The organism is Methanotorris formicicus Mc-S-70 (assembly GCF_000243455.1).
GTDB classification, from domain to species: Archaea; AGJL01; Methanococci; order Methanococcales; family Methanococcaceae; genus Methanotorris; species Methanotorris formicicus.
The window spans coordinates 1-40,497 of sequence record NZ_AGJL01000012.1; the positions used below are offsets into that span (position 1 = coordinate 1).

Consider the following 40,497-nt stretch of genomic DNA (forward strand, 5'->3'; position numbering starts at 1 on the left):
TCTATTTGATGGGAACTACCGTTATTATATATTAATGCATATTAAAAATTTTTTGGGATGTGGTAAAGTAATTTTAAATGGGGTGAAAATATGGAAAAGAAAAAAGAACTTTTAAAGAAAATTAGAGAATTTATGATTTTAAATTTAGAAATAAAAAAACTATCAAAGGATTTGGGAATTAATGAGATACATGATACTTATGAAGAAGTTACAAAACTCGTTAGAGAACCAAATAAAAGATTATATAAGATGCTTTATGATGCGGCAAAGGAAATACAATATGATGAATATGATGGAAAGAAAAGGAAAGAAATTCCATGGTTTCCAAAGGTAGATTATGAAAAATGCAAAAATTGTAAGAAATGTGTTGAATTTTGCCCTAAAGGTGTCTATGATATAGAAAATGGTAGAGTTACTGTTAAATACCCCTACAACTGCATAATCAACTGCAACGCCTGTTCTTATATGTGCTGTGAGAACAATGCCATAATCTTTCCAGAAAATAAAATAGAAAAAAGTGGTAATTTATGAAAATTGGTTATTTGAGTTTAAGTGATAAAATAACGGTTATGTGCTATGGTTGCAATTTTAAATGCAAAAACTGCTTTGTGAAGATGAAGAGCTTTAAAGAAATCCCTCCAGATGAACTATGTAATACAATTGATGATTTATGTCACAAAAACAATATAAATACTATTTTAATCGCCGGTGGTGAGCCAACGCTTCAAAGGGATTTGCCCGAATTTACAAAATATCTAAAAAATAAAGGTAAAAAAGTAATTTTAACCACAAATGGATATTATTTAAAGGATATTGTTGATGATTTATTTGTTGATGAAATACACGTTGATTTAAAGGCATTTGATGATGAAAAGCACAAATATCTAACTGGAAAATCAAATAAAAATGTTTTAAAATGCATAGAATACTTAGCAGATAAAAATTTCAACTTTGAAGTAGATACTGTCCTAATCCCCAATATTGTTGATGTTGATGAGATTGAAAAGATTGCAGAATTTTTAAGTAGATGGGATGTTAAGTATAGGATTATTGGATACACTCCATTTAACAATAATCTAAATGCACGAAAACCAACAAAGGAAGAACTTTTAAAGGCAAAAGAAATTGCAAAAAAATATTTAAGTGATGTATCAACATCCTTAGATTTTAGGAGGCATAAGGCATCTAAAAAAATAATACTATAAAAGTTAAAAAAGTGAAACCATGCTAATAAAAATAGGGGGTAGTTTAACATATCATGCAGAAAAATTATTAAATGAATTAAAAAAAATAGAGAAGCCAATAATTATTATTCCTGGAGGAGGAGAGTTTGCCAATGTTGTTAGGAAACTCTACGAAAAGACAAATTTAAATGACAGAGGGGCGCATAAACTTGCAACTCTCTGTGTTGATTTGATGGGGATGTATTTTTCAGAGATTTCTTGCATAGAAACAACAGATAATCTTTTTGATGCAAAGAGGATATTGGAAAAAAATGGTAAAGTTATCTTTTTACCTTCAAAATTAGTCCTTTCGACTGATGAATTACCCCACTCTTGGGATGTAACATCTGATACAATAGCATTGTATGTGGCAAAGTTCTTAAACTTGAAGGAAATAATAGTTGCGACTGATGTTGATGGGGTATATGATAAATATCCTGGAGGGAAATTATTAAATACTATAAGTGCAAAAGACATTAGAGGTTTCACGTCTGTTGATAAACACTTACCCCAACTACTTATAAAATATAAAATGAACTGTTATGTAGTGAATGGGAAACATCCTGAGAGAATAATTAATTTATTAAACGGAAAAATGAGTATATGCACAAAAATAACATGGTTTTAACAATATCATAAAATAAAAATGGTGGTAGGATGAAATACAGGTGTATATCATGCAATGCTGAAATTGCTCCAAGAGAGTATGCGACAAGGTTCCCATGCCCAAACTGTGGTAAAGTAGAGATAGTTAGATGTGAGAAATGCAGAAAATTAAGTAACCCATACAAGTGCCCAGAGTGTGGGTACGAAGGGCCATAAAGTTATAATATAATAAATAACAGGGTGAAATAATGGCGAAAGTTCTTGCTAAGATAAAAGTTATGCCAACAAGTCCAGAAGTAAACAAAGAGGAATTAAAAGAGAAAGTTAAAGAAACAGTAGAAAAAACAGATGCAATTTTTAGAGGAATCTCAGACGAACCATTGGCATTTGGTTTGTATGCAGTTTATGTTGTTGTAGAGATGGAAGAAAAAGAAGGAGGAACAGAAGAAATCGAAAAAGCATTGAGTGACTTGGGGGATGTAGAGAGTGTAGAAGTTGTCGAAGTATCACTTGCTTAAATTTAATATCAATTTAGTTTTATATGACATTCTTTTCTTTAAATTTATTTTAAATATGTTTAATTGACAATGGTAATATTCACTTAAAAATTAAATTTTTTATATCTATAACAAACACTATTTGGTGCATAATAAAATATATAAATAAGTTCAATTAAATAAAGAGAGTTATTAGGGTTTTGGTAAAAGAATTTTTATATATGGGTGTAAAACACGTTTACGGCATTATCATTTAGATTGAATTCTGAGGTGAATGGAATGGCAAAACTAAACTACAAAATAGATGTAGATCCTAACAAAACTGCAAGAGCAATGGGTAAGGCATTGAAAATCTCAAGAAAACATGCAATAGAAATCTGCAGGGAGTTAAATGGTATGAAGTTGGATGATGCTATCGAATATTTGAAAGATGTTATTGCATTAAAGAGGCATATTCCATTTAAGAGACACTGCAAGGATGTCCCACACAGAAAGGGTAAATTTGGATGGCATGCTGGTAGATACCCAGTAAAGGCATCAAGAGAAATCTTGAAAGTATTGGAAAATGCTAAGAAAAATGCAGAATACAAAGGTTTAAATGCTGAAAAATTGAGAATCAAGCACATCTCATCAAACAAAGGTCCAACAATCAAGAGATACATGCCAAGGGCATTTGGTAGAGCATCACCTAAGTTCCAAGAAACTGTCCATATACAAGTTATATTAGAAGAATACCACTAGGAGGGTTAGCATGATTGAGAGGATATTCGTAGATGACAATATCAAAGAGATGTTAATTGATGAGTACTTTAAAAAGGCATTAGCAAAGGCAGGATACAGCCACATGGAGATTAGAAAAACACCTATTGGAACAAAAATAACAATATATGCAGAGAAACCTGGTTTTGTCATTGGTAGAAGAGGAAAAAGAGTAAAAGAATTAACAGAAACTCTTGAAAACACATACAAAGTAGATAAACCACAAATTGAAGTTAAATCCATTGACGATCCAAACTTAGACCCAGAGGTAGTTGCACAGAAAATTGCATCCTCATTAGAAAGAGGAATGCACTTCAGAAGAGTCGCTCACGCAGCAGTTAGAAGAGTTATGAATGCAGGGGCAAAAGGTGTTGTTGTAATCATTTCTGGAAAATTAACTGGAGAGAGAGCAAGAACAGAAAAATTCATGGCTGGATACATGAAACACTGTGGAGATCCATCAGAAACACTTGTCAGAAAAGCATTTAAACTTGCTAAATTGAAGTTGGGAGTTATTGGTGTAACTGTAAAGATTATGCCACCAGATATTGTATTACCAGATGAAGTCATCATTAAAGATGAGGAAATTAAAGAAGTTTCTGAAGAGGTTATGGAATAAACCCCTCAAATATCTTTATAAATTTGTTTTTAGGACTTAACTTATTAATTGGGGTGAAAAACATGGCGATTTTAAGGGCAAATGAAATTAGAGAAATGAGTATAGAAGAGATGAGAGAAAAACTTGTGGAGTTAAAGAAGGAATTGTTAAAAGAAAATGTACACAAAGCAGTTGGTGGAGCACCTTCAAACCCTGGGAGAGTTAAAGAATTAAAAAGAACTATAGCAAGAATATTGACCATAATGAATGAAAAAAAGAAACAAATGCTCTAAATAAAATGACAGATATATTAAAATCCCAAACATAAATTATAAATACTAAGACCTCATGTTATTAAAATATTAGAAAGGCAGATAAAAAGTGAAATAATAAGAGGTGCAGTGATGCCCGAGATTTGTCCAGTATGTGGATTACCAAAAGATTTGTGTGTATGTGAAGAAATAGCAAAAGAAGAACAAAAAATAAAAGTATATGTTACAAAAAGAAGATTTGGAAAATTGATGACTATTATAGAGGGGTTTGACACCGACTTAATAGATATTAAAGAATTATCTAAAAAATTGAAAGATATCTGTGCCTGTGGAGGAACTGTAAAAGATAATGCTATCGAATTACAAGGAGACCATAGGAAGAAGGTTGAAGAGATACTTGTTAAAATGGGTTTTTCAAAGGATATGATTGATGTTAGATAAAAATTTCCGGACGTGGTGGATGCCTTTGGGCACACCCATCACGTCCCTATATGGTGGGGCAAGTATGATAACTCCATATAATATTTTGAGGCATGAACTTATCGGATTAGAAGTGGAGATAGTAAAATCCAGAAACCCATCAATGATTGGCATAAAGGGCAGAATTATAGATGAAAGCAGGAACACCTTAGTAATTGAAAAAGAGAATGGACAAGAGGTAATAATACCAAAAGATATTGCAGTGTTCAGATTTAAACTGCCAACATGCAGAGTGGACGTTGATGGAAGATTACTAATCGGCAGACCAGAGGACAGATTAAAGAGGAAAATAAAAGAACTCTACTCATACTAAAAAAACTTTAAATATTAAAAATTACTATTTTAAAGTCCCCACCAGTGTAAAGTATAAATATCAGTTATTAATATTTCAGAAATTATTCTTGATTAGGTAATTCTCCCTTTATGGGACACCGTATTTTATAATCAAATATTGATGTGGTTTTAACACAGTCAATTTTTATGAAAATAATTCATGCATATTATGCTCAAAACATGTAAAGTTGTAGGAGGTCTGAACATGAGAAACATTGGAATTCCAGTAAATGTTCCTGAAAAAGAATGCAATGACAAAAACTGTCCTTTCCATGGAACATTGCCTGTAAGAGGGCAAATGTTTGAAGGTATAGTAGTTAGTGATAAGGCACACAAAACAGTCGTTATTAAAAGAGAAATTGTAAAATACCTAAAGAAATATGAAAGATACGAAAAAAGAACATCAAAATTAGTTGCTCATAATCCAGAATGCATAAACGCAAAAGTTGGAGATGTTGTTAGAGTTATGGAATGTAGACCAATAAGTAAGACAAAATCATTCGTTGTTGTTGAAAAACTTGGACAGATAAACGAAGTAAAAGGAGAAGAATAATTTGTCTAAAGAGGTGGCATTATGAAAAGTCATGGTTCAAAAGTTACAAGGGCATTACCAAATGGTGCAAGATTGGTTTGTGCTGACAACACAGGGGCAAGAGAATTAGAAATTATAGCAGTTAAAAACTACAAAGGTGTTGCAAGAAGATTACCTTCCGCTGGAGTAGGGGATATGGTTTTTGTTTCAGTTAAGAAAGGAACTCCTGAAATGAGAAAACAAGTCTTCCCTGCTGTAATTATTAGACAAAAGAAAGAAATCAGAAGACCTGATGGAACAAGGGTTAAATTTGAGGACAACGCTGCCGTTATTGTAACTCCTGATGGAAACCCAAAAGGTTCAGAAATCAAAGGGCCGGTTGCAAAAGAAGCAGCAGAAAGATGGCCAGGTGTTTCAAGATTAGCAAGAATCATCCTATAATTAAAAAACAATAAAGGTGAAAATATGGTGGCTTTAACCAAGTCAAAACAACCAAGAAAACAAAGAAAAGCCCTATTTAACGCACCATTACATTTAAGAAACAAAATCATGTCTGCAATGTTGTCAAAAGAATTAAAGGAAAAATTTGGTAAAAACACACTTCCAATCAGAAAAGGAGATGTTGTTAAAATTATGAGAGGGGACTTTAAAGGACATCAGGGAGAAGTTGTTAAAGTGGATTACGATAGATACAGAATTTATGTTGAAGGTGCTGCAAACTACAAACAAGATGGAAAAGAAAGTCCATACCCAATACATCCATCAAATGTAATGATTGTTAAGTTGTATGATGGGGATGAAAAGAGATTCAAACAAATAAAAAAGGAATAAGCCAAAATAAATAAATTAATGAGGTGTGAATATGGCAAATAAAGGACCAAGAAAACATTTGAAAAGACTGACTGCTCCATCAAACTGGCAGATTCCAAGAAAAGTTCACAAGTTCGTTGTAAGGCCATTACCAGGACCACACGCAATGGATGGTTCCTTACCATTGTTGTTGATTGTTAGAGATATTTTAAAATATGCTGATAACGCAAGAGAGGCTAAAAAGATTATTAAAATGGGTAAAATCTTAGTTGATGGAAGAAAGAGGAAAGAACATAAATTCCCTGTTGGTTTTATGGACGTTATATCAATTCCAGATACAAACGAACACTTCAGAGCATTATTTGATGAAAAAGGTAGAATTGTTTTAAGACCAACTGAAAATCCAGATGTTAAGTTGTGTAGAATTAAAAACAAAACTGTTGTTAAAGGAGGGCACATTCAACTCAATTTACACGATGGAAGAAACCACCTCATAAGAGTTTCAAACCCTACAAAGGCTGAAGAGGATGTTTACAAAACAGGGGATGTTGTTTTAATGGGAGTTCCTGAACAGGAAATTAAAGCACACATTCCATTTGAAGTTGGTAAATTGGCATACATTACAGGTGGAAAACACATTGGAGAATTTGTAAAGATAGTTGATATTGAGAAGAGAGTTTTCTACCCCGATATCATAACATTAGAAAACTCTGATGGAGAGAAATTTAAAACAATCAAAGATTATGTATTCGTTATTGGAGACGAAGAACCAATAATCAAATTATAAAAAAACGTTATTGGGAGGATAAACATGTCATACCAAGAACTTTGGAACAACAACCCAATGTTAAAACCAAGGATTGAAAAAGTTGTGGTCAACTTTGGTGTTGGGGAAGCAGGAGATAGGTTAACAAAAGGAGCAAAGGTTATGGAAGAGATAACTGGGCAAAGACCAATAAGAACCTTGGCAAAGCAAACAAACCCAGCATTTGGAATTAGAAAGAAATTGCCAATTGGATTAAAAGTTACATTAAGAGGAAAGAAAGCAGAGGAATTCTTAAAAAATGCATTCATTGCATTCAAAGCAGAAGGTAAAAAATTGTACGAAAGTTCATTTGACGAGTACGGAAACTTCTCATTCGGTATTCATGAGCACATAGACTTCCCTGGACAGAAGTATGATCCAATGATTGGAATTTATGGAATGGATGTTTGTGTCACCTTAGAGAGACCAGGTTACAGAATTAAGAGGAGAAAAATAAAAAGAGCACACATTCCTAAAAGGCACAGAGTTACAAGAGAGGAAGCAATTGAATTCATTGAGAAACACTTTGGAGTAGAGGTTGTAAGGGAAGAATAAATAAAAACAAAAGGTGATGTAAATGGCAAAAGCACCATGGAAAAGAAAATATGGAATAGGAATAAGACCATGTCAAAGATGTGGACATGTAGGACCAGGATTAATTAGAAAATACGGACTCAATTTATGCAGACAGTGCTTTAGGGAAGTGGCTGCAAAATTAGGATTTAAAAAATATGATTAATCGCCCTAAACAAACTTTAAAAAATTATTAGTTAAATTTAAGGAGGTATCAACATGAGTTTAATGGACCCACTGGCAAATGCGTTAAACCATTTAGCAAATTGTGAGAGAGTGGGGAAAAAAGTAGTTTACATAAAACCCGCATCAAAGTTGATTGGTAGAGTATTGAAGGTTATGCAAGACCATGGATACATTGGAGAGTTTGAATTTATAGAGGATGGAAGAGCAGGAATATTCAAAGTTGAGTTGATTGGTAAGATAAACAAATGTGGTGCAATTAAACCAAGATATGCTGTTAAGAAACACGAGTTTGAGAACTTTGAAAAGAAATACCTTCCAGCAAGGGACTTTGGTTTGTTGATTGTAAGCACATCTCAAGGAATAATGACACACTATGAAGCAAAGGAAAAAGGAATTGGTGGAAGATTAATTTCCTACGTGTTCTAAGTTTTCATTAATAATTTATTGATAGGAGGTAAAAACATGCCAGTTGCAGCATTTATAAGGGAAGAGGTGGAAATTCCCGAAAATGTTACTGTAGACATTGTGGGAAATGAAGTTATTGTCAAATCAGGAGGAAAAGAACTTAAAAGAGTTTTCTCATACCCTGGTGTTGAGGTAAAGAAGGAGGACAACAAAGTTGTTATTGAATGTGAATATCCAAGAAAGAAACAAGCCGCTATCATTGGAACATTTAGAGCACACATAAAAAACATGATTAAGGGAGTAACAGAGGGTTTTACATACAAATTAAAGATAAGATATGCCCACTTCCCAATGAAAGTCTCAGTTAAAGGAAATGAAGTTATTATTGATAACTTCTTAGGAGAAAAATATCCAAGAAGAGCAAAAATCCTAGATGGCGTTACAGTTAAAGTTAGCGGTGAAGATGTAATTGTTACAGGAATTGATAAGGAGAAAGTTGGTCAGACTGCTGCAAACATTGAACAGGCAACAAAAATTAAAGGAAGAGATCCAAGGATCTTCCAAGATGGTATTTACATTGTGGAGAAGGCAGGAAAAGTGCTATAAGGTGATGCCATGAGTGAATTTAAAAGATTGATGAGAGTTAGATTCAAGCAAAAGATGAAAAAACCTAAATTCTTAAGACAAGAATGGTTCAGACACAAAAGATTAGGGGAGAAGTGGAGAAAACCAAAAGGGAGACACAGTGGGATGAGATTGCAACTAAAACACAGACCTGCAATTGTTAAAGTTGGATACAGAAGTCCTAAACTTGTTAGAGGTTTACACCCAAGTGGATTGGAAGATGTCCTCATTCACAATGTAAAGGAATTAGAAAAATTAGACCCAAAAACACAAGGGGCAAGGATTGCAGCAACAGTTGGAAAAAGAAAAAGAATTGAAATTATAAAGAGGGCAGAAGAGTTGGGTGTAAAAATACTCAACATTTCAGAAGAAAAACAAAAGGAACTCTTGGGCGTAAAAGGTGATTAAATATGGATGTTTCCGTTCAAAGAAGGATGGCTGCGGATATCTTAAAATGTGGACTTGACAGAGTATGGGTAGACCCGGAGAAGTTGGATTTAGTTAAAGCAGCAATTACGAAGGATGATATAAGGGCATTAATAAAAGATGGAGTAATTAAGAAAAAGCAAAAGAAAGGTATTAGTAGTGCAAGAACCAAAAAATTAAAAGAACAAAAAAGAAAAGGTAGAAGAAGAGGTCCTGGTTCAAGAAGAGGGGCTAAAGGAGCAAGAACTCCTAAAAAAGAAAGATGGATGAACACAATAAGACCTTTGAGAAAGTTGTTGAAAGAGTTTAGAGACAACGGGACAATAGACAGAGGAACATATAGAAAATTGTATAGAATGGCAAAAGGTGGAGCATTCAGAAGTAGAAGCCACATGCTCTTATACATGAGAGACCACGGTATTTTGGCTAAATAATTCAATTTTTAAGAATACTGTTTATTTAGTTAAAAAAATTTTCACATAATGGAGGTAAAAACATGGCACGTGATGCTAAATATAGGGTGCCTTTTAGGAGAAGAAGAGAAGGAAAAACAGACTTTAGGCAAAGATTGAAATTGTTGTTGTCAGAAAAACCAAGATTAGTTGCAAGAAAAACATTAAATCACATCATTGCACAGATTGTATTGTATGATGAAAAAGGAGACAAAACAGTTGTTTCAGCACATTCAAGAGAATTAATTAAATTAGGATACAAAGGACACTGTGGAAACCTTCCATCTGCATATTTAACAGGTTTGTTGTTAGGTAGAAAGGCAATTAGCAAAGGATACAAAGAGGCAGTTTTAGATATTGGTTTGCACAGGGCAACAAAAGGAGCAGCAATATTTGCAGTTCTTAAAGGGGCTTTAGATGCAGGTATGGAGATTCCATATGGAGAGGAAGTTATTCCAGATGAGGATAGAATAAGAGGGGCGCACATAAAGGCATATGCAGAACTTTTAAAGAATGAAGATGAAGAAAAATACAAGAGACAATTCTCAAAATACTTAGAAAAGGGATTAAAACCAGAGGAACTCCCAGAGCACTTTGATGAGATAAAGGAAAAAATCATGAGTTCGGAATTATAAGGGTGATAGGATGAACAGAAGATTTGACATCGAATCTTGGGAACCTAAAACAAAAGTCGGTAAGATGGTAAAAGAAGGGGCTATAACCGATATTGATTATATCTTAGATAACAACTTACCATTGTTGGAACCAGAAATTGTCGATATCCTCTTACCAGATTTAGAAGAACAAGTTTTGGATGTTAAATTAGTCCAAAGAATGCACAAATCAGGTAGAAGGGCAAGATTTAGAGCAACTGTTGTTGTTGGAAACAAGAATGGTTACGTTGGGGTTGGGATGGGTAAAGCAAAAGAAGTAGGGCCTGCAATAAGAAAGGCAATTGCTCAGGCAAAATTATCAATAATCAAAATAAGAAGAGGTTGCGGATCTTGGGAGTGTGGATGTGGATTGGCTCACTCAGTTCCATTTAAATCAAGAGGAAAATGTGGGAGTGTTGAGGTTGAGTTGATGCCTGCTCCAAGAGGTGTTGGTTTAGTTGCAGGTAATGTTGCAAAGGCAGTTTTAGGTTTAGCGGGGGTAAAAGACATTTGGACAAAAACATTTGGGGACACAAGAACAACATACAACTTCGCAATGGCTACATTTGAGGCCCTCAAAAACTTGAACTTTGTAAGAACATTAGATGAACACAAACAAAAATTAGGCGTCATTGAAGGTAAGACATTCTAACTTAAATTTTTGTTTTTTTCAATTTAATTTAATTAAAAAGGTGATGAAAACATGGCTTACGCAGTTGTAAGAGTGAGAGGTAGAGTAGGTGTTAGAAAAGACATCGCTGACACACTAAAAATGCTGAGATTGCACAGAGTAAATCACTGTGTAATAGTCCCAGAAACAGAAACATTTAAAGGGATGATAAACAAAGTTAAAGATTATGTAACATATGGAGAGATTGACAAGGACACATTAGTTAAGTTAATATTGAAGAGAGGAAGATTACCAGGAAATAAAGGGGTCGATGAAGAAACAATAAAAGAATTAATGAGCATGAGTGTGGATGAACTTGCTGAGAAAATAGCAAATGGTGAGATTAAATTAAAAGACACACCATTAAAGCCAGTATTTAGATTGCATCCCCCAAGGAAAGGTTTTGAAAGAGGAGGAATCAAAAAACCATTTACAGTTGGGGGAGTATTGGGATACAGAGGAGAAAAAATAAACGACTTAATCTTAAGAATGATTTAAATGGGTGATGGTATGATAAGAAAAAAGAAAAAAGTTAAAAAGATAAGAGGTTCAAGAACCTGCGGTTACGGTTCACACAAAAAGCATAGAGGTTCTGGTAGTAGGGGAGGTAAAGGTAGAGCAGGAGGACTCGACCACAAGTGGTCATATGTTATAAAATATGAACCAGGTAGATATGGTAAGTATGGTTTCAAAAGGCATCCAAGTTTAATTAAAGACCTTGAAACCATTAATGTTGGTGAGTTGGAAGAACTTGTATTGAAGAATAAAGATAAATTTGAAGTTGAAGACGGGAAAATCGTCGTTGATATAACAGAATTAGGCTTTGAAAAAGTCCTTGGTAAAGGAAAAATATCAACACCTATGATTATAAAGGCAGTTGAGTTCTCTGAAAGTGCAAAAGAAAAAATAGAATCTGCTGGTGGAGAGGTTGTTGAATTATAAATATGCAAAATACAACTTAACTATTCTAATTTTAATTTTTCTCATTTTTGAGTGTGATGAGTTGCAAAATAACACGACTAAATTTAGAGAAGGTAGAATCTTAAAAAATATTAAACTATTCTTATGTATGGATCCTTTTGTTGTTTTAATTATGTTGTTTTTATGTTGTTCTATTTTTGATCTGTATTTTTGGCATAATCTTTATTATTATGTTCTATAATGTTAATATTCAATAATATTTTTAGGATTCATAATTAATAGAATCAGTGGATAGTGCCGTTATGATATGATTATTTGTTGGGAATTTATCATATAGGGTTAATTAAGTTAAAAATATGCAAAAATAAGGTGATATTGTGGAGGAATTCCTACGTGGGATAAGGCCCATATTGGAAAAGATTCCAGAAGTAAAAAGTCCAGAAAGGGAAATTCCATTCAAAGAAAAATTAAAATGGACTGGAATTGTACTTGTTCTTTATTTCATAATGGGAACTATTGACGTCTATACTGGAGGGGCAGAAATTCCAGCAATATTTGAATTTTGGCAAACCGTTACAGCATCAAAGATGGGAACCCTGATAACTCTTGGTATTGGGCCAATTGTTACAGCAGGAATTATAATGCAGTTGTTAGTTGGTTCCGAACTTATAAAGTTAGATTTGTCAAATCCTGAAAATAGGGCATTGTTCCAAGGGGTTCAGAAGTTATTTGCAATAGTATTGTGTTTTGTTGAGGCAATTATGTTCGTTGGGGCAGGGGCATTTGGGGCATTAACTCCAACGATGATGTTAGTACTCATTCTGCAGTTGGCATTGGGAGCAATATTATTGATTTATTTGGATGAAATCGTTTCAAAGTATGGTATTGGTTCAGGTATTGGGTTGTTTATTGCCGCAGGGGTTTCCCAAACAATATTCGTTGGAACCTTTGGTCCCGAAGGTTATTTGTGGAAGTTCTTCAACTCATTGGTTACAGGGGTGCCAAATATTGAGTATATCTTACCAATACTTGGTACAATATTAGTTTTCTTGGTTGTTGTCTACGCAGAGAGTATGAGGATTGAAATCCCACTTGCCCATGGGAGGATTAAAGGGGCAGTGGGTAAATACCCAATAAAATTCATCTACGTCTCAAACCTTCCTGTAATTTTAGCAGCAGCGTTATTCGCCAACATCCAATTGTGGGGAATGTTTTTGGAAAAGATGGGCATTCCAATCTTGGGACATTATGTAAATGGGAGAGCAGTTGATGGAATCGCTTACTATCTATCAACACCCTATGGAATAACAAGCGTTATAGCAGATCCACTACATGCAATAATCTACACATTGGCAATGATAACATTCTGTATCTTCTTTGGTATATTCTGGGTCGAGACGTCAGGACTTGATGCAAAATCAATGGCAAGGAGAATTGGAAGTTTAGATATGGCAATTAAAGGGTTTAGAAAGAGTACAAAGGCAATAGAGCAAAGATTAAGGAGATACATAAAACCAATAACTGTCATGAGTTCTGCATTCGTTGGGCTTTTAGCGGCATTGGCAGATTTCACTGGGGCATTAGGCGGAGGTACAGGAGTTTTAATTACCGTATCCATTGTATATAGGATGTATGAACAACTGTTACAAGAGAGAATTACCGAACTTCATCCAACAATTGCAAAACTCTTAAATAAAAGATAAAACATTATAAAAGGAAGTTGTAAATCTATATCTCAGAACAACCATAATACAATTTTTTAATTTTATATTAATTCCATCACTATTTTCAGCAAATTATATAAAATAAAATTTTGCATAAATAAAAACTCTGCTAAAGATTCAGTAAGGTGAGAGTATGAGAAACAAGGTTGTTGTTATAACGGGAGTTCCAGGAGTTGGAGGAACAACATTAACACAAAAAACAATAGAGAAATTAAAAGAGGAAGGTGTAAAATACAGGATGGTAAATTTCGGAACAATCATGTTTGAAGTTGCAAAGGAAGAGGGATTAGTTGAGGACAGAGATCAGATGAGAAAGTTGGATCCAGATACACAAAAGAGAATACAAAAATTAGCAGGAAGAAAAATTGCAGATATGGCAAAAGAGAGTAACATTATAGTAGATACTCACAGTACAGTTAAAACACCAAAGGGTTATTTAGCAGGATTGCCAATTTGGGTTTTGGAAGAATTAAACCCTGATGTCATAGTTGTTGTTGAGACCTCAAGTGATGAGATATTGATGAGAAGGTTGGGAGATGCAACAAGAAATAGGGATATTGAATTAACATCAGATATTGACGAGCACCAATTCATGAATAGATGTGCAGCAATGGCTTATGGGGTTTTAACAGGAGCAACTATTAAGATTATTAAAAACAAGAATGGCTTATTAGATAAGGCTGTTGATGAATTGATTTCAGTTTTGAAGTAATTTTATATTTAATTTTTAAAAAATTCTTAAGGGGATATAGATGTTTGATTTTATTTTTGATATTTTTTATAAAACCTTGGATGCAGTATTTATGCCACTGATAGAACATTTGCATCCTGCTATTGCAATATTAGTCATTGCTTTTTTAGTGTCTTTCATCATAAACCTTGCAACAAAACTACTCGTTGACCAAAATAGGATGGCGGAATTAAAAAAGGAGATCCAAGAATTCCAAGTAAAATATAAAAAAGCCATGAAAAATCCAGAGATGATGCAGAAGTTGCAAGAGGAACAGCAAAAAATGATGGAAATGCAAATGGAAATGATGAAGATGAGTTTTAAGCCAATGATATATACATGGATTCCGATTATAGCAATTTTTGCATATTTGAGGCATGTTTATGGTTATGGAGGGGTTTTTCACACACTATATCCAGATTGGAATGGAGTTGTTGTTCATCTTCCATACATACTGTCAAAAGTTCTATTTGTTTCATTTTGGCATTATCTTGGAAGTATATTTTATAAAGGTGGCTTTGGAATTGTTTCCAATGCTACATTGGGTTGGCTTGGGTGGTATATACTTTGTTCAATGGCAACGTCTATGGTTTTAAGGAAGGTTATGGGAATAAAATAAATGTTCAATAAAATGTCACAAATCTGCACAACTCAATAAATTATATATATTTTTTATTTTTTAATTATATGTATAGTCAAATGACTACATATAGTCAAGTAAAACAACAGGTGATATTATGAGGCAGTTAGTGGCTTTAATGAGTTTGCTGGTAATAGGAGGAGCTTATGCGTTTAACGAAACCGCAGTTTTGGATAATATAAATCAAACATTGGAATGTCCCATAAATGGAATATGCCCTCACTATATAAATGGAACATGTCCTCAAGAACAGTGCAAAAACATATGTTATTACAGTGGGGAACATTATAGAAACCATGAAAACTGCTGTGGAAATTCATTCAAATATATGCATAGACATGGATGGCAAAATTGTTATTCCGATTTAATAATTAATATTTAAATACTACCAAAAACAAAAATAAATTATAAAATATGGTGATGAACATGTGGAAAAAGTTAATATTCCTACTCTCTTTGATAGCACTCCCCATAGTTTCAGCAACAGAAGTGGTTTTAGTTAGCGACAACGCTGCTGATAAAGCATGTGCGGTTGAGGTTGCAAATACATTGAATGCAACAATAATAACAACAGAATGGGGAATTTACAACGAAAACTTGATTGATGAAATATTGGCATTAAACCCGGAAAAGGTTATTGTAATTGGGGGACCAGTGGCAGTTGCTGAAAACTACACAACAAGATTGGAAAATGCAGGAATTGAGGTTGAGAGGGTTTGGGGAAAGACAAGATACGAGACAAATGCAAATGTAACTTTAAGATTCCAACACCAATTCAGAACTGCTTATGGAGATAATGCAACTGTCTGCGTTTGCCATGGGTTAGATGATATTGCATTAAATGAAACAATGGAAAAAATTAGGGATGGGCATTGTTTAATGTTATTAACAAATGGGGTAAACTTATCTGTTGAACCAACAAGATTGCAATTAAAAATCCACAAAATAGAGGTTGTTGAAAATCCAATCTGCCAGTTCTGCAACCATTCAGGGATTGCTAATATGTTGATGCAGAGAGGATTTAAGGTTGAAGTTGATAAGATTCCAGAAGATAGGGTAAAATTAATGTTGCAAAACAGAATTAAAACAATGGAAATGAAAATTAAAATATTAAAAAATAGGGGTGTAGATACCTCAGAATTAGAGAGCAAATTGAATGAAGTAGAGGAGTTAATGAACCAAAACAGATACCAAGATGCATACAGAATAATGGTTCAACTTCAAGGGGAACAGATGGCAATGGTTAGGTTGCATTTGCACCCAATGGGGCATGGAATGGCAAAAGGAATGGGAAATAAAATGGAAGGAAACGTCCCACATATAAACTATAAAAATACCAACGCATCAGGAAATGAGAATGTCCCACACATCTACCACCAAAACATGAATAATAGTGGCATGACAAATGCACAACACTAAAATTTCTTTTTTTATTTCTTATTTTTTTAAATTTTAAATGGGGGATATTATGAGAGGTTTTTTAAAATTAGCGGTTGTATCCTTAATAGTTTCTACGGTTCTTTTATCAGGATGTGTAACTCAAAATATGGAAAATGCTCAGATGCAGAATAACCAAATTGATTACCATCAAAACCAAATGGGTATGGAAAAGGGAAGAATAGTGGGAAATAATGGGGATGTAAATGTTAGTTTAATATGTGAAAACATCGACGCATTCCCAAAACAACCAATAAGTGAAGAAGAAAAGAAAGGATTAATTGAGATGAGGGAAGAGGAAAAATTAGCGAGAGATGTTTATTTAACGTTATATAATAAATGGAAATTGCAGATATTCAAGAACATTGCTGAGAGCGAGCAAACCCATACAGATTCAGTTAAATATCTCTTAGATAGATACAACATTCCAGACCCAGTTGAAAGTGATGAAGTCGGAAAATTCTCAAATCCAAAATTTGAGGAGTTGTATAATAAGTTAGTTGAGAAAGGTAGTAAATCAGTGGTTGATGCATTGACAGTTGGAGCAACTATTGAGGATTTAGATATTGCTGACCTAAAAAATTGGATAAGCAAAACTGATAATGAGGATATAAAATTTGTTTATGAAAACTTAATGAGAGGTTCAAGAAACCACATGGGGGCTTTTGTTGGAATGTTGGAGAGATATGGAGCAAATTACACACCTCAATACATAAGCAAGGAGGAATATGAGCAAATAATAAGTAGTTCAATGGAGAGGGGATACAATAGGTGAGGAATATGAGAAAGTTATTTGCTATTTTTTTACTTTTTTCCTTTTTAACATTCTCTTTTGCATGGGATGACTGTCCCTATGGAAGAGTAAATTGCACATATCCGGGAGAGTGTGGGAGATATGTAGATACAAACAATAACAACATCTGCGACCACAGTGAACCAGCACCTACAACCAGTCCTAATTTAAATACAAATAATGCAAATATGGAACTAACAGAAGAATTGATTGATGAATATGTCAATATATCTGGTAAAGATTTAAAATCATACACTATAAAAGAAATTTGCGATAAATATAACATAAATCCAAACTGTTTAAAGGAAAAATTAAAAATTAATGTTCCTGATGATACAACATTTGATGAAATAAAAAAGATTTATGGTATTTCTCCAAGTGTTGTTAAAGAGGCAATCGTTGAGTGTATGATTGAAGAGGGAAAGATTAAGTTGAATATAACTCAAAATACATCAAATTTAAACTACAACTTAGATAATAAAAATGATTCCATTGTAGATAAAATAATATCCTTCTTATTTTCAACAATTAATTTAAGAGACCTATTATTTGGGTGGTTGTAAATGGATAAAATTCAGATATTGAGGAAAATTTCCCAAACATTCTTTTTTATTTATTTTGTTTCCTTAAGTAGTTTTTGTTTATGCTTCTTTGGAGTAATAGAAAAGTTTATTTTAAAAGGGACAGTTGGGCAGTTAATTGTTAAGTTAATTGTAATTGTTCTTTTAACTTTAATATTAGGCAGGATTTTTTGTGGCTGGATGTGTCCATTGGGTTTTTTGTTTGAGTTATCTTATAAATTAAGGGCAAAGTTATTCAAAACAAAGAAACTTCCAACAGTTAATGAGAAAATTCACAACAAATTAATTTATTTAAAATATATAATATTAATTGCTTCTCTGATTTTAACATATCATTTCTTAACTTATGCATTCTGCCAAGTATGTCCAATTGGATTTTTAACAAATCTTTATGGAACAGTTATATCTTTTATAATATTAATTATATTTATAATTGCCTCTTTCTTTATTCCAATGGCATTTTGCAGGTATTTCTGCCCATTAGGTGCATTTTTATCAATATTTTCAATAAAGCCATTATTTCAACTAAAAACAAATAACAACTGTGTTAGATGTAAGTTGTGCGAGTTTAAATGTCCAATGCAGATAAAAATAACAGAAAAAATAGACCAAAAAGAGTGTATAAGGTGTTTTGAGTGTAAAAGTGCTTGTAGAAAAGGAGATTTATCATTTTCCCACATTTTCAAAAAGGAAAATTAATAAAATTACAATTATTTTTTATGAATAATTGCATATATTTTGTATGCAAAATTGTTTAATTTTTATATTCTATTTTTTAAATAATTAGTTAAAAATCTTTTTATATTCAAAGTTTAAAATATATATTATGAGATTTTGAGGATTTACCCAATATTTGTTGTTTTTAAAAAATTAATTGGCAAAATCTTCGGTTTTGTCATATAATAAAACGACATTCATTTTAAATGGTGGAATTATGGACAAAATGCAGATATTAAGAAAAATCTCTCAAACATTCTTTTTTATACGTGCAATGATTATTACTGGTTTTTATTTAAGCATTATAGAGTTTGTTGGGAGGTTTATTTTAGGAGTGGGTAAATATACTAATTTAAGAATTGTTGCTATGGTGTTGGCAATTATTGCTGGGAGAGTATTTTGCGGGTGGATGTGTCCTTTTGGATTTTTATTTGATTTGGTTTATAAAGCAAGAGTAAAAATATTCAAATTAAAAAAATTACCAACTGTTCCAGAGTACATACATAATAAATTGAAGTATTTTAAGTATGTTGTATTGATTTTGGTAGTTTTAGCGTATTTATTTGGAGTTAGGACGTTTGATTTATATGTATTATCATACTCATTGTTGGCTTTGTTTTTGATTTTAGGTTTTATTTATCCAATGTTCTTCTGCAGATATGTCTGTCCAGTGGGGGCATTGTTGAGTTTATTCGCAAGATTCTCAATCTTTAAATTAAAACTTGATGAAGATAAATGCGTAGGTTGTAAATTGTGTGAAAGAAAATGCCCAATGCAAATAAAAATAACAGAAAAAATAGACCAAATGGAATGTATAAGATGCTTTGAGTGTATGAGTGCATGTAGAAAAGATGCCATTAAATTTGGAAGGTGATTATTTATAAACAATCTCACTGTCTCCAGGTGGGAGAACTCTTAAGATGTCTTCATCATCAACATCATATTCCTTAAAGATATTCTTTAACTCCTTAACCAATTCACTCTTCTTTTTATTGGATGGTTTTAACAAAACCCATTTTTTGAAGTTCTTTTTTAGTGTATTTAGAGGAGATGTAGTTAACCTTAAGGCATCATCGTATTCAATAACGCCTATTCCCAACTCCAATGGGACATTCCTTATGAAGTTCCTCTTTCCCCTAATCACAAATGCCCCCTTCTTTAAATACTCTCCACTCTCTGCTGTTTTTGATATCTGCTCTGGCTTTACCCAGTATGTATCTAATGCCCCCCAGCCAAGTTTCCATGCTCTTGAGTGAGCAACAGAGAACTTTGCAACCTCGTTTAATGTCTCTTCATCAACAATTCTTTTGTTGGTTTTGATGACCGTGAAAGGAGCCCCTTCTATCTGTGCATGGAACACGATATCATCATCTTCAGTATATTTTTTTATGAGGAGTTCATTTGTCACTGCATCCTTACCGGCAATAACTAAAAATCCATTTATTACAGTCCATTTGAATTTTTCATACCATTTTCTTTCTTTTCTCTCTTTCTTTTTAATTTTTTCTTTTTCTTTTAGTTCTTTTAATTCAATTTCTTCCTTCTCTTTTAATTCCTCTATCTTTTTTTCGGTTAGTTTTATTGCCTCCTTAATCCCCTCAAGTTTACCTTTTAGTTTTTTGGATTTGGTGTAATAAGTTTCTGCATTCTCAAAGGCATTTTTTCTAATATCTAAGGATACATTTTTCTCTATTTTTCTATCTCCGTAATCAGCAGACAATTTTATAACGATCTCTCCATTTTTTTCATTTATATTCTGTATCAATCCCAATACGGGATGGTCTTTATGCTCTTTTATTATTTTCTTTATCTTATACCAGTCCATCTTTTCTCTGGCATTTCTTAGGGTATTTAATATTTCATCCACCAACATGTAATTTGCATATATCAAATCTCCCTTCTCCTGATTTTCTTGCATATCCTTTTCATATTTTTCCAACGTCTCCCACTGCGTTTTTAAAATCCTCTCCTGCTTTTTTATTAATTTTTGCAGTTTTGACTCTTCTTTTTTAACCTCGACTTTTACCATAAACTGTGCAAAATAATCATCCAATGCCTCTAAAAACTCCCCATATTCCTTCTTTTCAAAATCCCCATACTTCTTTAAATTTATTGGAACCACATCGACATATTCTCCATCTTTTATAATTATTTGCGGTTTTTTGTTGTTGAATACATCATTAAATAAATCCTTTGTGGCATCAAAGAGTTTTCTTATTTCATCATCACTTAAATCCTTCTTACTTTTATCTACATTCGCCCTCTCACAAATCTCCTCTGCATAGAGTCCAGCAAGTCCAAAAATCCTCGATATGATTCTTACACATTCAGTATCTTTATTATTTATGAAATAATCCCTAAAAATATCATAAGCAACTGAATAATCCAAATTGTATGGATTCAAATCCCTCTGTGGTGGGAATTTGTAAAATTCCTTTGGAATAATGTTTCTTGTGCTCCATCTTCCCATTTTTAAGGGCATGATTATTCTATCCTCTTTATCCAATAAAACTACATTCCCATCTCCAAACAACTCAACAACCAACTTATAAACTGTTTCATTCCATTCAAATGTAATAATAACAATCCTATCAAAATCAACTTGCTCTATCTTTGTTATTTTTATATTTTTTAGGTATTTCCTGAGAAGCATTGCAAAAGATGGTGGATTTTTTGGCTTTTTTCTCTCATAGTTTGTCATTGTTATATACTTATATTTACCAATACCAATTGCAATTTCTCTCGTTCCAATTTCCGGAATATGGATTTTTAAAATCAATTCCTTTCCATCTTCTCTTTCTATTAAAAATGTCTTATCCAACTTTCCATTTATTATTACCTTTTGAAGTTCATTAACAGCAACGTTAATATCTATATTTGTCATTTCTGTTTTCATGATTTCACCAAAATTTATTTATCTTGTGTCATTGATAATTATTAAATGAATGCAATAAGTTTAAATTAAAAATATAATAATCCTAAATTAATTTGGGGGCATTATGGGATTTTTAGACAAAATTTTGGCAGTTTTGGTATCCATATTAATGATAGGACTTACAATTTATACTGGCATACAAATAGAACTCTACACATATATAAAACTGGAAAATCTGAGTTTGTTGGAGGATTTAAATTTTACTGATTCTATGTTTGTAGATGAACTAAATAAAACTTTTAAAATATATCCAAAAATGAATAAATTCCCAAGGAATTATTATGAAGTTGCAGATAGGATGTATCCTGATGTTAAAGTTAAGAATATAAAATCCCTATACACAATACTGAAAAATATAAAACTTCCAGCATATAAAAAGGAATACTACGACTGCTCAGAGGCCTCATGTCAATTAGAGTGGATTTTAGAAGGTTATGGATTTAAAAGTTATATAGCAGAATCACCCAATCCACCACCTGGGAATAATCTCTCAAATGCAGGGCATATGTGGGTTATTGTTGGATTGGATAATGGAGATTTGGTTGCCATTGAGAGTACATATTTAACTAAGAACCATTACCATCCACCGGGTATAATAATGGGCAATAATAGAAAGTATTTAGAATACTCCTACTTATACCAAATGTATCTTGATTATTTAAATAAGTATTTAAACGGCAATTATATATTACCTAAAAATTTTGATGATTTTATTGGGCATTACCTAAACCCACCAATTGATGATAATTATTTAAATGCATTGAGTGACTATTACTACAACCCATCAAAATTGTATGATAATCCAGAAGAGTATGTTTTGGGAGAAAAGCATGGAAATGTTATTTACTATATTCCAATATCTCAGTTTGATTGGTGGAATCATCCAGAAAATAAGAACATCAAAGAGTTATTTGAAAATAATTAAAAATAAAAATTAAAATAAAAATAAAAGCGTGATAGAATGATTGAAGAGAATATAATTAATGCACTAAAAGAAAAAGTTAAGGAATTAACTGGAAAGGACTTTGAGATAAAGTTGGATGAGCCTCCTTCAGTAGAGTTGGGAGATTACTCAACAAATATATCATTCCAATTGGCGAGAGAATTAAGAAAACCTCCAATGGTAATTGCTGAGGAAATAGCAAAAAGTTTGAGTATAGAGGGTGTTGAGAAGATTGAGGCAGTAAACGGATACATAAATTTCTTTATAAACTATAAAGATTTCTCAAATGAAGCAACCAAAGAAATTATAGAAAAAAATGAAAACTATGGAAAAGGGGAAAAGAAAAACATAAAGGTAATTTTAGAGCACACATCAGCAAACCCTAATGGGCCTTTGCATATTGGGCATGGGAGAAATGCGATAATAGGGGATAGTTTAAAGAGGGTTTTGGAGTTTGCTGGGTATGATGTTGAGACGCACTACTATGTAAATGATATGGGAAGACAGATGGCTATTGTTGTGTTTGGGATAGATAAGTTTGGATTAAACAACAAAAAGCCAGACCATGCAATTGCAGAGGTCTATATTGAGGCAAATAAATACCTTGAGGAGCATCCAGAGGAAGAGGAAAAAATATTAAATTTGATGAAAGAATATGAAGATGCATGTGAGAAGAACATTGAAAATGAGATAACTGAAAAATTCAAAAATGCAGTAAATCATGCCTTAAAAGGGATAAAAGGAACATTAAAAAACATAAACATAACACACGACATATTTGTCTGGGAGAGTTCATATATAAGGAATGGAATGGTAAAGGAAATTATAGAAAACCTCATGAAAACTGGAAAGGTTGTTAAAGAGGATGTTTATAAACTTGATTTGTCTGATTTTGGAATAGAGAAGAAGTTGGTTTTAGCGAGAGCAAATGGAACAAGTTTGTATTCAACAAGAGACATAGCGTATCACGTAGATAAAATGGAAAATTGTGACATTGCAATTGATATTTTAGGAGCAGACCATAAACTTACAGCAGAGATGGTTAAAGGGGCATTAAAATTACTTGGCTATGATGTCCCTGAGGTTGTGTTTTATGAATTCATTTCCCTCCCAGAAGGTTCTATGAGTACAAGAAGAGGAAGGTTTATAAGTGTTGATGAACTCTTTGAGGAGGCAAAGAGAAGAGCATTGGAGGAAGTTAAAAAGAGGGGAATAACGGATAATGAAGAAGAGATAGAAAAAATAGCAACCATAATTGCAGTTGGTGCAGTGAGATACAACATTGTCAGAATCTCTCCAGAAAAATCAATGGTATTCAAATGGGAAGATGCCCTTGACTTTGAGAAGGTTGGATGTCCAGTTATTCAATACGCCCATGCAAGATGTTGTAGAATTTTGGAGAAGGTTGAGATTGAAAGTAATGAAGATTTATTTAACTATGAGTTAGATAACAGTGAGAAAATATTGATAAAGACGCTCTCAAAATTCCCAAAAATTGTTGAAAAAGCGGCGGAGAGTAGAAGACCACACATAATTGCAAATTATGCCTTAGAGGTTGCACAGGCATTCAACAAGTTCTATGGAAATTGCCCAATATTAAAAGAGGAAGATGATGTTAAAAAATCCTCAAGAATAAAAATGGTAGAAGCAACTAAAATTGTTATAGAGAATGCCTTAAAATTATTGGGTATTGATTGTCCTGGTAAAATGTAATTATTTAAAAGAGGATACCGAGCGAAGCGAGGCATCCTATCCCATTTGTGTCCAAGTAAGATGTAATTTACTTTATCTTTTTGATAATTCCAAAAATTTCTGGTGAAACAATGAAAGTCCTAATTATTGACAATATTGACTCATTTGTTTGGAATTTAGTTCAATACGTAGGGACTTTAGGATATAAAGTTAAGTTAGTAGATAATAAAATCACATTAGAGGAAATAAAGAAAATAAATCCAGATAGGATAATAATCAGTCCAGGACCAAAAACACCAAAAGAGGCAGGGAACTGCATAAAAATCATTCAAGAGATAGATGATATCCCAATTTTAGGAGTTTGTTTGGGGCATCAGTGTATTGTTGAGGCATTTGGTGGAGAGGTTGGGAGAGCAAAGCACATCATGCATGGAAAAACAAGCAGAATTGAGCATGATGGGGAAGGGATATATAAAGGTATCCCAAATCCATTTTATGGGACAAGGTATCATTCTTTAGTTGCTTATGAAGTTCCAGATGAGTTAAAAATAACCGCAAAGAGTTTAGATGATGGGTATGTTATGGGAGTTAGGCATAAGAAATTGCCAATTGAGGGCGTTCAATACCACCCAGAGAGTGTCTTAACTCACTCAAAAGAAATCCCATTTCCAAAATTGGGACTAAAATTAATTAAAAACTTCATAGAGGGCTAAAAATGGATGTCTATGAAATTTTATTCCGAAAATGTTTGGAATATGAAGTTTTATTGGATGATGAAAAAGTTCCATTGTGGAAATTAAAAAAAGAGGATATTGATAAAGTTAATTTTGGTTTACCATGGGAGAATTTACAGGATTTGGCAATATATCTATATGAATTAAAGAAAGAACAGCAGAGGTCAAAGGAATTAATTAAATGTGATATATCTGAGATTCTTGTGGGTATTGCCTTTCTAAAATCAGAAAAATCTAACTCATTGATTGCAGATGAAACTTTGGGAATAAATACGTGTTTAAATTATTTGAGTGAGTTAATCACTGCGAGGATAAACTGCATAACAAGATACTACTATCTAATGAAAAAACCTCACAATACAGATATTTTTGATGAGATAATTTTAAAATTCCCCCAGAAGAAAGATGTTAGAGCAAAGAATATCAATGATTTAAAGGAAATCGTATATAGATTAAAGGATTATTTTGAATAAATTTAAAAATTCATGAGAAAGAATGGTATTGTTGAGCATATCATTGCCACGCCTATCAAAATTGCAAGGAGTTTTCTTTTATCCATTACCTTCCCTCCACAGTCGAATATGGTCAAAACTTTTTAGAAAAAGATTTTATTGTTCAGCATCCTCTCTTATGTAGCAATTCTAAATATGACTTTCTTTCTAATCTGTCTGAACTTATATTTAAACTTTTCAGTATATTCATGAGTAGATTTAAGGTAGTGTCTTTTTCTTTTTCATCTTTAATAGTTTTTTCTAACTCCAAATAAAGCCCTACACCATCAACATTGTCAATAGATACCTCAATATCTCCTTTTTTGTATATCTCCCTAATCTTCCTTATTGGTGGAACTTTTTTGAATCCCAATTTTTCAAGGATTTTTTCCATTTTATACCCATTTTCTATTTTAACCTCAATCTCCTCTCTCGTTTTTGATATTTTGTCAATTTTTGGACCTTTATAGGTTATAAACCATAAGTTGTTTTCTTTTCTTATCCTCAACGCCTCATCCGTCTTTGCAAAATCCCTATCAATCCCATTAAAATAAATATCTACTTGTTCTTTAACCTCTTTCTTTTCAAATCCAAGGTCTTTTAATATTTTTTTTATGTTTTCCAGTTCATCTTCATTTATCTTTGCCTTTATCTCAACCTCTATCATAAAACCACCTTAAAGAATTATCAATTTTTTAACGGTATCTTTTAGTTTCTCCCTCAACTCATCAATATCTACATTCTCAATAACAAGCCAAATTATTACATCTTCATTATCCTTTTCGAGTGTTGTTGATAATATATTACCATTTATTTCTGATATCTTTGATGTTATCTCTGCCAACAAGCCAATCCTATCCTTTGCTATAATCTGCACTTTTATTATTGATAAGTTTATCTCCCCCTTTTCAATCAGATATCTGCCATCTTTTGTTAATTTTATTCCCCCTTTTTTCCCTTTTTTTGTCTCAACTAACCCCAAATCCCTCAAAGTTCTTATATGTCTATCTATATTTTTTGGATGCATATTTAATTTTTCTGCAATCTCCTTTGTTGTTGAGTAGGTTTTTAAAAGTTCCATAATCTCTTTTGTTAATCCGCTAACCTTCATCTTTTCACTTTTGAAAATATTTGTTTATTTTGTTATGGTTGTCTGATTTAAAAACTCATCTAAAAATTCAATTCCTCCTCCATAGTTTATACTCTTTGGATGTATTGAGAGATAGAATAAGTATTTAGACATTTTATAATCAAATTCCGCTATAGGAAACACAATTCCTGTAAAACTTTTTGGTAAATACCATGTATATTCCCTATTTTCTATTGGAATCTTTCCTGTTTTTGTTATAATATAATTCTTCGTTATAATTGTTAAGTTGTAGGATAGCATAACATTTTCAGCATCCTTTGAAACTTCGTATCTTGGTGGTATGATATAAGATATATTATTAAATCCACAAGCATTCAATATTTCCAATGATTTTTTAATTTTTTCTTTTGCAACCTCTTTATTGCAGTTAAATTCACCATCTATATGGTTGTAGCCATGCAGTTCGATATGGTATCCTTTATCTTCCAATTTATGAAGAAACTCAACAAATTTCGGATAATTTTTTAAATTGTATCTATTGTTGTGGTTTACTATGACAAATAAATATGTTCTATTTTGATAGTGGTATTTATCTATTATCTTCACAATTTCCTTCAACTCATTATAGTACAGGGGACTCACGTCATGCACTAAGATTATGGGTTTGTGGGTATATACATTATTTTTAAAATTCGGGGGTTTGGTATTTAAGTTTATCTTTTCATCTATATATATAACTTTGTAAATGCCAAATATAAGTAAAATCGGAAGTAGCATATAGAGCAATCTCAATATCCCACCTTTTAAATCAAAAAACTTATTACATTTCGCTCATCTTCAAGTATCATTACCTAACATGATTATAAGTAATTCAGAGAACCAATTCGATTTATAGTTGCATATAAATGTATAGAAGTTTACATATAGGTGGAGATTTTTTTCGACTAATGCCTCGATGTTTTCTTAGATAAGGTTTGATTATCGAATGGAAGCATTCGCAGTTATATTCCGTTAGAGTATTCCCTCGATGCGTGATTAACTGTTAAATGATTAGAAATCTTTTTATGTAAAACATCTCTCCTAAAGGTATTCGCCTTTTAGCGAATATAGTTCCAGTTAGGTCGTTAAAGTGTCTTTTACACGAATTACATCTGTATCTTTACAACATCTTTCGAACCACAATATGGGCAAGTATATCTATCACTCCATCTAATCTCCCTTATAATTGCAATACACTCCTCATCCTTTGGTATGAATAACTTATATACTTCGACGCTCATAAGATTATATATTGCGATTATTATTTATAATTATTATTTATATATGTAATTGTAAGTGAAGATGAGTGTACATTAATATGGATATATATTTCTTATTATCATTTTGGTGATAGTATGCTAACTCATGTTGATGAAAAAGGAGTTAAAATGGTCGATATTTCAAAAAAAGAAGATGTTGAGAGAGTGTGTGTTGCAGAGGGATATATAAAATTGAAATCATCCACAATAGAGTTGATAAAGAAGAATGAAATTGTTAAGGGGGATGTTCTAACAACCGCACAAATAGCAGCGATGATGGGGGTTAAAAACACCCCCAACTTAATTCCAGCATGCCATCCTTTGCCCATAACTTCTGTTAAAGTTGATTTTGAGATTTTTGACGACAAAATTAAGACAACAGTTGAAGTAAAGACAACCTACAAAACAGGCATTGAGATGGAAGCATTGACTGGGGTTTCTATTGCTTTATTAACAATATGGGATATGGTTAAAAGTGTGGAGAAGGATGAAAATGGAGGGTATCCAAACACCGAAATCTATGGAATAAGGGTTGTGAAAAAGGTTAAAAAATGAATAATGTTTAATGTTTTATTTGGTAAAGTGGTGTTGTATAGTTGTTTGTGAAATTCTCTGCTTTTATTCAATCACAACAAATTTTTGAAAGAACAATAATTAAGGGCAAAATTCCAAATAATACCCAATCATACTCTTTAATTTTATGAAAGATACGGTCATTTATAACGCAAACGACTATGTCTTCAGTCAGTGGTGGTTTTATGGAGTTTGAATTGTGGATTAGGATGATAAAAGAAAGTATAGAAAAAAAGAACATAGATCCCTGGAATATAAATATAGCGGAGATTGCTGATTTGTATATGGGCAAAATAAAGGAACTTAAAAGATTTGATATAAGGTTATCTGCCGATGTTATTCTTGTTGGGGGGATTTTGCTGAGAATGAAGTCGGAGGTACTTTATGGTGAATGTGAGATTGCCAATGAAGAATATGGGGATGAATTTTATGAGGATTATGATGATTACTATAATTATGATGAAGATAATGAAGATGTAAAGATAACCCCGCCAGTGAGAAGACCACCAGCAAAGGTTAATAAAGAAAAAATAACCTTAGATGATTTGATAAAGACATTGAAGGATGAACTGGAAAAGGTAAAAAAGAAGAAAATAAAAAAAAGCAAAAGCAATAAAAAATCTGTAATTTTAGAGGATGTGCAGGATATTGTTGAAGAGTTGATTGAAGAGGACGATATTTCTGATATTATTGAAAAACTTTTGGATGACTTAAGAAGGGAAAAAATCATGGTATTTCAAAAAAAGTTCTCGTCAAAAGAGGATAAAGTTAAGTATTTCCTCCCCTCATTATATTTGGCTAATGATGGAAAGGTTGAACTTATTCAGGAGGAGTTATTTGAGGATTTAATTGTTAAATTAAAGGAATAATGGACAATAAAAACCCCAGAGAGGATGTTGAGCGATTTAAAATTAGTTATGGTTTAAATAATCATTAAAAAATTCGCATACAATCATACTCTATCCCGTTTGGATGCTACCTTTTTAAAAGGTTGCGATTTGATTATTAAATTAAAGGAATAAAAGGTGATTAAATGGACATTATAGAGAAAATCATGAACATTGGAGAAAAGGAAGGATTTGAAGTTGAGATTTTTATTTCAAAAGGAATTTCTTCATCAATTGATTTAGATGGGGAAAGTGTAGATAGTGTAGAGTTGTCAAAGGACTTTGGGATTGGAGTTAGAGTCATAAAAAATAGTAAGATTGGTTTTGCATATTCAAAAAAAGAGGATACTGAGGTAGTATATAAAGCAATGAAAAATTTAGTTGAAGATAAGTTTGTTTCATTTGCAGAAAAAGAAAAGTTTAAGGAACCAAAGGGGATTTTTTACAAAGATGTTTTGGAATTGAGTGAGGAAGAAATGTTAGGTGATTTGATTTTAATGAGAGATATTGCAAAGGATGAAGGTGTTATTGTAACTGGTGGAGGAGTTTCTAAGAGTTATGAATACAATAGAATAGTTAATTCCAATGGGGTTGATGTTGAGGAGGAATTTACTTATTATTCCGCATATTTATCTGTTATATATGAAAATGAGACTGGTTATGAGGGCTTAACGAAAACAAAAATATTTGATGTAGAAAATATAGCAAAAAAATCTGTTGAATTAGCAAAGAAATCAGCAAATGGGAAAACGATAACCTACGAAGGAGAAATTATGTTAAGTCCAAGAGCATTGAGTTCTCTCTTAGCGTACACATTAATACCTTCATTTAGTGCAGAAAATGTGCAGAGAAATAGATCTGTTTTAAAGGATAAGTTAGGAGAAGAAGTATTTGGGGAGAATATAACCATAATAGATGATGGAACATTAGACAATGCAAATCACTCATCAAAAGTGGATGGGGAAGGTTGCCCAACAAAAAGGACAGTTTTGGTTGAGAATGGGGTGTTAAAGAGTTATTTGTATGATATAAAAAGGGCAAATATTGAAGATAGAGATTGCACAGGAAATGGGATGAGGGGCTATAGTTCTCTCCCATATATATCCCCATCAAACTTCATCATTGAGTCTGTGGATAAATTGGAGAACTTTGACAACTATGTTTATGTGAATGGAGTTATTGGCTCCCACACATCAAATCCAATAACAGGAGACTTTGTAGTTGAGGTTCAAAATGCATTTATGGTCAAAAATGGAGAGGAGATTCCTATTAAAAAAGGTCTTTTGTCTGGGAACATCTTTGAGTGTTTAAAGGAGGCGATACCATTAGATGATGTTGAACAGAGAGGAAGGCTGATTTCTCCTTCATTGGTTATAAAAGGACACATAGTTGGATAGGTTAGATTTTTTAATTGTTTTTAATTTGATATTTTTGAAATTTTATTTCTATTGTGTTTTTGTTGCCAATTTAAATGTCTTTAACTGTATTAAAAATATAGAATTTGAGGTAGGTATTATGAGAATTGAGTTAAAATTAGAAACTGAGGCATTTACAACAATTCCTTACAACCACCAATATTACTTAGCATCGGCATTGTACAATAAAATTCATTCATCCAATCCGGAATATGCCAATAAGTTGCACAACTACCAAAAATTTAAGTTTTTTACATTCTCATTATTACAAATCAGAAAAAGAATGATTAAAAGAGAAGGGATTGAAACAGTTGATGGGAAAGTTAACCTATATATCTCATCCCCAAGTGCTGAGTTTTTGGAAAATTTTATAGGCGGATTACTTGAGGATGGTGTGCTAAAAGTTGAAAGTATAGAGTTTTTTGTAAAAAAGGCAAAGATGTTGCCAACACCAGAAAAATTTGAAGTTTTAAAGACACTTTCCCCCATATATTTAAAAACACTGGTTAACACTGAAAAAGGGAAAAAGATCTATGACTTATTACCAAACAATTCAAAGTTCTACGAAAACTTAAAAAAGAACTTAAAGAGAAAGTATGAAATGTTTCATAATAAAAAATGTGATTTGGATTTTGAATTTGAAGTTTTGAACCATAGACCAAAGAGGATGGGGATTAAAAATACCTACCATAAATGTTCTGAAATGGTGTTTAGGATTTGGGGGGATTATGAGTTAATAAAGTTTGGTTATGATTGTGGATTTGGGGAGAAAAATTCCATGGGTTTTGGAATGGTAGTAAATATATAATTTGTGGTTATTATGATTATAAAAAACAAATTTCAGATAAATTGGTGATATGGTGTATAAAATTGCCGTTGTTGGAGGAGGGCCATCTGGAAGAATATCCTCTATGGAATTGGCTAAGAAAGGTTTTGATGTGGAACTTTATGAAAAAGACAAAATTGGGGGGACATGCTTAAACTATGGTTGCACTTACATAACAGGCCTTAGGGAGATGGCGGATATTATTGAGAACCTCAATGTCCTAAAAAATGAAAAAATAAAATTGGAGGATATAATTTCATTTAAAGAATTGCAAAAGAAAATATCCAAGATTCAAGATAAAATAAGGGATAAATTAAAGAGAGAAACCGAAGATGCAGGAGTATCAATAAAAAATGAAGAGTTTAAAGAAGAATATGAAAAAGATTATGATTATGTTGTATATGCTACTGGAAGGAAAATCTCTAATCCATACGATGAAGGATTTTTGACATACAAAGATATTCCATTACTAAAAGAACTTCCAGAGAGAGTTTTAATTGTTGGAGGGAGTGTGGTTGCTGCTGAATACGCCCCCATATTTTCAACATTTGGAAGTGAAGTTGTTGTTTATGCACGTTCAAAATTTTTAAAGATGATTAACGATGAGGATATTAGGGACTATATTTACAAAAAGATAGTAAATTTTAAAATAGTGGAAGGTAATGAGAAATTGGGGAACAAACTTATAAATGATGATTTTGATGCAAAGATTATTGCAATAGGTGGGAGGACAAGATTTCAAACTGATGAATATTTGAGGGTTATTGGTAAAGAAAACGTCTATGCATGTGGAGATTGTGTTAAAGGAGGATTGACTCCAATAGCAAGAATGGAAGGAAGGGTTGTGGCAAATAATATATTCAATGAAATTAATAACAAAAACTTAATAAAACCAAATTACAATTTAATACCCTATGTCATAAGAATGTCATTAAATATAGCGGTTGTTGGGGAGATAACAAAAAGGCACGAAACTCTACCAAATCCCACTGGGAAGGAAAATTACTTCAAGGTATTAAATAAGAATGTTGGAATGACAAGGATTTATTATGAAAGTGGTAGAGTTGTTGGAGCGATAACAATATCTCCAATTTCAGAGGTAGTTCCTTACTTTACACAATATATTAAAGGTATTGATGTTTATGATGATTTTAGGGAAATACATCCATCTACAGATGCATTCTATAAGATGATTTTGGGATAAAATGGATTTTGAAATATTTAAAGAAATGGGGCTAACTCTCGTTAATAAGTATGGTTACTTAGGCATTTTTTTAATAGGGTTTTCTGAGCCAATTTTTCAGCCAGTTCCAACAGAGATTTTTATAATTAGTGGTATTCTTTTGGGTCTTGATTGGAAGTTGGTTTTAATTGTTTCCACACTCGCCTGCAATCTCGGGGCTATAATAACCTATCATCTTGCAGTAAGATACGGGGAAAAGTTGGCATTGAAGTTATTTGAAGAAGAAAAGTTAAAAAAAGGGGAAAAGTTTTTAAAAAAATGGGGAGTTATGGGAGTTATTGTTGTAAGTTTTACCCCAATCCCATTTGAGATAATATGTTGGGTTTGTGGAATGTTCAACATGCCATTTAAAAAGTATATGGTTGCAGTGTTTTTGAGTAGGATGATTAAACATGGCTTGGCTGTTTTACCATTTATTTTACCAATAAAAAACCATCTTCCATTTTAATACTAAATACTAAAAAATTCATAAACAGAATTTTATATTAAATAAGATATAACTTAATTTAGCAATAAAACAATATAAAAAATTCTTTTTTGGTGATGTTATGTGTTTAGCAATTCCATGCAAAGTTATCGAAATCATTGAAGAAGATGGAGAGAAATATGCGATAGCGGAGTATAAAGGAGTTAAACAAAAGGCAAAATTAGCACTATTAGAAAATGTAAAAGTAGGGGATTACATCCTAATTCATACAGGTTATGCACTTGAAGTCATGAGTGAAGAAGACGCAAAACTAAGTTTAGAAACATGGGAAGAACTGTTTAATGCTTTAGAAGAAATGGATAAAGAAGAGGGAAAAATAAAAGAATAAATTAACTCTTTTATTCTTGAGTTACCTTTATTGCTTTTGTTGGACAGACGTCTTCACAAACCCCACAGTATGTGCATTCATCCTCTTTTGCAACAACAACTTTATCCCCTTGAATCTCAAATACTTCCATTGGGCATGTATTTACACATTCTGCACATTCTGGGCCTTTACATTTTGAGTAGTCGATTGTTACAGCCATCTTATCACCTTTTAATTTATTGTAGATTATAAATACAAAAAATAAAAATGGTACTTTTGGATATATAAGCTTTACTATAAAAATTTTTTAATAATAAAGAAAAAAGAGAATTTGCAGAATTTTTCATATATTAAAAATTACATTAAGATGAATCCTCTCTTAAAAACTAAAACCTCCTAACATTTGGATTACTCAAACTTCTCTCTATATTCCACAATTCATTTAGCACATTTGAGCCGATATCTGCCCTCAAAAAGGGAACTTTAAATCCCACACCAATATGTGAGAATGAGGAGTTGTTTCCAAATATTGTAGGATATACACCTTTTTCTAAGATATAATTTATATAATAATACATTTCAGTTATAGTCCCCATTTCATAAGGATTTATCTTTGAGAAATCTGCTTCTTCATACACTCCATCTACACAAAGAAATCCATCAAATTCCACGAGTTCATCACACTCCAAGTAATCCAATTCATTTACTCTTTCATCATACCTTGTTATTCTTCCCCCAACCAAAATTTCAACGTCCTCTTCTTCTTTAATATTCTCTATAATTGATTTAAATGTATTTATCTCATTAAATACATCTTCACAAACAAATTCTCCACTCATGTTTCTAACTTCATAAATATCAGATAATCTATTCAAAATCTTATCATAAATAAGTACAATTTCCCCAATAGAATCCACCATAGGAATTGCAATTAACTTATTATCCTCCTTATCAGAGAGTAAAGAACATCCAACAATAGGTAACTCAGTTATTAAAGCCCCGCCTAAATGCTTAAACAATGGAATATCCATACTATTTGCTGCAGATCTTGCTACACTTATAGAAACTCCCATTGTTGTCCTTGTATCATCAACAGAAACGTTGCATATTAGTGAATCTATAAAATCTTGGTTTGATGCTGGATATCCCACCAACTCCGGTGCTATAACATTCTCTACATCTGAGATAACATAATCTGGGTTTTCCGTATCTATTATATCATAACCAATACTTGTGTTTGTAACCGTTGTTATCATTACTTTAATTTTTGAACCTTTGAATACTTTTTTTGCAGTAATTCTTTCAATAATAGTCGTGTTTTCCACATATATCCCCTTTAAAATTGGTATTTTAAAAAATAAGTTAATATAATTATTCTTCAAAACCAATTTTTGGCCTTTTTACTCTCAAAGGAACCATACCTTTTTTTATCTCTTCCATCGCTATATCCAATGTTGATGATTTATCGGTTTCTATTGTTATAAGGGCACCTTCTGAAATCTGCATTGCCCTTGCACCTAATACCCTTGCAACTTCGAATTTTGTTAACCTCATCAAAATCACCACTACATGTTATTTTGGGTTTTATATTGGGTGAAAATAATAAATGGTGGGGCCGCCGAGATTTGAACTCGGGTCGCACGCCCCCCAGACGCACAGGATGGACCAGGCTACCCCACGGCCCCCCATACCCAAAAATTAAAATAAACAAATTATACCGTATTATCATGTTCCATAATATCATCGATAAGTTCCCTACCCATTTCGTCAATTTTATGGGAAATAAACATCCTTCTACAGCAATATTTCCTAATTCCTAAATCATCTAAAATATCTTTTGGATTCTCCCCATTGAGAATTCTCTTAACATACTCTTCATAAACCTCAGATATAACATTTCCACAAGAAAAACACCTAACTGGAAATATCACATTCATCACCAAATATTAATTCTTTTAAAAAAAACAACTAAAAATTAAAAAGTAAATAAATAATTTATCTGTAAGATTTTTGTCTTTTTGCTCTTGGACCTTTTGTTGACCTACTTGGTTTGTGAGGCTCTGTTCTTCTTGCATCACTAACAAGGAGGGTTCTATCGTAAGCAAGGAATTTCTCTTTTATTTTTGGATCTCCTGTGAATCCAACAATTACCTTACCAATTGCGGTTCTTGCAGCATCCATCTGCCCCATAATTCCTCCGCCTTTAACAACGACATCAATATCCATTTGTTTTATAACTTCTTCCCCTGCTAAGATAATAGGTTCCATTAACTTCATTCTTTTGTATTTTGGCTCAATTAATTCAATTGGAACTTTATTTATCCTTATTCTACCTTTTCCAGGCCTTGCAGTCGCTCTCGCAATGGCAGTTTTTCTTTTACCAACAGTATGGACAATTTTCATTTAATCACCTCATTTAGAATTTTGCACCTAACCACTTACTTAACTCTTCAACTGTTATATATTTATTTGTGTTTGGCTTGTGAACCATGTTTACATCAATGTTCAATCCTTCTGGAACCCCAACATAAACCTTAACCCTTTTAAATGCCTCTCTTCCTTTTGGTTTTTTGTATGGAAGCATTCCTCTAATGACTCTCCTTACGATATCGTCTGGTCTTCTTGGATATTTTGGACCCATTCTTCTTGGGTTTGTTTTGCTTTTTCTCATTCTTTTTTGTAAGTATTTTTTAAGTATGTATTCTCTGTTTCCTGTAATAATTGCCTTCTCAGCATTGACAATAATAACCTCTTCCCCTTTTAGTGCCATTTTTGCTACGTATGATGCTAATCTCCCAACAACAGCATTTTCTGCATTTACTACTACCATAATTCCACCTATACGTGTTTTTTCTAAAATAAAATAAATTTAAAAATTTAAATAAATAATATTATGCCATAATTTTCACTTTTGAACCTTTTGGATTTTCTTTAATTAATTCTTCAATTGTTATGCATCTTCCGCCTACTGACTCAATGATTTCTTTAGCAGTCTTTGAGAATGCAAATGCAGCAACTGTAACCTTATGACTTATTGCTCCAGCACCTAAAACTTTACCAGGGACTATAACAACGTCTCCTTCTTTTGTGTATCTGTTTATTTTACTAACATTTACTTCTGCCCTATTTCTTGCAGGTTTTGCCAATCTTCTTGCAATATCCTTCCAAATCTTAGCGTTATTTTTATAGGATTCCTCTTTCAATACCTTTATTAATTCAACGAGTTTTGGGTTTGTGGCTTTTATTTTCATTATCTCACCGTGTTTCCTTTTTTTAGGAAGTTAATAAAACTTAATCTTCTTTGAGATTTGATGCCTCAAGTTCTGATAAAAATACCTCTGCTTTATTTTTTAATATTTCAACAGATGTCTTTAATATATCTTCTGGATCCATATTACCAAAGGACTCAACTAAAAACTCAACCTCATCATCGCTAATTTGTTTGTAGGTGGCATTACAAGGTTGCCATTTAGCATGAATCTTCCCAATACCAACAGTTGCCTCACATACGAGTTCTATCCTTTGCCCCTCTCTTAATTTTATTATTGGTATATTTTTGAATACAACTTCCCCATTTTCAGATTTTAAATCAGATGAATAAACTGTGCAGGGCCCTTCTTTAATTAAAGTAAAGGTTATGACTTCATCTTCACTAACAGGTTTCCCTTTGATTGGTATTAATCCCAACCTATGGGCCAAGATTTCATCATGCATGGATGATGTATTTTCATGGACATAGACGTTTTCGATGGCATAAGTTGGAACTTCAGAGATCATAATTCTTCTTATGGCATTTGAAAATGATATAGGGGCTTTTAATGTGAATTTAAAGATTTCCCCTATTTTGGTTTTTTCTTTTTCTTTAATATTAATCAAACTACATCACCCCAAACAGAACGAAAGAAATTAGCAATTTACCTCCTACTCTTCCTTGGTGTTGTACCATCGTGTGGGATTGGTGTGACATCCTCAATTCTTCCAATTCTGATTCCTGCTCTTGCCAATGCCCTTATTGCTGCCTGTGCTCCAGGACCTGGTGTTCTTGATTTGTGTCCACCTGGAGCCCTAACTTTTACGTGAACTGCTTCAATGCCTCTCTCTTTTAAAATCTCTGCTATTTTAAATGCAGCCTGCATTGCTGCGTAAGGTGAAGCCTCATCTCTTTGGTTTTTTACTATCATACCACCAGAAATTCTCGCAATTGTTTCTGCTCCAGTTATATCGGTGACATGGAGTATTGTGTTGTTGTATGACGCGTATATGTGGACAACTCCCCACCTTTCGACTTTTTCAACCATTAATAACCACCTTGAATCCTATTTTTTTACCCAATCAAAAATTATTAATAATTTTAAAAAAATTAAAAATTACTTATTGAGAAACTTGTTCTTGACTTTCTTCAGTTTCAACAGTAATTTTTGCCCTTTCAGGGTGATCTTTAGAGCTGAATGGTGAATTTGGTGTGTAGTCAATAGCATCTTCTTCATCAACTGTGACCATATAACTTGGGGCTGTAACTTTTCTTCCGTTTACCGCAATATGTCCGTGGACAATTAACTGCCTTGCCTGTTTTATTGTTCTTGCTAAACCTTTTCTAAATACAATTGTTTGCAATCTTCTCTCTAAGATATCTTCAATTGTTAATGCAAGGATATCATCTAATGTTGGATTTTCTTTTTTAAGTATACCATATCTTTTTAATACGTTGAATAATTGTTGTGCTTCCCTTGCACCTTGCTCTGTTGTATCGCTAATCAATCTTCTTGCCTGCCTTCTGTAGTTTCTTAATTTTGTTTCTGCTTTCCAAACCTCTCTTTTATTAACTAAACCATATCTCCCACATAATTCATGTTCTCTTTCAATTCTTTCTTTAATCCAAGGGTGGTTTGGAGTGTCATATTTTTTTCTTGGTTTTTTTGGATCTCCCATCGATTTCACCTTCTATTTGACGTTTTTAATGTTGATTCGTGTTTGATTCCATAATTTCTTAATTATACATATGCAATTAAAAAATTAAGAGATGTTTTATAATTAATTTTTTGGAAATTAATGAACCATTACTTCTTCCTTCTGGAAACTCCAACAGTTTGACCTCTTCTGAATGTACTTTTTGTTCTTTGTCCTCTACATGGCAATCCTAATTCGTGTCTTATACCTCTGTAGCATCTGATTTTCTTCAATCTGTTGATGTCTTCTTGTATAGCAATGGTTAAATCTGATTCGATTATGTGTTTGTCTTCTCCAGTGTAGTAATCTTTTTTTCTGTTGAACATCCATGATGGAATTCCAAATTTAGCAGGATCACTGAGAATTTCCTCAATCTTTTTAACTTCTTCATCTGTTAAGTAACCTGCTAATTTTTTTTCATCTAATTTTGCCACTCTAATTATAGCCTTAGTTATTGCTTCCCCAATACCATATATCTCTTGTAAAGCACGTGCTAGTGGCTTTTTACCATCTATATCTGTTCTGGATATCCTAATTAAGTATTTAAAATCTGTCTGTTCTTGGGTCAATGTTGCACCTCCAAAGAATAATCGTGTTTATAAAAATAAATTTGTTAAAAAGAACGGGAAAATCAGTGGCGCAGAGGGGGGGATTTGAACCCCCGCGGGGCCGAGCCCCATGGGATTTCCAGTCCCACGCCTTGGCCGGGCTAGGCTACCTCTGCTCAAAAAAGCATACTTTATTTTACACTATGCGATATAAATATGTTTCGATATGATGGATTTATATACTTAAATCCCTAGCCTACTGATTTCCCCGTTCTTCGTGTTTCATATATGTTTTCAAATATTATTTAAAGGGATATATATCCTTTTCGGTAATATGTGGTATCCCGAAATTATTTCGCACATGATAATTATAAATATTCGAATGATAACACTCGTAAAAATATGAGAGGGGTGAAACTAAACCAGAAGAAAATTCGAAAAATAATTAGATGGAAAGAGAACGAAAGTTATAGCAAAGAAACTAAATATATCCGAACGTAGGGTTCAGCAGATATGGAGAGAGTATCGGGAAACTGGAAGAATTCCCGAATTAAAACGTAGAGGTAGAAAGCCAAGGAACATAGATAAAGAAACTATCGAATTGGTCTTAAATGCTTTGCCGAAATGTAAGCTAACGAGTCCCGTTCATTTAGAGAAGTATATAGAACGTAGGCATAATATACACATCCCACATAATCGTATATATACTATACTAAAAGAGATGGGCATAACACAACCACGAAAGAAGAAAAAGAAGCCAAAGCGATTCAACGTCTTAAAACCTACGAACTATGCATATGGATTTTAAAATGGTAGATATTAGTAAAATTAGATATTACCTACTGCTAATAATAGACGACCATAGTAGATATATCTTACATGTTAAGTTGTATGAAGAAGCGACATCAGACGTTGTAATTTCTGCTTTAAAAAGTATGGGAAATCTAAAAAGATATTAACCGATAATGGAACTCAATTCGTTCCTACGAGAGGAGGAGTATCTAAATTCCAGAAGTTTCTACTGGAAAATCGGATTTTGCATATAAGAACCTCTGTTAGACATCCCAAACAATAGGAAAAGTTAAAAGGATAAATAGAGAAATTGAATATCGATTATATATGTTCAATAGTTTAGAAAAGTTCGTAGATTGGCATAATCGAGTAAAACCACATCGTTCTCTTAATTTTAAAACTCCTTATGAAGTTTATTATGGTGTAGAGTGTGATAAGGAGGTGATTAGCGTATGAAAAATTATGGTGAAATAATTTCAGGATACAACAACAACCTCCATACAACCGAAAAGTTTATATATTAGTTTCTCCATTGTATAGTTTGCTCTGATTGAAATGGTAAAAAAGTGCGGCCTTGATGTAGTCTGGTAACATACGGGCCTGCCACGCCCGTTCCCCGGGTTCAAATCCCGGAGGCCGCACCAGTGATTTGGGGCTTGTTTATTCGTGCGCCGGTGGTGTAGCCTGGTATCACTCTGGCCTTCCAAGCCAGCGACTCGGGTTCGAATCCCGACCGGCGCACCATTATCAGTATCTCCGAATATGCATTAGATATACACAACCGAGTATTACTACCATAATCAAAGGAAGGTTTGCTAATACAAGTTTGCAAAGTCGTTAAT

61 protein-coding genes, 4 tRNA genes and 1 pseudogene are annotated in these 40,497 nt (G+C 32.7%); 48 read left to right on the forward strand and 18 right to left on the reverse strand.

Features of this window, described 5'->3' with window-relative positions; all coding sequences use genetic code 11:
- Positions 1-90 precede the first annotated feature (90 nt).
- The 33 genes from METFODRAFT_RS02995 (at position 91) to METFODRAFT_RS03160 (ending at position 19,321) form a co-directional block, all read left to right on the forward strand.
- Entirely contained in the window at positions 91-531 is a 441-nt protein-coding gene (locus METFODRAFT_RS02995) for a 4Fe-4S dicluster domain-containing protein (protein WP_007044057.1), read from the forward strand.
- Positions 528-1,205 (forward strand): radical SAM protein, encoded by a 678-nt coding sequence (locus METFODRAFT_RS03000; RefSeq protein ID WP_007044058.1) that lies wholly within the window; start codon positions 528-530, stop codon positions 1,203-1,205. Before METFODRAFT_RS02995 ends, METFODRAFT_RS03000 begins: the two co-directional genes overlap by 4 nt.
- Before the next feature lie 19 nt (positions 1,206-1,224).
- Positions 1,225-1,851 carry a [5-(aminomethyl)furan-3-yl]methyl phosphate kinase gene (gene mfnE / locus METFODRAFT_RS03005; RefSeq protein ID WP_007044059.1) on the forward strand — a complete coding sequence of 209 codons (627 nt, stop codon included), beginning with the start codon at positions 1,225-1,227 and terminating at the stop codon, positions 1,849-1,851.
- A 29-nt stretch (positions 1,852-1,880) separates the two neighbouring features.
- The gene (locus METFODRAFT_RS03010) at positions 1,881-2,045 is read left to right on the forward strand and encodes a zinc finger domain-containing protein (RefSeq protein WP_007044060.1); all 165 of its coding nucleotides are present in this window, start codon (positions 1,881-1,883) and stop codon (positions 2,043-2,045) included.
- Between the two features lie 32 nt (positions 2,046-2,077).
- Positions 2,078-2,347 carry an elongation factor 1-beta gene (locus tag METFODRAFT_RS03015; protein ID WP_007044061.1) on the forward strand — a complete coding sequence of 90 codons (270 nt, stop codon included), beginning with the start codon at positions 2,078-2,080 and terminating at the stop codon, positions 2,345-2,347.
- Positions 2,348-2,605: 258 nt separating this feature from the next.
- Positions 2,606-3,067: a 50S ribosomal protein L22 gene (locus tag METFODRAFT_RS03020; protein WP_007044062.1), complete on the forward strand. Its 462-nt coding sequence runs from the start codon at positions 2,606-2,608 to the stop codon at positions 3,065-3,067.
- A gap of 10 nt (positions 3,068-3,077) precedes the next feature.
- Positions 3,078-3,704 (forward strand): 30S ribosomal protein S3, encoded by a 627-nt coding sequence (locus METFODRAFT_RS03025; protein ID WP_007044063.1) that lies wholly within the window; start codon positions 3,078-3,080, stop codon positions 3,702-3,704.
- 62 nt (positions 3,705-3,766) lie between these two features.
- On the forward strand, positions 3,767-3,976 hold the full coding sequence (rpmC, locus tag METFODRAFT_RS03030; protein ID WP_007044064.1) for a 50S ribosomal protein L29: 210 nt from the start codon (positions 3,767-3,769) through the stop codon (positions 3,974-3,976).
- Between the two features lie 111 nt (positions 3,977-4,087).
- A complete protein-coding gene (gene yciH / locus METFODRAFT_RS03035; protein ID WP_007044065.1) occupies positions 4,088-4,396 on the forward strand; it encodes a stress response translation initiation inhibitor YciH in 309 nt (102 codons plus the stop codon).
- Between the two features lie 64 nt (positions 4,397-4,460).
- Positions 4,461-4,748 carry a ribonuclease P protein component 1 gene (gene rnp1 / locus METFODRAFT_RS03040; RefSeq protein ID WP_048115427.1) on the forward strand — a complete coding sequence of 96 codons (288 nt, stop codon included), beginning with the start codon at positions 4,461-4,463 and terminating at the stop codon, positions 4,746-4,748.
- A 225-nt stretch (positions 4,749-4,973) separates the two neighbouring features.
- Complete coding sequence (locus METFODRAFT_RS03045; RefSeq protein ID WP_007044067.1) at positions 4,974-5,321, forward strand: 30S ribosomal protein S17; 348 nt, start codon at positions 4,974-4,976, stop codon at positions 5,319-5,321.
- Positions 5,322-5,342: 21 nt separating this feature from the next.
- Positions 5,343-5,741: a 50S ribosomal protein L14 gene (locus tag METFODRAFT_RS03050; RefSeq protein WP_007044068.1), complete on the forward strand. Its 399-nt coding sequence runs from the start codon at positions 5,343-5,345 to the stop codon at positions 5,739-5,741.
- A 27-nt stretch (positions 5,742-5,768) separates the two neighbouring features.
- Entirely contained in the window at positions 5,769-6,131 is a 363-nt protein-coding gene (gene rplX, locus METFODRAFT_RS03055) for a 50S ribosomal protein L24 (protein ID WP_048115451.1), read from the forward strand.
- 31 nt (positions 6,132-6,162) lie between these two features.
- Positions 6,163-6,897, forward strand: a complete 735-nt coding sequence (locus METFODRAFT_RS03060; protein WP_007044070.1) for a 30S ribosomal protein S4e — start codon at positions 6,163-6,165, stop codon at positions 6,895-6,897.
- Between the two features lie 24 nt (positions 6,898-6,921).
- The gene (locus METFODRAFT_RS03065) at positions 6,922-7,470 is read left to right on the forward strand and encodes a 50S ribosomal protein L5 (protein WP_007044071.1); all 549 of its coding nucleotides are present in this window, start codon (positions 6,922-6,924) and stop codon (positions 7,468-7,470) included.
- A gap of 22 nt (positions 7,471-7,492) precedes the next feature.
- Positions 7,493-7,654, forward strand: coding sequence for a 30S ribosomal protein S14 (locus METFODRAFT_RS03070; protein WP_007044072.1), 162 nt, complete (start codon positions 7,493-7,495; stop codon positions 7,652-7,654).
- 53 nt (positions 7,655-7,707) lie between these two features.
- Positions 7,708-8,100, forward strand: a complete 393-nt coding sequence (locus METFODRAFT_RS03075; protein WP_007044073.1) for a 30S ribosomal protein S8 — start codon at positions 7,708-7,710, stop codon at positions 8,098-8,100.
- A 36-nt stretch (positions 8,101-8,136) separates the two neighbouring features.
- Complete coding sequence (locus tag METFODRAFT_RS03080; RefSeq protein WP_007044074.1) at positions 8,137-8,685, forward strand: 50S ribosomal protein L6; 549 nt, start codon at positions 8,137-8,139, stop codon at positions 8,683-8,685.
- Positions 8,686-8,694: 9 nt separating this feature from the next.
- A complete protein-coding gene (locus METFODRAFT_RS03085; RefSeq protein ID WP_007044075.1) occupies positions 8,695-9,111 on the forward strand; it encodes a 50S ribosomal protein L32e in 417 nt (138 codons plus the stop codon).
- Positions 9,112-9,113: 2 nt separating this feature from the next.
- Positions 9,114-9,563 carry a 50S ribosomal protein L19e gene (locus METFODRAFT_RS03090; protein WP_007044076.1) on the forward strand — a complete coding sequence of 150 codons (450 nt, stop codon included), beginning with the start codon at positions 9,114-9,116 and terminating at the stop codon, positions 9,561-9,563.
- Between the two features lie 62 nt (positions 9,564-9,625).
- Positions 9,626-10,216 (forward strand): 50S ribosomal protein L18, encoded by a 591-nt coding sequence (locus tag METFODRAFT_RS03095; RefSeq protein ID WP_007044077.1) that lies wholly within the window; start codon positions 9,626-9,628, stop codon positions 10,214-10,216.
- Between the two features lie 10 nt (positions 10,217-10,226).
- Positions 10,227-10,886 carry a 30S ribosomal protein S5 gene (rpsE, locus tag METFODRAFT_RS03100; protein ID WP_007044078.1) on the forward strand — a complete coding sequence of 220 codons (660 nt, stop codon included), beginning with the start codon at positions 10,227-10,229 and terminating at the stop codon, positions 10,884-10,886.
- A 51-nt stretch (positions 10,887-10,937) separates the two neighbouring features.
- The gene (locus METFODRAFT_RS03105) at positions 10,938-11,402 is read left to right on the forward strand and encodes a 50S ribosomal protein L30 (RefSeq protein ID WP_007044079.1); all 465 of its coding nucleotides are present in this window, start codon (positions 10,938-10,940) and stop codon (positions 11,400-11,402) included.
- Positions 11,403-11,414: 12 nt separating this feature from the next.
- On the forward strand, positions 11,415-11,846 hold the full coding sequence (locus METFODRAFT_RS03110) for an uL15 family ribosomal protein (protein WP_048115433.1): 432 nt from the start codon (positions 11,415-11,417) through the stop codon (positions 11,844-11,846).
- Between the two features lie 356 nt (positions 11,847-12,202).
- Positions 12,203-13,528, forward strand: coding sequence for a preprotein translocase subunit SecY (gene secY / locus METFODRAFT_RS03120; protein WP_007044081.1), 1,326 nt, complete (start codon positions 12,203-12,205; stop codon positions 13,526-13,528).
- Between the two features lie 154 nt (positions 13,529-13,682).
- A complete protein-coding gene (locus METFODRAFT_RS03125) occupies positions 13,683-14,261 on the forward strand; it encodes an adenylate kinase (RefSeq protein WP_007044082.1) in 579 nt (192 codons plus the stop codon).
- A gap of 40 nt (positions 14,262-14,301) precedes the next feature.
- Positions 14,302-14,898, forward strand: coding sequence for an EMC3/TMCO1 family protein (locus tag METFODRAFT_RS03130; RefSeq protein ID WP_007044083.1), 597 nt, complete (start codon positions 14,302-14,304; stop codon positions 14,896-14,898).
- A 118-nt stretch (positions 14,899-15,016) separates the two neighbouring features.
- Positions 15,017-15,301 (forward strand): hypothetical protein, encoded by a 285-nt coding sequence (locus METFODRAFT_RS03135; RefSeq protein ID WP_007044084.1) that lies wholly within the window; start codon positions 15,017-15,019, stop codon positions 15,299-15,301.
- A 44-nt stretch (positions 15,302-15,345) separates the two neighbouring features.
- Positions 15,346-16,338: a cell wall-binding repeat-containing protein gene (locus tag METFODRAFT_RS03140; RefSeq protein ID WP_048115440.1), complete on the forward strand. Its 993-nt coding sequence runs from the start codon at positions 15,346-15,348 to the stop codon at positions 16,336-16,338.
- A 49-nt stretch (positions 16,339-16,387) separates the two neighbouring features.
- Positions 16,388-17,131 carry a DUF2202 domain-containing protein gene (locus METFODRAFT_RS03145; protein ID WP_007044086.1) on the forward strand — a complete coding sequence of 248 codons (744 nt, stop codon included), beginning with the start codon at positions 16,388-16,390 and terminating at the stop codon, positions 17,129-17,131.
- 5 nt (positions 17,132-17,136) lie between these two features.
- Complete coding sequence (locus tag METFODRAFT_RS03150; protein WP_007044087.1) at positions 17,137-17,712, forward strand: hypothetical protein; 576 nt, start codon at positions 17,137-17,139, stop codon at positions 17,710-17,712.
- Positions 17,713-18,429 (forward strand): 4Fe-4S binding protein, encoded by a 717-nt coding sequence (locus METFODRAFT_RS03155; protein ID WP_007044088.1) that lies wholly within the window; start codon positions 17,713-17,715, stop codon positions 18,427-18,429.
- 235 nt (positions 18,430-18,664) lie between these two features.
- Positions 18,665-19,321 carry a 4Fe-4S binding protein gene (locus tag METFODRAFT_RS03160; protein WP_007044089.1) on the forward strand — a complete coding sequence of 219 codons (657 nt, stop codon included), beginning with the start codon at positions 18,665-18,667 and terminating at the stop codon, positions 19,319-19,321.
- On the opposite strand, the gene rqcH is transcribed toward METFODRAFT_RS03160, so the two are convergent.
- Complete coding sequence (gene rqcH, locus METFODRAFT_RS03165) at positions 19,322-21,343, reverse strand: ribosome rescue protein RqcH (RefSeq protein WP_007044090.1); 2,022 nt, start codon at positions 21,341-21,343, stop codon at positions 19,322-19,324.
- Between the two features lie 103 nt (positions 21,344-21,446).
- Between rqcH and METFODRAFT_RS03170 the strand changes: the two genes are divergently transcribed.
- From METFODRAFT_RS03170 to METFODRAFT_RS03185, 4 genes are all read left to right on the forward strand, one after another.
- Complete coding sequence (locus METFODRAFT_RS03170) at positions 21,447-22,307, forward strand: hypothetical protein (protein ID WP_007044091.1); 861 nt, start codon at positions 21,447-21,449, stop codon at positions 22,305-22,307.
- Positions 22,308-22,343: 36 nt separating this feature from the next.
- Positions 22,344-24,038 carry an arginine--tRNA ligase gene (argS, locus tag METFODRAFT_RS03175; RefSeq protein ID WP_007044092.1) on the forward strand — a complete coding sequence of 565 codons (1,695 nt, stop codon included), beginning with the start codon at positions 22,344-22,346 and terminating at the stop codon, positions 24,036-24,038.
- 110 nt (positions 24,039-24,148) lie between these two features.
- On the forward strand, positions 24,149-24,730 hold the full coding sequence (locus tag METFODRAFT_RS03180) for an anthranilate synthase component II (protein WP_007044093.1): 582 nt from the start codon (positions 24,149-24,151) through the stop codon (positions 24,728-24,730).
- Positions 24,731-24,732: 2 nt separating this feature from the next.
- Positions 24,733-25,224, forward strand: coding sequence for a hypothetical protein (locus tag METFODRAFT_RS03185; protein ID WP_007044094.1), 492 nt, complete (start codon positions 24,733-24,735; stop codon positions 25,222-25,224).
- Between the two features lie 142 nt (positions 25,225-25,366).
- Here the strand turns inward: METFODRAFT_RS03185 and cyaB are convergent, their stop codons facing one another.
- The 4 genes from cyaB to METFODRAFT_RS10595 form a co-directional block, all read right to left on the reverse strand.
- A complete protein-coding gene (cyaB, locus tag METFODRAFT_RS03190) occupies positions 25,367-25,909 on the reverse strand; it encodes a class IV adenylate cyclase (protein WP_007044095.1) in 543 nt (180 codons plus the stop codon).
- A gap of 9 nt (positions 25,910-25,918) precedes the next feature.
- Positions 25,919-26,353 carry an Rrf2 family transcriptional regulator gene (locus METFODRAFT_RS03195; RefSeq protein WP_007044096.1) on the reverse strand — a complete coding sequence of 145 codons (435 nt, stop codon included), beginning with the start codon at positions 26,351-26,353 and terminating at the stop codon, positions 25,919-25,921.
- Positions 26,354-26,377: 24 nt separating this feature from the next.
- Entirely contained in the window at positions 26,378-27,109 is a 732-nt protein-coding gene (locus tag METFODRAFT_RS03200) for a DUF2334 domain-containing protein (RefSeq protein ID WP_007044097.1), read from the reverse strand.
- A 368-nt stretch (positions 27,110-27,477) separates the two neighbouring features.
- Positions 27,478-27,612, reverse strand: coding sequence for a transposase (locus METFODRAFT_RS10595; RefSeq protein ID WP_007043599.1), 135 nt, complete (start codon positions 27,610-27,612; stop codon positions 27,478-27,480).
- Positions 27,613-27,726: 114 nt separating this feature from the next.
- Between METFODRAFT_RS10595 and moaC the strand changes: the two genes are divergently transcribed.
- The 7 genes from moaC to METFODRAFT_RS03235 all read left to right on the forward strand — a co-directional run bounded on the left by moaC (position 27,727) and on the right by METFODRAFT_RS03235 (position 33,389).
- Positions 27,727-28,185 carry a cyclic pyranopterin monophosphate synthase MoaC gene (moaC, locus tag METFODRAFT_RS03205; RefSeq protein WP_007044098.1) on the forward strand — a complete coding sequence of 153 codons (459 nt, stop codon included), beginning with the start codon at positions 27,727-27,729 and terminating at the stop codon, positions 28,183-28,185.
- A gap of 203 nt (positions 28,186-28,388) precedes the next feature.
- The gene (locus METFODRAFT_RS03210) at positions 28,389-29,072 is read left to right on the forward strand and encodes a segregation and condensation protein A (protein ID WP_007044099.1); all 684 of its coding nucleotides are present in this window, start codon (positions 28,389-28,391) and stop codon (positions 29,070-29,072) included.
- A 164-nt stretch (positions 29,073-29,236) separates the two neighbouring features.
- The gene (locus METFODRAFT_RS03215) at positions 29,237-30,487 is read left to right on the forward strand and encodes a TldD/PmbA family protein (protein ID WP_007044100.1); all 1,251 of its coding nucleotides are present in this window, start codon (positions 29,237-29,239) and stop codon (positions 30,485-30,487) included.
- A 118-nt stretch (positions 30,488-30,605) separates the two neighbouring features.
- A complete protein-coding gene (gene cas6, locus METFODRAFT_RS03220; RefSeq protein ID WP_007044101.1) occupies positions 30,606-31,313 on the forward strand; it encodes a CRISPR-associated endoribonuclease Cas6 in 708 nt (235 codons plus the stop codon).
- Positions 31,314-31,362: 49 nt separating this feature from the next.
- Positions 31,363-32,535, forward strand: coding sequence for an FAD-dependent oxidoreductase (locus METFODRAFT_RS03225; protein WP_007044102.1), 1,173 nt, complete (start codon positions 31,363-31,365; stop codon positions 32,533-32,535).
- A 1-nt stretch (position 32,536) separates the two neighbouring features.
- On the forward strand, positions 32,537-33,022 hold the full coding sequence (locus tag METFODRAFT_RS03230; RefSeq protein WP_007044103.1) for a YqaA family protein: 486 nt from the start codon (positions 32,537-32,539) through the stop codon (positions 33,020-33,022).
- A 100-nt stretch (positions 33,023-33,122) separates the two neighbouring features.
- On the forward strand, positions 33,123-33,389 hold the full coding sequence (locus tag METFODRAFT_RS03235) for a HypC/HybG/HupF family hydrogenase formation chaperone (protein WP_007044104.1): 267 nt from the start codon (positions 33,123-33,125) through the stop codon (positions 33,387-33,389).
- Positions 33,390-33,399: 10 nt separating this feature from the next.
- Here the strand turns inward: METFODRAFT_RS03235 and METFODRAFT_RS03240 are convergent, their stop codons facing one another.
- The 13 genes and pseudogenes from METFODRAFT_RS03240 to METFODRAFT_RS03300 form a co-directional block, all read right to left on the reverse strand.
- Positions 33,400-33,588 (reverse strand): 4Fe-4S dicluster domain-containing protein, encoded by a 189-nt coding sequence (locus METFODRAFT_RS03240; protein WP_007044105.1) that lies wholly within the window; start codon positions 33,586-33,588, stop codon positions 33,400-33,402.
- A gap of 166 nt (positions 33,589-33,754) precedes the next feature.
- Positions 33,755-34,693, reverse strand: coding sequence for a hypothetical protein (locus METFODRAFT_RS03245; protein WP_007044106.1), 939 nt, complete (start codon positions 34,691-34,693; stop codon positions 33,755-33,757).
- A 46-nt stretch (positions 34,694-34,739) separates the two neighbouring features.
- The gene (locus METFODRAFT_RS03250) at positions 34,740-34,922 is read right to left on the reverse strand and encodes a DNA-directed RNA polymerase subunit K (protein ID WP_007044107.1); all 183 of its coding nucleotides are present in this window, start codon (positions 34,920-34,922) and stop codon (positions 34,740-34,742) included.
- 53 nt (positions 34,923-34,975) lie between these two features.
- Positions 34,976-35,053: transfer RNA gene (locus METFODRAFT_RS03255), tRNA-Pro, on the reverse strand.
- Between the two features lie 27 nt (positions 35,054-35,080).
- A complete protein-coding gene (locus tag METFODRAFT_RS03260) occupies positions 35,081-35,305 on the reverse strand; it encodes a DNA-directed RNA polymerase subunit N (RefSeq protein WP_007044108.1) in 225 nt (74 codons plus the stop codon).
- A gap of 58 nt (positions 35,306-35,363) precedes the next feature.
- Positions 35,364-35,771, reverse strand: coding sequence for a 30S ribosomal protein S9 (locus tag METFODRAFT_RS03265; RefSeq protein ID WP_007044109.1), 408 nt, complete (start codon positions 35,769-35,771; stop codon positions 35,364-35,366).
- A gap of 13 nt (positions 35,772-35,784) precedes the next feature.
- Entirely contained in the window at positions 35,785-36,198 is a 414-nt protein-coding gene (locus tag METFODRAFT_RS03270) for a 50S ribosomal protein L13 (RefSeq protein ID WP_007044110.1), read from the reverse strand.
- Positions 36,199-36,259: 61 nt separating this feature from the next.
- Positions 36,260-36,625: pseudogene (locus METFODRAFT_RS03275) on the reverse strand (50S ribosomal protein L18e); the annotation flags it as partial.
- A gap of 34 nt (positions 36,626-36,659) precedes the next feature.
- Positions 36,660-37,244: a DNA-directed RNA polymerase subunit D gene (locus METFODRAFT_RS03280; RefSeq protein ID WP_007044112.1), complete on the reverse strand. Its 585-nt coding sequence runs from the start codon at positions 37,242-37,244 to the stop codon at positions 36,660-36,662.
- 38 nt (positions 37,245-37,282) lie between these two features.
- A complete protein-coding gene (locus tag METFODRAFT_RS03285) occupies positions 37,283-37,666 on the reverse strand; it encodes a 30S ribosomal protein S11 (RefSeq protein ID WP_007044113.1) in 384 nt (127 codons plus the stop codon).
- 73 nt (positions 37,667-37,739) lie between these two features.
- On the reverse strand, positions 37,740-38,297 hold the full coding sequence (locus tag METFODRAFT_RS03290; RefSeq protein WP_007044114.1) for a 30S ribosomal protein S4: 558 nt from the start codon (positions 38,295-38,297) through the stop codon (positions 37,740-37,742).
- 128 nt (positions 38,298-38,425) lie between these two features.
- Complete coding sequence (locus METFODRAFT_RS03295) at positions 38,426-38,884, reverse strand: 30S ribosomal protein S13 (RefSeq protein WP_007044115.1); 459 nt, start codon at positions 38,882-38,884, stop codon at positions 38,426-38,428.
- A 66-nt stretch (positions 38,885-38,950) separates the two neighbouring features.
- Positions 38,951-39,039, reverse strand: a tRNA-Ser gene (locus tag METFODRAFT_RS03300).
- A gap of 311 nt (positions 39,040-39,350) precedes the next feature.
- Between METFODRAFT_RS03300 and METFODRAFT_RS11365 the strand changes: the two genes are divergently transcribed.
- The 4 genes from METFODRAFT_RS11365 (at position 39,351) to METFODRAFT_RS03310 (ending at position 40,399) form a co-directional block, all read left to right on the forward strand.
- Complete coding sequence (locus METFODRAFT_RS11365; RefSeq protein WP_245528895.1) at positions 39,351-39,671, forward strand: hypothetical protein; 321 nt, start codon at positions 39,351-39,353, stop codon at positions 39,669-39,671.
- 1 nt (position 39,672) lies between these two features.
- A complete protein-coding gene (locus METFODRAFT_RS11370; RefSeq protein ID WP_007044116.1) occupies positions 39,673-39,822 on the forward strand; it encodes a hypothetical protein in 150 nt (49 codons plus the stop codon).
- Positions 39,823-40,223: 401 nt separating this feature from the next.
- Positions 40,224-40,299 (forward strand) — tRNA-Gly (locus METFODRAFT_RS03305).
- Positions 40,300-40,323: 24 nt separating this feature from the next.
- Positions 40,324-40,399, forward strand: a tRNA-Gly gene (locus tag METFODRAFT_RS03310).
- The last annotated feature ends 98 nt before the right edge of the window (positions 40,400-40,497 follow it).

What these genes read in the sequence shown, in the direction of transcription:
- METFODRAFT_RS02995 (WP_007044057.1), top strand. Translation starts at nt 91, where the DNA reads ATGGAAAAGAAAAAAGAACTTTTAAAGAAAATTAGAGAATTTATGATT.
- METFODRAFT_RS03000 (WP_007044058.1), top strand. Translation starts at nt 528, where the DNA reads ATGAAAATTGGTTATTTGAGTTTAAGTGATAAAATAACGGTTATGTGC.
- mfnE (WP_007044059.1), top strand. Translation starts at nt 1,225, where the DNA reads ATGCTAATAAAAATAGGGGGTAGTTTAACATATCATGCAGAAAAATTA.
- METFODRAFT_RS03010 (WP_007044060.1), top strand. Translation starts at nt 1,881, where the DNA reads ATGAAATACAGGTGTATATCATGCAATGCTGAAATTGCTCCAAGAGAG.
- METFODRAFT_RS03015 (WP_007044061.1), top strand. Translation starts at nt 2,078, where the DNA reads ATGGCGAAAGTTCTTGCTAAGATAAAAGTTATGCCAACAAGTCCAGAA.
- METFODRAFT_RS03020 (WP_007044062.1), top strand. Translation starts at nt 2,606, where the DNA reads ATGGCAAAACTAAACTACAAAATAGATGTAGATCCTAACAAAACTGCA.
- METFODRAFT_RS03025 (WP_007044063.1), top strand. Translation starts at nt 3,078, where the DNA reads ATGATTGAGAGGATATTCGTAGATGACAATATCAAAGAGATGTTAATT.
- rpmC (WP_007044064.1), top strand. Translation starts at nt 3,767, where the DNA reads ATGGCGATTTTAAGGGCAAATGAAATTAGAGAAATGAGTATAGAAGAG.
- yciH (WP_007044065.1), top strand. Translation starts at nt 4,088, where the DNA reads ATGCCCGAGATTTGTCCAGTATGTGGATTACCAAAAGATTTGTGTGTA.
- rnp1 (WP_048115427.1), top strand. Translation starts at nt 4,461, where the DNA reads ATGATAACTCCATATAATATTTTGAGGCATGAACTTATCGGATTAGAA.
- METFODRAFT_RS03045 (WP_007044067.1), top strand. Translation starts at nt 4,974, where the DNA reads ATGAGAAACATTGGAATTCCAGTAAATGTTCCTGAAAAAGAATGCAAT.
- METFODRAFT_RS03050 (WP_007044068.1), top strand. Translation starts at nt 5,343, where the DNA reads ATGAAAAGTCATGGTTCAAAAGTTACAAGGGCATTACCAAATGGTGCA.
- METFODRAFT_RS03060 (WP_007044070.1), top strand. Translation starts at nt 6,163, where the DNA reads ATGGCAAATAAAGGACCAAGAAAACATTTGAAAAGACTGACTGCTCCA.
- METFODRAFT_RS03065 (WP_007044071.1), top strand. Translation starts at nt 6,922, where the DNA reads ATGTCATACCAAGAACTTTGGAACAACAACCCAATGTTAAAACCAAGG.
- METFODRAFT_RS03070 (WP_007044072.1), top strand. Translation starts at nt 7,493, where the DNA reads ATGGCAAAAGCACCATGGAAAAGAAAATATGGAATAGGAATAAGACCA.
- METFODRAFT_RS03075 (WP_007044073.1), top strand. Translation starts at nt 7,708, where the DNA reads ATGAGTTTAATGGACCCACTGGCAAATGCGTTAAACCATTTAGCAAAT.
- METFODRAFT_RS03080 (WP_007044074.1), top strand. Translation starts at nt 8,137, where the DNA reads ATGCCAGTTGCAGCATTTATAAGGGAAGAGGTGGAAATTCCCGAAAAT.
- METFODRAFT_RS03085 (WP_007044075.1), top strand. Translation starts at nt 8,695, where the DNA reads ATGAGTGAATTTAAAAGATTGATGAGAGTTAGATTCAAGCAAAAGATG.
- METFODRAFT_RS03090 (WP_007044076.1), top strand. Translation starts at nt 9,114, where the DNA reads ATGGATGTTTCCGTTCAAAGAAGGATGGCTGCGGATATCTTAAAATGT.
- METFODRAFT_RS03095 (WP_007044077.1), top strand. Translation starts at nt 9,626, where the DNA reads ATGGCACGTGATGCTAAATATAGGGTGCCTTTTAGGAGAAGAAGAGAA.
- rpsE (WP_007044078.1), top strand. Translation starts at nt 10,227, where the DNA reads ATGAACAGAAGATTTGACATCGAATCTTGGGAACCTAAAACAAAAGTC.
- METFODRAFT_RS03105 (WP_007044079.1), top strand. Translation starts at nt 10,938, where the DNA reads ATGGCTTACGCAGTTGTAAGAGTGAGAGGTAGAGTAGGTGTTAGAAAA.
- METFODRAFT_RS03110 (WP_048115433.1), top strand. Translation starts at nt 11,415, where the DNA reads ATGATAAGAAAAAAGAAAAAAGTTAAAAAGATAAGAGGTTCAAGAACC.
- METFODRAFT_RS03125 (WP_007044082.1), top strand. Translation starts at nt 13,683, where the DNA reads ATGAGAAACAAGGTTGTTGTTATAACGGGAGTTCCAGGAGTTGGAGGA.
- METFODRAFT_RS03130 (WP_007044083.1), top strand. Translation starts at nt 14,302, where the DNA reads ATGTTTGATTTTATTTTTGATATTTTTTATAAAACCTTGGATGCAGTA.
- METFODRAFT_RS03135 (WP_007044084.1), top strand. Translation starts at nt 15,017, where the DNA reads ATGAGGCAGTTAGTGGCTTTAATGAGTTTGCTGGTAATAGGAGGAGCT.
- METFODRAFT_RS03140 (WP_048115440.1), top strand. Translation starts at nt 15,346, where the DNA reads ATGTGGAAAAAGTTAATATTCCTACTCTCTTTGATAGCACTCCCCATA.
- METFODRAFT_RS03145 (WP_007044086.1), top strand. Translation starts at nt 16,388, where the DNA reads ATGAGAGGTTTTTTAAAATTAGCGGTTGTATCCTTAATAGTTTCTACG.
- METFODRAFT_RS03150 (WP_007044087.1), top strand. Translation starts at nt 17,137, where the DNA reads ATGAGAAAGTTATTTGCTATTTTTTTACTTTTTTCCTTTTTAACATTC.
- METFODRAFT_RS03155 (WP_007044088.1), top strand. Translation starts at nt 17,713, where the DNA reads ATGGATAAAATTCAGATATTGAGGAAAATTTCCCAAACATTCTTTTTT.
- METFODRAFT_RS03160 (WP_007044089.1), top strand. Translation starts at nt 18,665, where the DNA reads ATGGACAAAATGCAGATATTAAGAAAAATCTCTCAAACATTCTTTTTT.
- rqcH (WP_007044090.1), bottom strand. Translation starts at nt 21,343, where the DNA reads ATGAAAACAGAAATGACAAATATAGATATTAACGTTGCTGTTAATGAA.
- METFODRAFT_RS03170 (WP_007044091.1), top strand. Translation starts at nt 21,447, where the DNA reads ATGGGATTTTTAGACAAAATTTTGGCAGTTTTGGTATCCATATTAATG.
- argS (WP_007044092.1), top strand. Translation starts at nt 22,344, where the DNA reads ATGATTGAAGAGAATATAATTAATGCACTAAAAGAAAAAGTTAAGGAA.
- METFODRAFT_RS03180 (WP_007044093.1), top strand. Translation starts at nt 24,149, where the DNA reads ATGAAAGTCCTAATTATTGACAATATTGACTCATTTGTTTGGAATTTA.
- METFODRAFT_RS03185 (WP_007044094.1), top strand. Translation starts at nt 24,733, where the DNA reads ATGGATGTCTATGAAATTTTATTCCGAAAATGTTTGGAATATGAAGTT.
- cyaB (WP_007044095.1), bottom strand. Translation starts at nt 25,909, where the DNA reads ATGATAGAGGTTGAGATAAAGGCAAAGATAAATGAAGATGAACTGGAA.
- METFODRAFT_RS03195 (WP_007044096.1), bottom strand. Translation starts at nt 26,353, where the DNA reads ATGAAGGTTAGCGGATTAACAAAAGAGATTATGGAACTTTTAAAAACC.
- METFODRAFT_RS03200 (WP_007044097.1), bottom strand. Translation starts at nt 27,109, where the DNA reads ATGCTACTTCCGATTTTACTTATATTTGGCATTTACAAAGTTATATAT.
- METFODRAFT_RS10595 (WP_007043599.1), bottom strand. Translation starts at nt 27,612, where the DNA reads ATGAGCGTCGAAGTATATAAGTTATTCATACCAAAGGATGAGGAGTGT.
- moaC (WP_007044098.1), top strand. Translation starts at nt 27,727, where the DNA reads ATGCTAACTCATGTTGATGAAAAAGGAGTTAAAATGGTCGATATTTCA.
- METFODRAFT_RS03210 (WP_007044099.1), top strand. Translation starts at nt 28,389, where the DNA reads ATGGAGTTTGAATTGTGGATTAGGATGATAAAAGAAAGTATAGAAAAA.
- METFODRAFT_RS03215 (WP_007044100.1), top strand. Translation starts at nt 29,237, where the DNA reads ATGGACATTATAGAGAAAATCATGAACATTGGAGAAAAGGAAGGATTT.
- cas6 (WP_007044101.1), top strand. Translation starts at nt 30,606, where the DNA reads ATGAGAATTGAGTTAAAATTAGAAACTGAGGCATTTACAACAATTCCT.
- METFODRAFT_RS03225 (WP_007044102.1), top strand. Translation starts at nt 31,363, where the DNA reads ATGGTGTATAAAATTGCCGTTGTTGGAGGAGGGCCATCTGGAAGAATA.
- METFODRAFT_RS03230 (WP_007044103.1), top strand. Translation starts at nt 32,537, where the DNA reads ATGGATTTTGAAATATTTAAAGAAATGGGGCTAACTCTCGTTAATAAG.
- METFODRAFT_RS03235 (WP_007044104.1), top strand. Translation starts at nt 33,123, where the DNA reads ATGTGTTTAGCAATTCCATGCAAAGTTATCGAAATCATTGAAGAAGAT.
- METFODRAFT_RS03240 (WP_007044105.1), bottom strand. Translation starts at nt 33,588, where the DNA reads ATGGCTGTAACAATCGACTACTCAAAATGTAAAGGCCCAGAATGTGCA.
- METFODRAFT_RS03250 (WP_007044107.1), bottom strand. Translation starts at nt 34,922, where the DNA reads ATGAGGTTAACAAAATTCGAAGTTGCAAGGGTATTAGGTGCAAGGGCA.
- METFODRAFT_RS03260 (WP_007044108.1), bottom strand. Translation starts at nt 35,305, where the DNA reads ATGAATGTGATATTTCCAGTTAGGTGTTTTTCTTGTGGAAATGTTATA.
- METFODRAFT_RS03265 (WP_007044109.1), bottom strand. Translation starts at nt 35,771, where the DNA reads ATGAAAATTGTCCATACTGTTGGTAAAAGAAAAACTGCCATTGCGAGA.
- METFODRAFT_RS03270 (WP_007044110.1), bottom strand. Translation starts at nt 36,198, where the DNA reads ATGGTAGTAGTAAATGCAGAAAATGCTGTTGTTGGGAGATTAGCATCA.
- METFODRAFT_RS03285 (WP_007044113.1), bottom strand. Translation starts at nt 37,666, where the DNA reads ATGGTTGAAAAAGTCGAAAGGTGGGGAGTTGTCCACATATACGCGTCA.
- METFODRAFT_RS03290 (WP_007044114.1), bottom strand. Translation starts at nt 38,297, where the DNA reads ATGGGAGATCCAAAAAAACCAAGAAAAAAATATGACACTCCAAACCAC.
- METFODRAFT_RS11370 (WP_007044116.1), top strand. Translation starts at nt 39,673, where the DNA reads ATGGTAGATATTAGTAAAATTAGATATTACCTACTGCTAATAATAGAC.